The sequence below is a fragment of the Bacillus sp. ok061 genome, from assembly GCF_900108285.1.
GTDB classification, from domain to species: Bacteria; Bacillota; Bacilli; order Bacillales; family Bacillaceae_G; genus Bacillus_A; species Bacillus_A thuringiensis_S.
In genome coordinates this window covers 1-57,671 of the sequence record NZ_FNUW01000008.1, presented here as the reverse complement: position 1 = coordinate 57,671, position 57,671 = coordinate 1, and the positions used below count along the sequence as shown (strand labels likewise).

Below are 57,671 nucleotides of genomic sequence, written 5' to 3'. Positions count from 1 at the left end.
CTACCCAACAACGTTCACATGTTTCACCAGTTGCTTGAGCAACAATAACCGCTGTATGTTCATACTTCGGTGCATCTGCTGGCGCTTCTTCCATCATACCACCAAGTTTATACTCAGAAACGATGAATAATTGCTTTAAGTCTTCGCTAATAGACTCTAACATAGCTTTCATTTCTGCAGTTGGATATAGCGTAATGCTCGCATTTAATGACTTACCGATTACTTTTTCATTACGAGCTACTTCTAGTGCTTTTAACACGTCATCACGTAATGTCATAAATGCATCCCATTTTGTTTTTAATGCTTCCGCGTCATCTAATTGTACAGCTTCTGGCATATCAGTTAATTGTACACTTTCTTCTGTTACGCCTGGAATGTATGGCCATACTTCATCAGCTGTATGCGGTAAGATTGGTGTTACAAGTTTCGTTAACGCAACAAGAACTTCATATAATACAGTTTGAATTGCACGACGATCTTCGTGGTTTGCACCTTCAATGTATAAAATATCTTTTGCAAAATCTAAGTAGAATGAACTTAAATCAATTGTACAGAAGTTATGAATTGCATGATACACAGCAGCGAAATCGTATGTCTCATATGCTTCTTTAACTTTTGTAATTAAGTCATTTAATTTCACTAACATGTAACGATCTACTTCACGAAGCTCAGCTACAGCTACTGCATTTTCACTTGGCTTAAAGTCGTCTAAGTTTCCTAATAAGAAACGGAATGTGTTACGGATTTTACGATACACTTCTGCTACTTGTTTTAAAATATCATCTGAAATACGTACGTCAGATTGATAGTCAACAGAAGATACCCATAAGCGTAAAATGTCTCCACCTAATTGATCCATGATTTTCTTCGGTACGACGATGTTTCCAATCGACTTACTCATTTTACGTCCTTCACCATCTAGTACGAAACCGTGGCTTAGTACGCCTTTATATGGAGCTTTACCTGTTACAGCAACTGCTGTTGATAATGAAGAGTTAAACCAACCACGATACTGATCAGATCCTTCTAAATATAAATCAGCTGGACGCTGTAAATCTTCGCGCTCTTCTAATACAGCTTGGTGAGAAGAACCTGAATCGAACCATACATCCATGATGTCTGTTTCTTTACGGAATTCGCCATTTTGGCTACCTGGATGTGTAAATCCTTCTGGTAATAGATCTTTCGCTTCACGCTCAAACCATACGTTAGAACCGTGTTCACGGAATAAATCTGCTACATGGTTAATTGTTTCATCCGTAATAATTGGATCACCATTCTCAGCATAGAATACCGGAATTGGCACACCCCATGCACGCTGACGAGAAATACACCAGTCACCACGGTCACGAACCATATTATGAAGACGAGTTTCTCCCCATGCTGGTACCCATTTTGTTTCCGCTACAGCTTCTATTAATTCTTTACGGAATGCTTCAATAGATGCAAACCACTGTGCTGTCGCACGGAAAATAATTGGTTTTTTCGTTCTCCAATCATGTGGGTATGAATGCGTAATGAATGTTAGTTTCAGTAACGCGCCTACTTCTTCTAATTTTTCTGTAATTGGCTTGTTAGCTTTATCATAGAATAAGCCTTCAAATCCAGGTGCTTCATTTGTTAATACACCTTTATCATCAACTGGGCAAAGTACTTCTAATCCATACTTTTTACCAACAACGAAGTCATCTTCCCCGTGTCCTGGTGCTGTATGAACACAACCTGTACCTGCATCTGTTGTTACGTGATCTCCTAGCATTACTAATGAATCACGATCGTAGAATGGATGTTTTGCAACTGTGTACTCCAGTTCGCTACCTTTTACTGTTTTCACAACTTCAGCATTTTCCCACTCTAACGTTTTTGCAACTGTCTCAAACAGCTCAGAAGCAATGATATATTTCTCATCATTTACTTTTACAATGCTATATTCAAGCTCTGGGTGAACAGAAATACCTAAGTTTGCAGGTAATGTCCAAGGTGTTGTTGTCCAAATGATGTACTTTTCATCACCTTCTAATACGTTCTTTCCATCTTTTACAGGGAATGCTACGTAAATAGATGCTGATTTTTTATCTTGATATTCAATTTCAGCTTCTGCTAAAGCAGATTCACTCGTTGGAGACCAGTAAACTGGTTTTTGACCTTTATAGATATAACCTTTTTTCGCCATGTCACCAAACACTTTAATTTGTTGTGCTTCATAAGCGGGCTCTAAAGTAATATATGGATTATCCCAATCTGCACGTACACCTAGACGCTTAAATTGTTCACGTTGACGTTCTACTTGTTCATATGCATACTCTGCACATAACTTACGGAACTCAGCAACTGTCATTTCTTTACGCTTTACACCTTTATTTGTTAAAGCTTGTTCAATTGGTAAACCGTGCGTATCCCATCCTGGAACATATGGCGCACTAAAACCAGTCATTGATTTATAACGAACAATAAAGTCTTTTAATACTTTATTTAATGCATGTCCCATATGAATGTCACCATTCGCATATGGAGGCCCATCATGCAATACAAATAAAGGACGACCTTTTGTATGTTCTTGTACTTTTTCGTAAATATTCATTTCAGCCCATTTTTCTTGCATTGCAGGCTCACGTTTTGGTAAGTTCCCACGCATTGGGAACTCTGTTTTCGGCATCAGTAATGTATTTTTGTACTCCATGCTCAATTCCTCCTTACATGTATAAAAGAAATACTTAAAAAACGGAATAAAAAAGAGACTTTCTCATCCCAAAAAGGGACGAGAAAGTCTCCCGCGGTACCACCCTAGTAGATCATATACATATGTATAGAATCCTCTTATATTCTTAACGCGAATACACGCCTACGCTTACTCTATTTGTTCAGCGCGGAACTCCAGGGTGATATTCCCACTATCTCCTTATCCTGAGCTTACACCGTCCTCAGTTCGCTATATAAGGTTTGAAAAGGTACTTATCCCTATCTTCGTTTTTCTTAATAAATATGTTGTTTAAAATTATATGTAATAATGAGAAAAACGTCAAGCTTACACTGTTTCTTCTTTTTTCAACAGTTCATCTACTTCGTCTTCTAACTCAATTAGTTTATCCCAATCATCGTTGTTTAACATTTCAAGCTGTGTTTCTAATAACATACGGAAACGAGTTCGGAATACTTTCGCTTGTTTCTTTAGCTCTTCAATATCAAAAGCAACTTTTCTTGATTTTACTAATGCTTCGTTAATAATACGATCAGCATTCTTTTCAGCTTCACGCACAATTAATTTCGCTTCTTTTTGCGCATTACGTTTTACTTCTTCCGCTGCTTCTTGCGCAACAACGATAGATTTGTTTAACGTATCTTCAATATTAGAGAAATGATCTAACTTCCCTTCTAACTGCGCAACTTTTTCTTCTAAAGCTTTTTTCTCACGAATGACCAATTCATAATCTTTGATAATTTGATCAAGAAACTCATTTACTTGATCTTCATCATAGCCACGGAATCCGCGACCAAATTCTTTGTTATGAATATCTAATGGTGTTAACGGCACAACGCCACCTCCAAGTAGTTATCTAAATTTCCTCTTTCAATTATATCTTTTCTTCGACAAAATAGGAGGATTTCCTTCTAAAAAACCAATCATTTTAGTATACCATACAAAATTCTCCATTTGTCGCGTTTTGTTCTACCTTCTACAGAAAATAATTTACTTCGTCCATATCCTCTAACAGAAAAAACGTCTCCTGGATAACATTCATAAGCAGTTTGTTCCACTATTTTCCAATTAACTTTTACTAAACCATTTTTAATGAAAGGTTGCACTTTCTGTCTAGATAAATGTAACATTTCAGCTAACATAACATCTAAACGAAGTGAAGAAACCGTTCCAGATTTCTCCCCCCACATTTCATGTATCTGTAGAATTTGTTCTCCTTGTACTGCTGATAAGGAGACTTTTACTTTTCCTATTGCTTGTAAGTTCATCTCAATGTACGATACGATTTCTTTCGCAACTACAATTTGGGCACGATTTTCTTGCAGCAAAATATCACCACATTTTTCTCTCGTTAAACCAAGAGACATAAATGTACCTAATATTTGCCTATGTTCTAGCGTATAAAACTTGGAAGGATAGTCAATTTCTAATACTTCTACTTGAAATTCTTCTTCATTTAATTCTAGATAGTCTGGATAAATGAGTGCTCTTTTACGCTCTGCATTAGGCGTTGCACCACCAAATTGCACAGCAACATCTCCTTGTCCAATTACCATAGAAACAATTTGTTGCTGTCTTGGATCAAGGAAATCTGTTAATTTCACTTGATGGTACTCCGCCGTTCGCTTCCACTCTAGCACTTTATCTACAAAGACCTCTTCATCAGGCCTAAAATGTTCATAAATGCTCATGTATTTAACCTCTTACTATAAGAAATAGCTGAACAAACTGAACAAACCACTTTTAGCAAGTTTTAACGCAAAAATCGCAACGAGTGGAGAAATATCAATCATACCCAGCGGCGGAATAAATCTGCGGAATGGTTCTAAATACGGTTCACAAATTCGCGCCAAGAACTCTCCAAAAGATGATTCCTTTGCACCAGGAAACCATGATAGGAGAATGTAAATAATCAGTGCCCACGAGTAAATCTCGATAGCAGAACTTAACACCATTAAAACTGTTGTCATGGCGTATTACCACCTCTTTATATTTGTTTCTTCTTCTTCACCGAATAACTCTGAAATTGCACCAACAATATCAACATTTTCAGGTGTACACATAAATGTTTTCGGTCCTATTTTTTGAATATCCCCGCCTATAGCGTATACAGTACCACTTAAAAAGTCAACGATACGTACCGCTTGATCAGTAGACATTCTCTGCAAATTAATTACAACAGCTCGTCTACCTTTTAAGTGGTCCGCAATCCCTTGTGCTTCCGAATATGTGCGTGGTTCTAATAAAACAACTTTTGAAGATTGTTTTGCTGTTTCAATACTTACAACATTTTGCTTCGGTTGCGCTTTCGGAAACGTAACATCTTGTTGTTCTGGTGGATCTTGCTGCTTTTTCATGTCTGTTTGCTCCTTTTCATAACCATATTGAGCTGCTTCTTTTTCTTCCGGTGTATCAAAAAAGAAGTATTTTACTTTTGACCAACTCATAATAAGATTCTCCTTCCTTTTACGCTTTTCCTACTAAAATCGTTCCCAAACGAATATATGTAGCCCCTTCTTCAATTGCAATCGTGTAATCGTTGGACATTCCCATTGATAATTCTTTACATGGCGCATGTAATAACTCTAGCTCCTGCACCTCTGTTTGTAGCATACGTAATTCCTTAAAACAGCGTCTGATTTCTTCCTCTTCTTCTGTAAATGGAGCCATCGTCATTAGTCCAACCACTTCAATTTTATCGAATTCTTGCAAACTTTGAATAAAAGAAACAACCTCTTCTATTGCCAATCCTTGCTTCGATTCTTCAGATGAGGTTTTCACTTGAATAAAGCATTTCACTTTCTTATCAGCACGTTTCTGAATTTCTTTCGCCAGGGAAAGACGATCTAACGAATGTAAATAATCAATTTCATTAATGATTTCTTTTACTTTTCTCGTTTGTAATGAGCCAATAAAATGCCAATTAACTTTTGAACCGAAATGCTCATATTTCTGTAAGAAACCTTCATTTCTATTTTCACCTAAATCGATAATTCCAGTTTCAATTACTTCGTTTGTTTTTTCAATCCCTACAGTTTTTGTCACTGCAACAAGTTTAATATCTTGCAACGAACGTCCAGCTCGAGCGCAAGATTCTTTAATAGCTTCGTTTACAATTACTAAATTTTCTTGTACTGTCACTTGCTTCCTTCCTCCTTAAAACCTATGAAACTCAACATTCTTCCTGTCTTACCTTGATCACGACGATGAGAGAAAAATAGTTGCTCTTCACAGCTTGTACAAAGAGATGACATTACAATATGCTCTTCTTTTATGCCTGCTTGTACGCATAATATACGATTAATTTCTTTTAAATTAATTGCGTACTGCCCGTCAGAAATTTTTTGATGAGGAACAGCACCGTTAATTACTTTCTGTGCTGCTGTTAATACACGATCATCCACAACATAACAACAAGATCCGATCGACGGCCCAATTGCAACATGAATTTCATCACTTGAAATACCTTCTGCATTCCACTTTTGAATCATTTCCTTTGCAATCTCTTGTACAGTGCCTTTCCATCCAGCATGCGCAAGTCCTATCATACCATGTGATGGTGCATAAAAATAGAGCGGAACACAATCCGCGTAACAAGACGTTAACAGAACATCTTCATTACTCGTATAAATGCCATCTGTTTTTGAAATACCGTCCTCATATGAATAGACGCCACTTCCCTTTTCCTGTTGCCCTACTTTTTCAACATGATGATCATGAACTTGTTCAGAGCAAATCCAGTTTTCTAATGGTTTTTGTAACTTATTTGCTAAAATGCGTCTGTTTTCATGAACGTTCTCCACGATATCATTCACATGTAATCCTAAATTCATCGCATGAAAGGAGCCCGTACTTATCCCACCATCTTTTGTCGTAAATCCAGCAGTAATGTTTCCAAGTTCTTTCCATGCTTGTAAATACAGTATACCGTCCACATATTTAAATGGTTCTCTCATAAAGCGGCTCCTTTTAATTAAAATAACAGAAAAAAGTATGGTACTTCCTGTCTATTTTACCATACTTTTATTTTTTCATAATCCTAACAGAAAAAAAAGAGGAATTTGTAATATTCTTTATGAAATTGTCGGTGTTTGTATTGATTCTGTTACAGTATTAACAGGATTTACTCTTACAAGTATGACATCTTCCCCAATTTTCACAATTTCCTTCCAAGGAATTACAATCTCAACATCTTTTCCAAAAATACCCAGCATACGTGTCTGTTTGGAAATAATAACAGAACAAACTTTCCCTGTGTTCATATCAATTTCAATATCTCCAATATTCCCAACCCTTTTTCCATCTGAAATATTTATAACATCCTTCATCTGTAACTCTGAAATTCGTATCACCATTTTTATCCTCTCCCTTATATGACGAATTGGAAGCTGTTTCTCATATTTACAGGAAGTCACCTATACGAAACACCATGCTAGTTTCATTATATGAACACTAATCCCCTACTATGAGCGTAAACCATATTACATATAAAAAAGTCTCACCATAATTGGTGAGACCTTATCCTTGAATCGTCTTATTCATTTGTTTAATGGCTGACTTCTCTAAACGTGATACTTGAGCTTGGGAAATCCCAATTTCTTCTGCAACTTCCATCTGTGTCTTTCCTTGGAAGAAACGTTTTCTAATAATCATTTTCTCTCGATCATTTAAACGCTTCATTCCTTCTTTCAATGCTAGTTCTTCAACCCACTGCTCGTCCTTTTGTTTTTCATCACTTAACTGATCCATAACAAAGATAGGATCTCCTCCATCATTATAAATCGGTTCAAATAATGAAACTGGGTCTTGAATCGCATCTAAAGCAAATACTATCTCTTCATGAGTTACTTCTAGCACTTTTGCAATATCCATTGCTGTTGGTTCTTTTGAATTTTCTGCAATCAACTTTTCTCTTACTTGCAAAGCTTTATACGCAATATCTCGCAATGAGCGCGATACGCGAATCGGATTATTATCACGCAAATATCTGCGTATTTCCCCAATAATCATCGGCACAGCATACGTTGAAAATTTTACATTTTGGCCTAAATCAAAATTATCAATTGATTTCATAAGTCCGATGCAACCAACTTGAAATAAATCGTCAACATATTCTCCTCTGTTATTAAATCTTTGGATGACGCTCAGTACAAGACGTAAGTTTCCATTCACTAATTTTTCTCTTGCGCTTATCTCTCCACTTTGCATTTCACGAAATAATTTACGCATCTCTTCATTTTTTAATACTGGAAGTTTAGCTGTATCAACACCGCAAATTTCTACTTTGTTTCTCGTCAAAGTGTTCCCTCCTATCGGGAGTTGCTGTACAGTGTAAAGTATTTCCTTTGAAGGGGATTTTATGCATGTGGTTTTTTCACGATTTTTTATTTAAATTATCTTTCCTAATACAACTAAATAGAATAAGACCAGCCTACATAACGGCTGGTCTTATTCTTCACACCATTTTATTAAATTCTTTTCGTAATCTTTTTATAATTCTTTTTTCTAAACGCGAAATGTATGACTGTGAAATCCCAAGCATATCCGCCACATCTTTTTGCGTCTTTTCCTCTCCTCCAGCAAGCCCAAACCGAAGTTCCATAATTTGTTTTTCACGATCATTTAATTGGTGTAATGCTTTCATTAAAAGGTGGCGATCTACAGTAGCTTCTAAATCTTTTGTAATAATATCATCATCTGTACCTAACACGTCAGACAACAACAGTTCATTCCCATCCCAATCAATGTTTAGCGGTTCATCAAAAGAAACTTCCGAACGATTTTTGTTATTTCGACGTAAATGCATTAAAATTTCATTTTCTATACAACGCGATGCATATGTTGCTAATTTTATTTTCTTTTCTGGATTAAATGTATTTACCGCTTTAATAAGGCCGATTGTTCCTATACTAATCAAATCTTCAATATTTATCCCTGTATTTTCAAACTTTCTTGCTATATATACAACGAGCCTTAAGTTACGTTCAATAAGTAATGACCTTGCTGCCTGATCTCCCTTTGGCAATTTATTCAAAAGAACTTCCTCTTCTTCTTTCGTTAACGGTGGTGGCAACGCTTCACTTCCACCAATATAATAAATTTCATCGGTCTTAATTCCTAATTTCAGCAATACTTTATACCAAAGGTATACTAAATAAAATTTTAATTTCATCATATTATCCCGCCTCTCATTATTAAGCGATCACCATTTTTTGTGAAATCAACATTTTTGGATGCACAATACATTGATACTCCCCATTTGTAGACAGTTGTTGTGTATTTAATCCAATTAATACTTTGTTTACAACAATAGAACTACCTTCATGATCAACTTGCACACTGTCAGGCTTAATTGCCCACAAAAATTGACTTTCTACTCCTACTGCACGGAAAGGAATTAAACGTAATTTTGTCGCCCAACCAGAATCATTTTCTGGTATTTGAGGAATTTCTGTTTTGGAATAAATTTGTTCTGTTAACCAAGATGGTAAGCAATGTTCTAATGATGAAACATGCATAATCATAACGGGTGTTTTTGTTAATGGGTCGTAAAGTTGGTTCCCACTGTCAATAAGACCTGCCAGTTCTAGTTCTTCTTCCGCCAATTGAATTTTTACTTTCACAATTTGGTCATAGTGTATTTTCGTGACCTCTACGCTTTCAATACGCTTTTTAGAAAAATAATAAATTACCGGAAAACCAAAAATAACAAATAACCAACTAATTGGATCGCCGTAAGAAATTGACTGAGATTGAACCAATCCATTTACCATTTCATTCGTTTGCAAAAAGAAATGAGTTCCAATTAATCCTCCGCCAACCATAAAGGTTACAAAGTAAAAAGTAAAAACAGTTTGTGCATAATTTCTAAACGTTGTAAACCCAAATGCTGTATACACAATAAGTAACGAGTACAGTAGTTTCATAATTGGATGTGTCATCATAGAAGCAAAAGGAGTAAAGGCAAAAATAACAATAGTTGAACCTATAAATGCCCCTAACACAAGCCTCCATCTTTTGATTTTCTTTTTTAACACGGTAGCTGTTAATAAAAGCAAAAGAAAATCAATGCAGGCGTTTAACAACCAAACAACGTCGGCGTAAACAACCAAACAATTCACCTCTTTTTTCAAGTTGAGACTAGTATAATGCATATCCAATAGGAAAGTGTGTCAATTTGCGGAGGTGTTTTTTTGTTATTTTGTGATTTCTAGACATAATCTGTCGGTAAAAAATAAAAGTACAAATTCATAGAATGATATACTCTTATTTTCACCAACAAAATATATTGAAATATACGAAATAAAAAAAGACCTGCTAAGCAGGTCTTTTTCATTTAAAAAACAAAAAAGGAGCATGAAAGCTCCTTTTTTTATCGTCTACGACGGTTACGTAAAAATGCTGGAATATCGATATCATCTGAATCTGAATGACGCTCATGTACAACTGGCTCTTCACGCTTCATTTCACGTTTTACTTCACGTTGTTTTGAAGGTTGAGCTACTGATTGTTGCTGTTGTTGCGTGTGGTTCGCATTCGGACGAATAATTGGTTTTGGTGGTTGAGTTGCAATGCTATCATCAAAACCAGTTGCAATTACAGTTACAACGATATCATCTTTTAATCCTTCATTAATAACAGAACCGAAGATCATATTTACTTCTGGATCTGAAGCTGAAGCTACGATATCTGCCGCTTCTTGTACTTCATATAAGCTTAAGTTAGCGCCACCCGTAATGTTCATGATAACACCTTGAGCTCCATCAATAGATGTTTCTAGTAATGGACTAGAAATCGCTTTTTTCGCAGCTTCTGCAGCACGATTTTCCCCGTTACCAGAACCAATACCCATTAAAGCAGAACCTCTATTAGACATAATTGTCTTTACGTCTGCAAAGTCTAAGTTAATTAAACCTGGCGTTGCAATTAAATCCGAAATACCTTGAACACCTTGACGTAATACGTTATCAGCTTCACGGAATGCTTCTAACATTGGCGTATTTTTATCAACGATCTCTAATAAGCGATCGTTTGGAATTACAATAAGAGTATCTACATTTTCTTTAAATGCTGCAATACCAGATGCTGCTTGCGTTGCACGTTTACGTCCTTCAAAAGTAAATGGACGTGTTACAACACCAACTGTTAAAGCACCTAATTCTTTTGCAACTTGAGCAACAACTGGAGCTGCACCAGTTCCAGTTCCACCGCCCATACCAGCAGTTACGAAGACCATATCCGCACCACGAAGTGCTTCTTGGATCTGTTCTTTACTTTCTTCTGCAGCTTTTTTCCCTACTTCAGGATTTGCGCCTGCACCAAGTCCACGCGTTAATTTTCCACCAATTTGCATTTTTGTTTCAGCTTTTGATAGATTTAATGCTTGTGCATCAGTGTTCACAGCGATAAAGTCTACACCTTGTACACCGTGTTCAATCATACGGTTTACAGCATTGTTTCCGCCACCGCCGACACCGATAACTTTTATATTCGCTAATTGATCTTGAGTAGTATCAAACTCTAACATGTCGAAATCCCCCTAGAACCTCATTTTTCGTGTCCAATTTTAATCCCATAAATAACGGAATACACGTTTTACTTTTGACATCATACGGTCATCATTTTGATTATTATTGTTTTGATTACGAGTTTTTTGTTTCGCGGGTTGCTGTTGTACCGGCGTTGGTGCTGGTGCTGGTACTGGTTCAAAATGCTCTTGCTTTTCCTGCACATTTTTCCCACGTAATTTAGCTTTTTGATAAGAATGTTTAATTAATCCAACTCCGCTTGTATATTGGGGCTCACGCACACCAATATAATCAGGAGTTGCTACACGAACATTTTCATGTAAAATATCATATGCAAGATCAAGAACACCTGGCATAGAAGCAATTCCGCCAGTTAGTACATAACCAGAAGCCACTTGCTTTACTCCTAACTTACGCACTTCATCTTGAACAAACATTAAAATTTCCTCTACACGAGCCTCTATTATATCCGATAATTCCAACTGAGAATATTGTTCTGTTTGATCACTTCCCATAATAGGAACCGTAAACATCTCTTCTTCAGATGCTGTATCATAAAAAGCATGTCCATATTTCAACTTAATTTGATCTGCATTTTCTGTTGAAGTTTTCAACCCAATTGCAATATCCTTCGTTATATGGTCTCCACCTAATGGTAATACGCTCGTCGCTTGTAACTCTCCGTCTTTAAAAATAGATAAAGTTGTAGATCCTCCCCCCATATCAACAAGGGCTACTCCTCTATTTTTTTCATCTGAAGATATAGCAACTGTTGCAGCCGCTAAAGGTTGAAGACAAATATCAACAATTTCAAGACCTGCTTTTTCTACACAACGAAGTAGGTTATGTAGTAAAGTTCTCGAGCCTGTAATAAGTGTACCTTCCATTTCTAATCTTACACCGATCATCCCGCGTGGATCGTTAATCTCGTCAAGACCGTCTACGATGAACTGTCGAGGTACCACATCAATAAACTCACGTTCTGGAGCAATTGACACAACTTGTGCTGCATCTAGAACGCGTAAGACATCTTCATTCCCGATTTCACGATCTTCATTTGAAACAGCGACTACTCCGTGACAAGGAAGTAGCTGTACCTGGTTTGCATTGACACCTACTACAACTTGCTCAATGTGGATTCCCACCATGCGCTCAGCTTGTTCAATTGCTTTTTTAATTGATCGAACAGTCTCGTCTATATCAACTATCGATCCCTTCTTTAAACCATTTGATTTTACATTTCCAACACCAATAATGTTTAAGCTGTCATTAACCATTTCACCAATGATGACTTTAACATTGGATGTACCGATGTCAAGACTAACATATATTTCATTGCTGTTCATTCTTTGGCACCTCCTTCTTTATTTATACCATACAACTCAATATATGGAACAACAATCGCAACTTTACTATTTATAAGAAAAATATTCAACGTCTTTATACGTTTCCCTTTTTTAACCCTATATTTTTCTTATTTTTATTTAGCATTCAATTAAGAATATCGCAGTAAACTATGAATAACTGCTTATCTTGAAATAATTCTATTTCGAGTGTAAAGTTTACCGCCAAGTATAAGTCTACACTAAGATGTACTCATAGAAAAGTGAAACTTGTACCAATACTAGTATGAATCTAAGAATTTTTACATATTTTTCATCAAATGAACCATTCTTCTAAATTCGTATGCATATAATAGAACGTTTGTTTTGTTTTTTCTGCTATAAGCAACGAAAACTACCATTCTATTCTTTTTTTTCTTCCGCACCTAATTCTTTCGTATATGCACCTACTTCTAAGTCAATTAATACCTTCTTACCTGGCTCAATTGTTTTTAAAATAAGCGGATAGGCTTCCATACGTTTTGCGAAATTTTGAATCGTAGTGCTCACTTCATAACCTTCATTCATATATAAAGTAAGATGATCTTCATTCGCATTCGTTGGAGAATAGCGAATCTCCGAAATAGATTTTAAAATAGCTGGTGTTAACTTTTCTAGTTCAGCGATTAACTCCTTCATTTTCTCTTCTTTAAAAGGTTCGAAAATCGGTGCTGCAACAGGAAGTTTTCCATTAGGTAGTACATCAAGTGTTTTTCCATTCTCTAATAACGGTTGTAATTTTCCCTCTTTATTTATATAACCAATCGTTAAATATTCTTCAATATGAACATCAATCTTGTTTGGAAAACGTTTTTTTACATTTACTGCTTTAATTTCTTTTCGCTTCGTTAAGTTTTCTTCAGCTTTATGTGCTGTCACTCGGAAATAACTTGTATCATATGTCACGCCTGAATCCTTCATTACTTGCTCATCCGTCATATAGTGATTTCCAAACACACTAATCTTTTTTATATTACTAAGCGGAGACCGAAAATAAATTAAAAAGAGCACTAATAAAAATAAAATTGATATGTATAAAATCAATCGATGATTAACATTTTTTTTGTTTTTTTTCTTTTGATTTTTCAATTTTGGTACACGATCTTGTAGTTTAATCACTTTACTATTATTCATGTACGATCCCCCTATGTAACATAAAGAACGGCATGTTCCTCATGCCGTTCTTATCTTCTTATTATAACATAAATGATAATGAGCGGAACGAATAACCGTTATCTTCCAATGATTTCTACTTCTGTGTGCATATCTACATCAAATTTATCCTTAATTGTATGTTTTATTAATTCAATTAAGGACAATACATCTTGCGCTGAAGCCCCCCCGGTATTAACAATAAAATTGCCATGCATTTGAGAAATTTGAGCTCCACCAATCCTATAACCACGAAGCCCTGCTTTTTCTACTAAATCGCCTGCAAAATGTGGGATTGGATTCCGAAATATACTTCCTGCACACGGGTGATTCCATGGTTGCGTTTCACGGCGGTAATCTTTATTATTTTGCATGCTACGTACAATTTCTTCACGTTTTCCCGCCTGTAATTTAAACTCCGCCTCTAAAACAATACCAGGACGTTTCGTTTGCAATACAGATGCCCGATAAGAAAACTCCAGTTCTTTATTCGTTAACCAGTCAATTGTACCGTCTTCAAACAGAATGAGAGCCTTGGATAATACACTCGATATATCCGATTTATGTGCACCTGCATTCATATATACTGCACCACCGACACTTCCTGGAATACCGCTTGCAAACTCCAATCCAGCTAACCCTTGACGACTAAGTAAAGTTGACAATTTAATAAGAGGATATCCACTACCAACTCTTACCTTATGTTTTTCGACCTCTAAGTGATCTAATCCTTCTCCTAAACGAATAACAACACCTTCTATGCCTTGATCAGATACAAGAAGGTTTGAACCGCGCCCAATTACAGTCCACTTCGTTTTGTATTGCTTTACTAACTGTAATGTTTTTTCAATACCGGCTACATGCTTAGGCACAATTAAAATATCCGCTGGTCCACCTATTTTCATAGTTGTATAACGTGCTAACGACTCGTTAACTAAAACACGACCAACGTCTGCTTCTATAAGCTCATTTACTAATTGTTCCATAGACAATCTCCCCCATATTAAGTCTCCTTATGACAATAATATGCAGGGCGTTCACCTAACGTTATCCCTCTATTTACGGGCAGTACAGCTCCTAAATCAAAATTCGGCAGTAACAAAGAAGTTAGGCGGTATCGGGATGCCAGTAAACATCCGATTAGTGAAAGGTAATAATCAACGAGAGAGAATCACTCCCCACTGATTAAAACCTCACTTTATTTTTTTACAAGCTTATTCATTACTTCATACAGCTTATTTGCTGCATCTGGAATACCTAGTTTCTTAGCAGCTAGCTTCATATTTTGTAATGTTTGTGCATCCAATAAAATCTCATCAATATCACGAATAAGCGTTTCAGCTGTTAAATCTTTTTCAAGTAACATTTTTGCCGCTCCTTTATCAACAACTGAACGTGCATTCTTTTCCTGATGATTATTTGTTACGTACGGACTCGGTATTAACACACTTGGTTTTCCTAACGCTGTTAATTCTGCAAGTGTTGTTGCCCCAGCCCTTGAAACAACAAGGTCTACACCAGTTAGTACCTCTGGCATATTATGAATGAACGGCTTAATAATAACATTGTTCGGGTTCCCTTTTTGCTTCACGGCTTCCATCACTTTGTCATAATGTACTTCACCTGTTACATATAGTATTTCGTAGCTTTTGTTCCCAAACTGTTCAATTGCTTCAACGAAGGCATCGTTAATCGGTCTAGCGCCACGACTTCCACCAAATATAAGTACAGACTTTTTAGGAAGAGAAAGCCCAACTGAACGTTTCCCTTTCATCCCATTTTGATCCATTACCTCTGATGCTCGCGGATTACCTGTCATTACCACTTTTGACTCTGGAAAATGCTCTGTAGCTGCTTCAAAACAAACAGCAACTTTATCAACATAACGACTTAAAAATTTGTTCGTTACACCTGGTACACTATTTTGTTCATGTACAATAGTTGGAATACCTAATTTGGCTGCAGCGTATACAACTGGTCCACATACATATCCACCCGTTCCAATTACGATATCCGGGTTAAAACGACGAATATATCGTTTACTATCCTGTACACCTTTTAGAAAACGCATTACTGTCTTCACATTATCTAATGATATTTTTCGTTTAAATCCACTTATAACAATAGATTGAAATGGTATACCTGCTTTTGGAACGATTGTACTCTCTAGTCCATTTTCCGTACCAATATATAAAAATCTTGCTTCTGGATTTAACTTTTTTATTTCTCTAATTAAAGCAAGAGCTGGATAAATATGACCACCAGTACCCCCACCACTCACTAATACACGCACTACTAACTCCTCCGCTTCTCTTTTCTTATTTCCATTATATTTATTTCTATATACATATTGCATTTTTACACACATACGAAAAACCCTGTCTTATAAACAGGGTTTAGTAGCGAGAATGGCGACTTATATTTAATAATACACCTACTGCCATTAACATTAATGTCAAACTTGATCCACCATAACTTAAAAACGGCAAGGTAATACCCGTAACAGGCATCAGTCCTGTTACAACACCAACATTAATCATTACTTGAATCGCAATCATCGCCACAATACCTACTGCTAAAAACGTACCATATAAATCTGGCGCTCCTAATGCGATACGAATCCCGCGCCATAATAATAGACTAAATAATAATAACACAAATGAACCACCAATAAAACCTAATTCCTCGGATAAGATTGCAAATATAAAGTCAGTTTGTGGTTCAGGTAAATAAAGAAATTTTTGTCTACTTTGTCCAAGTCCAAGCCCAAATAATCCACCGGGTCCAATTGCGAGTAATGATTGGATAATTTGAAATCCACTTCCAAGCGGATCTGCCCACGGATCTAAATATGATGTAATGCGCTTCATTCGATACGGTGCTGATGCGATTAACCCTACAAACCCTGCTACACCAAGCAAACCAAACATCGCAAAGTGAAAGACCCTCGCTCCCGAAATAAATATCATAATGATACATGTCCCAACCATTACCGTTCCTGTCCCAAGGTCTGGCTGTAACATAATCATCCCAAAAGCAAGAAACACAAAACTAAGAGCCGGTAATAAACCACGTTTAAAAGATGTAATCAATTTTTGCCGTTCCGCTAAAAACTTTGCCAAGAAAATAATCATCGCAAACTTCATAAATTCTGACGGTTGAATCGAAAATGCTCCGATACCAATCCAACTTCGTGCTCCTCCTCGAACAAGACCTACTCCAGGAATAAGAACGAGAATAAGAAGAATGAAGCAAACTAGCAAAATTACTTTTGAATACGTACGCCACACCCAATAATCAATTTTCATAATAAAAAACATAGCTACTACACCAAGACCCGCAAACAGTAATTGTCTTTTGGCAAAAAAGAATGAGTCCCCCATTTTATAAGAGGCCCAAACTGCACTCGCACTATAAACCATAATCATTCCGATTGTCAACAATGAAAGTGTTACGATGATGAGAATAAAATCAGGCGTTTTCTTCATTACCCACAAACACCACCTCTTTAGGCAGAACCTTTTGCCCTATGTAACAAAACATCAGTAGGTGTTAGCCTACTGATGTTTTGATTTACTTTATATAAGTTTATGCACAGCTTGTATAAAAATGTCTCCTCTTTCTTCAAATGTTTTAAATTGATCCCAGCTTGCACACGCTGGAGAAAGAAGAACAACATCACCTTCTTTAGAATGAGCATAAGCTTTCACCACTGCTTCATCTAAAGTATCGACACTTTCAATTATATCTAATCCCGCTTTTTCTGCCGCTCTTACTAGTTTGGGAGCTGTTTGTCCAAATGTTACAATCGCTTTTACATTTTTGAAATACGGAATTAAATCATCGAATTCATTTCCACGATCAAGCCCACCTGCTAGTAACACAATCGGTTGTGTAAACGCAGATAGTGCTTTCTCAGTCGCTAACATATTCGTTGCTTTTGAATCATTATAAAACTTACGGTTGTTAATCGTTGTTACATATTCTAAACGATGTTTTACACCCGTAAAACGTTTTAACACGACCGTAATTGCTTCATTAGAAGTACCTAATAATTTCGCAATACTCATCGCAGCTAAAATATTTTCTAGATTATGTTGACCAGGTAAAACGATATCGCTTACTTCAACAACTTTTTCACCTTTGAAATAAAGAGCGTTATCTTTTATACACGCGCCATCTTCAATTTCTTTCGTTGTCGAAAACAGGATTTTTTGACCTTTAGTATCCGCAGATAACTCCATCACATCTGCATCATCCGCATTTATTACACTATAATCGTTTTCTGTTTGGTTTTTAAAAACATTTGCTTTTGCTAAACCATATTCCTTCTTCGTCCCATGATAATCTAAGTGGGCTTCAAATAAGTTTAAGAACGCTGCAATTTTAGGTTGGAACGATTCTACTCCCATCAATTGGAACGATGAAAGCTCTGTAACTACAACTTCATTTTCTTTTGCATCCTGTGCTACTTCACAAGCTACAGTTCCTATATTCCCTGCAATAACAGGATGCTTTTGTCCTTCTTTTAACATTTCAAATGTCAGCATTGTTGTCGTCGTTTTACCATTAGACCCTGTAATTCCAACAAATGGTGCTTTTGAAATACGATATGCTAATTCAACTTCCGTAACAATTGGAATTTCTTTTTCTTTCGCAGCAACTAATATTGGATTAGAATACGGGATTCCTGGATTTTTAACGACAAGAGAAATATTTCTCTCTAATAATTCTAAAGGATGGCCACCGCATACAACGTCCATTCCTTTTGCTTGTAATTCTGCAGCAAGTACATTGTCTGCTAAAGGCTTTCCGTCATTTACAATGACATTCGCCCCTAATTTTTGCAACAAAGTAGCTGCTGCATAACCACTCTTTGCAATGCCTAATACAAGAATATTTTTATTTTGAAATTCAGTTACAGTTTTCAATTACATCCACACCCCGATATAAATTCCTAACACAGCTAATAAAAATCCTACAGACCAAAACGTTACAACAACGCGCCATTCTGACCAACCACATAATTCATAATGGTGGTGTAATGGACTCATTTTAAAGACACGTTTCCCTGTTGTTTTAAACGAAATAACTTGAATAATAACAGATAAAGTTTCCATTACGAATACTCCACCAATAATTACAAGTAGTAATTCTTGTTTTAATAAAATTGCTACAGCTGCGATAGCTCCACCTAAAGCTAAGGAACCTGTATCCCCCATAAATACTTTTGCTGGATTCGCGTTGAATACTAAAAATCCAAGTACTGCTCCGACAACTGCCATACAGAATATCGCAACTCCAAATTGTTCTTGTGCTACTGCAATAATACTAAATGCTCCAAATGCAATAGCCGCTGTTCCTGATAATAAACCATCTAAACCATCAGTTAAGTTAACCGCATTCGAGCCACCGATTAGCATAAATAGTACAAGTACAAAATACGCCCAACCTAATTCAAACTTAACATCCGTACCTGGAATCATGATATATGTGTGAAATGCTTGCCCTTTTCCAATTAAAAAGAACGCAATAGCAATAACAAGCTGACCTACTAATTTTTGTTTTGATGTTAAACCAAGATTTCTCTTCTTAACTACCTTTATGTAGTCATCTAAAAATCCAATCAATCCATAACCAAATGTCACTAATAATAATAACGAAACTTCTGCACCTAAATGATTAAACTTAATCGCCATAATAAGTGAAGTGACCATCATAGATACATATATGACAATACCACCCATTGTCGGTGTCCCTGATTTTTTTTGATGTGACTTTGGTCCCTCATCACGAATACTCTGTCCAAACTTTAATTTTCTTAAAAATGGAATAAACAATGGCGAAAGGGCAACAGAAATTAAGAATGCTACCCCAGCCGTTACTAATAAACCTTGCTCAAGCACATGTAGTCCTCCTCTCACGTTGTTACTCTTCGTTGTTTAAACGCCCTGTAATTGCTTCTTTGGCAACTTCACGATCATCAAAATGATGAACTTCTTTACCAATAATTTGATACGTTTCATGACCCTTACCAGCAATAATAATGATATCATCTGCTTTCACATTAGCGATTGCATGGTGTATCGCTTCTTTTCTATCAATAATCACTTCATAATTATTCCCACTTGCACCCTGTACCATATCATCTAAAATAGCCGCTGGATCTTCACTTCTTGGATTATCTGATGTATAAATTGCATGAGTTGCATATTTCGTTGCAACACTTGCCATTATCGGTCTCTTTGTTCGATCCCTATCGCCGCCACAACCAACGATACAATACACATCACCTTTTGCAAATTGTTTTGCAGTTTTTAATACATTTTCTAAACTATCCGGCGTATGCGCGTAATCAACAATAACTGTATAATTTTGTCCGCCATCAACAACTTCAAAACGTCCTGGAACCCCAGCTAGTTCCTTTATAACAGCAATGATTGTTTCTAATTTCACACCCGAAACAAGTCCTGCTGCTGTTGCTGCAAGTACGTTATATACATTAAATTTACCTATTAATTTCATCGTAACATTTACACTTTCATATGGTGTGACAAGCGTAAATGTAGTCCCGCCACTCGTCATAACGATATTTTTTGCCATAATGTCACTTCTTGTATCAATACCATATGTTACAACTGTTGCTGCAGTACTTCTCATATACTCTTCTGTTACATTATCATCGCTATTCAGCACAGCGTACTTTTCACGATTATGATTATAACTATTGCCAAGCTGTGCAAATAGTAACCCTTTTGCATGTTTATATTCTTCCATCGTTTTATGATAGTCTAAATGATCTTGTGTTAAATTCGTAAACACCGCTACATCGTAATCACATCCGTGTACACGACCAAGATCTAACGCATGTGACGAAACTTCCATTACCGTGCTGTCCACACCTTGTTCAACCATTTTTGAAAACGTCTGTTGAAGTGTTAGTGCATCTGGTGTTGTATTTTTCACCTCAAATGTTTCATCACCGATTTTCATATTAATCGTTCCAATTAGCCCTGTTTTATGACCATGTGCTCGCATAATCTCATCCATAATATGCGATGTTGTTGTCTTTCCATTTGTACCTGTAATTCCGATTAAATGTAACTTGTGTGTCGGTTGACCATAAAAATAATCAGCTAAAACCGCTAACGAACGAAAAGTATTTTTCACAAGTACAACTGGAACGTCAACATCAATTGGTCTTTCCGCAACAATAGCAGCCGCTCCTTGTGCCGCTGCTTGCTTAGCAAAATCATGGCTATCAACCGTATATCCTTTCATACATACAAATAAGCTTCCCTCTTTCACTTTACGTGAATCAGCTTCTATAGATGTGATTTCTGGATTTTCTTTTGGAACAACTGGAAAATCATGCAAACATGATAAAAGTGTATGCAACTTCATTTCACTAAACCCTCTCTACATTGTTTATTTATCTTTTTTTCAGTAAGCAACACATTACCTCCTATATAAGGAGGTAAGTGCTACTAGCCTATTTATGAATGAGACACTTATTGTCTCACATTAAGTAACTGTTCTATAAAGAACTCACTTCCACCAATTGTACCATAAAACGTACTATGTTACCTTTAATTCCCGAAGTAAATTCTAATTTTTGAGCCTTCTTTTACTTTAGCTCCCGCTTCTGGTGATTGCTTAATTACTTTCTCTCCATCTCCACTTATATCAAGCTGCAAATCGACGAGTTGTGTTTGTAAGTCTTTCTTTTTCATTCCAATTAAATTCGGAACTTCCACAGTTGGTGTATCGCCCCATTTATATTCTTTCTCAACTTGTTCTTTTCTCGGTTTCACTCCCATAACAGGAAGCGCATCTCGAAGGATATTCCCGACAATTGGAGCTGCTACCACTCCACCAAACTGTGTAACCCCTTTTGGATTATCAACAGCAACATACACAACAATCTCTGGATCATCCGCTGGAGCAAATCCGATAAAAGATACAATATAATTATTCTCTAAATATTTACCATCTTTCACCTTTTGAGCAGTACCCGTTTTTCCACCTACACGATATCCATCAATATAAGCTCCTTTACCAGAACCTTTCGCTACAACATTCTCTAATGCATAACGAACTTTTTCTGAAGTTTCCTTGGAAATAACTTTTCTTTTCTCAACAGGTGTCTTTTTACTAACAACTTGATTATTTTTTGGATCAATAAACTCCTTAGCTATATACGGCTGATACAATGTTCCACCATTTACAGCCGCCGCTACAGCTGCTACTTGTTGAATTGGTGTAACAGAAACCCCTTGGCCGAATGAAGTTGTTGCTTGCTCTACTGGACCAACTTTATCTAAATTAAATAAAATCCCACTGCCTTCACCTTGCAAGTCAATTCCAGTCTTCTGCCCAAAACCAAAATTACGAATGTATTTAAATAATCGGTCTTTACCAAGGCGATCACCAAGTTCAATAAATCCCGGGTTACATGAGTTTTGAACGACTTCTAAAAACGTTTGACTGCCATGACCTCCTGCTTTCCAGCATTTCAATCTAGCTCCACCGACTTCAGCTGCTCCATCATCATAAAACGTATCCTTCTCTAAGTCTACTAAATTTTCATTCAATGCTGCAGCTAATGTAATGATCTTAAATGTTGAACCAGGCTCATACGTACTCCACACAGGTAGATTTCTGTTATACACTTCTGGAGAGACACTTTGAAAATCCGCTGGATCAAAACTCGGCCGACTAGACATACCTAAAATTTCACCATTTTTAGGATTCATTGCAATCGCAATCATACCGTCTGGATTATAAGTTGACTCCGCAATATTCATTTCTCTTTCCATAATCCTTGTAATACGCGCATCGATTGTTAATCCTAAATTTAAACCAGCTTCTGGTTTTTTGAAATCATCACCAACATTAGGCATCCTTTGTCCTTTCGCATCTGCAAAAAAACGCACATGACCTTTGTCCCCATTTAGCTCCTTATCATAATATTTTTCTAGTCCCATAAGACCTTGGTTATCGCTACCTGCAAAACCTAATACATGTGATAAAAAATTCCCAAATGGGTAGTACCGGATAGAATCCTCTGCGATATACACGCCCTTCAAACTTAAGCCTCGTACCTCTTTCGCTTTGTCATGTGATATTTTCCTTCCGCCTTTATCTAACCTTACAATCGATTCTTTTTTTGTAATCCTCTTATAAATCTCATCTTTTTCCACACCTAATACTGCAGCTAACTCCTCTGCAGTCTCTGCTGGTTTTTCAATTTGCCTCGGTACAACAAAGACAGTTGGAGCACTTTTATTCGTGGCAAGTTCCACACCATTTCGGTCTAAAATTTTCCCACGTTCGGGTTCAAAAGTAATATTACGACTCCATGAATCTTTCGCACGATCCGTTAACATATTCCCAAGAAAAAATTGCACATATCCAAGACGAATATCGATAATAGTGAAGATAAGTATACCTGATATAAGTATAAAAATAAGTCGTTTTCTAACTGTTACATTTGATACACGCATATCGGAACAAGCCTCCCTTACGCCTAGCTTGTTCCAATATATGCTTGTACTTATTTAATTAGAACTTCTTCTCTTTTACCATTACGGCTTTTCTGCTTCTTGTTGTGGTTCGAGTGGCGGTACGAGTGTGACACCTAATTCTGTACCAGGTTGTAATAATGTTCCTTCCGCCACACTTTGTTCTGTTACGTATCCTGTACCAGAAGGCTTCAAGTTAAGCTGTAATGTCTTCGCTAAATTCATAACATCACGCAGTGCCCATCCTTGTATATTTGGCATTGTAGGCTTATCTCCTACCAAGAAGACTCGGTCGCCTTTCAATGTTTGTTCAGTCGCTTTTGGTACTTGTTGCTGTACTTTCCCTTCACCTAATACGATTGGACGAAGTTTTGCTTTATCAATTGCTTTCCCCGCTTCAGCCATCGTTTTACCAGTTACATCTGGAACAGTAGTTTGTTGCTCTTTCAGATGTTTTTTCGGATCTTTCACTTCATTTGGCTTAATCTTTAAATACTCTAAACTATTTTTTGTTACATATTTAAAAATATCAGCTAAAGGCTGTGCACCGTTCTCATCATCTTTTAATTTCGGCTGTTTTACAGCTACATAAACAACAAGTTGTGGGTCGTCCATTGGTGCCATACCTAAGAATGAGAATATATAATTCTGTCTTCCTGTCATATAGCCGCCTTTTCCATCCGGAATTTGCGCTGTACCTGTTTTACCACCAACTGAATATCCATCAATTTTATAAGCTGTCCCTGTACCTTTCGGAGATGTAACAACACGTTCTAATAACTGTCTTACTTGCGCTGCTGTTTCCTTTGTAACAGGTTTTCCTACTTCTTCTGGCTTATGTTCTAATTTTACTTTCCCTGTTATCGGATCTACAATTTTATCAATTGCATAAGGTTTCATCATTTTCCCATCATTTGCAATAGCTGTTGCAGCTTGTACAAGCTGAATTGGTGTTACAGTGGAACCTTGTCCAAAAGCTGTTGTCACTTGTTGTATTTGCTGATCAAATAAAATTGTATTCGATCCTTCACCTGATAAATCAATGTTCGTTTTTTCATCTAATCCAAAACTATGAATATATTTTCGGAAACGTTCTGGACCAAGTTTTTGATCTCCTAAAATTGCAAACGCTACGTTTGAAGAACGTTCTACCCCTTCATCAAACGTGATAGAGCCCCAACCAGCACCGCCGTTATGATCTTTTATTTTCCTATTTCCGACTTGATATGTCCCAGACTGATAATAATCTTGCCCTTTGTACACACCTTCATTAATAGCTGCCGCTAGCGTGAAAATTTTCATTGTTGATCCAGGTTCAAATGCATTGGCAATTGCGTCATTGAAGAAATATTTAATTTGACGATCATTAGGGTCATAACTAGGTTTAGTAGACATCGCTAATATTTTTCCAGTTTTCGGATCTGCAACAATCCCTATTAAACTTTCTGGTTCATATTGCTTACTTGCTGCTTTCATCGCGTCTTCTAAATAACTTTGGACACGTTGATCAATTGTTAAATACGCGTTATCTCCATTTTTAGGTGCCTTTACATTAACTTTTCCACCATCAAGAGACACACCTTTACGATCACCTGTATATGCTACTTCTCCGTTAGAAGCACTTAAATATTTATCCAAGCTTTTCTCTATGCCAAATTGACCTACCGAGGTTCCATTCTCATTTGGTTTTGCATGACCTATAACATAAGATGCGAAATCACCGTTTGGATACACCCTTGCATTTTCTGTAATAAAAGATATTCCCGGCAACTTCAACGCTTCTATTTGTTCCTTCTTTTCTTTCGTCAAATCCTTACCTAACGTTCCAAATTCGACTTGACTTCTACCTTCCTTATTTAAAGAAGCTAAAATATCCTCTTCGCCTTTTCCAAGTACTCCTGCAATTTTCTTTGCAGTATCTTCTTTATTCTCAACAGAGTTAGCACCTTTTAGGGCGGCTACTATTTTATAAGAGTTTGCGTCTTGCGCTAACACATGACCGTTTTGATCATAAATGGTTCCTCTGTTCGCTTCAAGAACTCCTGTTTTACTATGCTTTTGTTTAGCAAGTTCATCTAAATCTTGATTATGAACTGTTCCTGTTGATTGTATGTAAAAAAATCGGGCTAATAACAGCAAAAAGAGCAGGAGGAAAAATATCATAAAATAACCTGCTCCCTTATTGGTATGAAATTTAGTCATATTCTTCTTCATCGTTCCTTCACACCTATTGCCTTATTTGAGGCCTTTCACATTATTCGCATTAATTTCTAGCCCGTGTTTTTTTGCAACTTCAGCGATTCGTTCATAGCGACTTAACTTCTCTACTTCAGCTTGTAATTCTTGATTTTCTTTTTGCTGCTGTACAATTTTTTCTTCTATCGTCGCTGCTTCTACATTAACTTGATAAAGGCCTGCTTTATTTCCAATAAACGCGACACAGGCATACAATAAAAAGCCAATAAACGCTACATACAACAGTTTTTCGATTCTTGTAATTTTCGCTTTAACTTTCGGCTTAACCATCTGCTGTGGGGGCGTTTGAATTTGCACCTCTTCTTGCGCTTGTTGTTTGTACTTTACAGCTAAATTAGTCATACCTCTCTCTCCCTTTTATCGTTTTTCAGCGATTCTCAACTTCGCAGAACGCGCACGATTATTTTCTTCTAGCTCTATATCAGAAGGTAAAATCGGTTTTCTTGTAATAAGCTTTAATTTCGGCTTAAATTCATCAGGAATAATCGGTAATCCTGGCGGCAATTGTGGCGTTGTACTATTTCGCTTAAACGTTGTTTTACAAATGCGATCTTCTAATGAATGGAATGTTATAACACTAACTCTTCCACCTGGCTTAACCATCTCAATAGCAGATTCCAATGCTTCTTCAAATACTTTTAATTCATCATTTACAGCTATACGAATTGCCTGAAACACTCGCTTAGCAGGATGCCCACCAGTTCTACGAGCAGGAGCCGGAATACCTTCTTTAATTAGCTCTACTAATTCTCCTGTCGTTTCAATAGCTTTATTCTCACGATAAGCTTCAATTTTTCTTGCAATTTGTTTTGAAAATTTCTCTTCACCGTATTGGAAGAAAATCCTTACAAGTTGTTCATATGACCAACTATTTACAACATCATATGCTGTTAATGGGGCATCTTGATCCATCCGCATATCTAACGGTGCATCATGATGATAACTAAAGCCTCGCTCTGGTGTATCTAATTGTGGGGATGAAACACCTAAATCAAATAAAATACCGTCTACTTCTGTTATACCTATTTCCTGCAGTTTTTCAGCTAAATAGCGGAAGTTACTCTTTACTGTTATAAACTGTTCACCGTATGAAGAGAACTTTTCTTTCGCGTTTTGAATCGCTATCTCATCTTGATCAAACGCTATTAATTTTCCACCTTCAGTTAATTGGGATAATAAATAAGAACTATGTCCTCCTCCCCCCAGTGTACAATCTACATATGTACCATCTGGCTTTATATCTAAGCCGTCTACTGTTTCCTTTAAAAGCACTGTTACGTGTTTAAACATTGTTGCACCTACTCTTTTTCCAATTAATTATGTTGAATGTATCCCTTCCTCTAAACACATCTTTCATGCTTAGAGAATGAAATAATACGAAAGAACGACTCATTTAACTTACCAATAAAGGCAACATACTATACAAATCGCTATTTTCTTTTATTATATACTAAATTTTATCATCTTTTGCGGGAATTTAAATAAAAAACTGTCGAAAAAGCGAATAATACGTTTACATTTTGTGCTATTTTGTCATATATTTAAGTATCCAACACAATTACCATATCTATTTTTTTGATTGATAATTCAGAAAAAAATCACTTCACAGTAAATTCAACGGAATAAAAATAAAATCCTGCTCCAAAGAGCAAGATTTTATAGTTTTATAACATGATGTTTTCCGTCCCAAGAAAAAGGGTTTTCCATTACACGATCAACGAAATCCAAACCAAACTGATTTAAATAATAACATACATTCCACACACGTTCTTGCGGCGCACCTAATGGACGAAGTGCGAATTGTATACGGCGAAATTTATTTAGCTGAACCTCATACTTTTTCTCAACATTTCTTTTCAACATTCTTTCCAGCAGTTCAATTTGTTCATTAATTTTCAATTCGTTTTTCCCTGCAAACGCACCTAACCCCGGCTCTATTTTCTTTACAAATTGCTGTAAAGATGTATGAATATCGGCAATTTCTTTTTTCGCCTTTTCAAAATGATCATCAATCGGTTCCTCTATTTGATTAGACAACCAGTTTTCACGCAGTTTATCTACATCATTTAAAAACGGATCACTTTCTCTCAATTGCAGATCGAATAAATCTGTCGCTATATATCTCTCCACATAAGTAATTGTAAGACGAGGAACGACAGGTGGCATTTGAAAACCGACAGTATGGAATACTTGTTGTAATTCACTCCAATAAGCTAATTCCCCTGGACCTCCAATAAATGCGAGCGTAGGAAATACATACTCTTGCATAAGAGGACGTGTTACAACATTATTACTAAAACGTGCCGGATTTCTCTCCATCTCTTCAATCAACTCTTCGTATGAAAATGAATGCGCCCCATCCTTTCCAACAAACTTACCTTGATGCTCTTCAAGCAATACTCGTTCATTATCTATTTCCATGAATATATGCACTGCATGAGACTTCGTTTCAATAATCGGTTTGTATCCTAGTTCTTTAATTACTTCCTGCTGATTACGAAGGCCCTCTTGTACCTCTTTATACTTACTTATAATTCGCTTTAAAAATGGAATTTCTAACTTTCTTAATTCAGGATGATGTGAATCAACAAGGATTAAACCAGAATTAGCAAAGATTTTCGTAATAAGATGAGCAAAGAAATCTACATACGTATTCGATTTTTCCAAAGCATCATCAACAAATTTTAATACATCCTTTGTAAAATTTGTTTCTGGATATGTTTTAAAAATCTCTTCAATCCAATTTCTACAATCTTCAACAGAAAGTTCAGACTCAGAAGCACTCGCCTTTTTCGGATTACGATCATAAAAAATAGTTTTTTTCATCTTTTTATTTTTCGCTACAAAAGTATGGTTAATCTCATCCATATCATGGTCTTCACCCGCAATCCAGAAGACAGGGACAACTTTCACCCCTAAACTTTCTTCTTTTTCCTTTGCAAGCTTTAAAATTGAAATAACTTTATGAATTGTATAAAGCGGTCCAGTTAATAACCCCGCTTGTTGTCCAGCTATTACAACATATGTATTTTCATCTCCAAGCGCTTTTACATTTTGAAGTGTAGATTCTCCCGCTTGTAATTTTGTATTATATTCTAATAAATGCGCTACTAAATCTTGGCGGAAAAACTCCCTTTCACGCAAATCATGTAAACGCTGTTTAAAAGCATCTTCTGTTAACATATAATCAAAACATGACTGTATCTCTTTTTTACCGTTCATATAGTCCGCTACAACACCTTGTTGCGGAACAGAGATTTCTTTTATCTCCATATAATTCTTCCTTTCGTATCCAGTTCTCTCACCAATCCACATTGTAGTCAATGTTTCAAGTAAAAGCAAAGAATAACACTTATACTCTTGTTTCTAAACCTTTTATTGCATCGAACAAAAATTGAAGTGTCGGAACTGGTCGTTGCTGTTTCTTAGCCTCTTCTAATACATATCCAACAATCGCATTAATTTCCGTCTGTCTATTCGCTCTTACATCCGCTAGCATAGAGGATGTATTACGAGACGTTCCTTCACACACATTGCGTACCATTTTCCATACCATTTCTTTTTCTCCTCTAATAAGAAATACGACCTCCTGAAACACTTGCTCCATCATTTGATAAAAAAAACGATTCTTGATTAATTCACCATTCTTAACTCCCAATAACGCCGTCAACGGATTGATACATACATTTACTACTAATTTTTTATGCATAACCTCTTTCCAATCCGTTTCTATTTGAACTGGAAAATAAGAAACAGGAAAAGAATGGAATACACCTTCAAAATGTATAGATTGACCACAAACCACTCCAAATTTTGTTACCCCAACTCCAGTATGATGAACGATATGCCCTCCCTCTTTTTTCGCACCATGTTCTACAATACCAACAGCTATATTTTCACTCCCTATGTTCAGCATCTTTTGAAGATGTGACATTCCGTTTTGCAAAAAGATTAATGATGATGCCCCTTCCACAAACGGTAGTATGTCATCTATATGATATTGCTTCACAGCAATAAATATATAATCTAAATTTTGCGCTACCATACTTTCTATCGGTAAAACAGATGGATATACTGTTTCACATGTTCCATCTCTAATACAAGTTACACCTGTTTCATTTAACTCTTCAGCCTGCTTAGCTGTTCTTGTAAACAACGTAACATTTTGGTTACTTTTTTGTAAATAAAATGTATACAATAGACCAATAGCACCTGGTCCGACAATTCCAATTTTCATTTTCACACAAGGGATTCACATTAAGCGCCCTTGCCTCCCCCCTTTTTTATATCTTTTTAAAGTACATGAGCACGCCCTATAATTTCGTTGTCCTCTGCCAAACAAATACACTTTCATTTTTCACTACGTATATACTGCCTATTAATACACTTATACTCTTAGTTTAGCAAATACTCAAAAAAATAATAAAAGAAATATACTATCTTCTTCATAAAAATAAAAAAATGAGTTATACTATTATTGTAAATATTTTTACTTTTCTGCATTCAACGAGATAAGAAAAGGATGTGATGTAATGGGATTCCCAAAAGTTGAGCGCTTGCTCATCAATTATAAAACGTTAGATGAATTTAAAAAATTTAAAGGGTGCGGAGCCCAAGAACTATCTATGCTGGAAGAATTGCAAGCAAACATTATTGAAAACGACAGTGAATCTCCATTTTACGGTATTTATTATGGCGGATCACTAATTGCACGTATGAGTCTATATATGAAAAGAAACGGCGGAGAACCATTCGAAATTACAGGTCCTTACCTAGAACTTTATAAACTTGAAGTATTACCAACTTTTCAAAAACAAGGATTCGGGCAAATGCTTGTAAATCATGCGAAACAAATGCAATTTCCTATTAAAACGATAGCGCGTATTCATTCATCTGGTTTTTGGGATAAATTAAATTTCAACCCCGTATCAGTAACTGATGGAGATTTTTATATTTGGCATCCAGAAACAAATTTGAATACGGTTACAAACGAAGAATCGGCTTAAGAAATAAAAAACAGCTGTATAACAGCTGTTTTTTATTTCTTAAGCTTCTCTAACTTCTCATTCGAGCGAGCATTGTTTCTTTCCACTACCATTACACTTCTTTTTTGATCGATATAATCAAGTAATGTTCTATACTCTTCCTCATATACTGATAATCGCTCCAGAAGACGCTCTCTTTCTGTTTGTAATGATTCAACTTGTTGTTGCAACACCGTTAAAGAGTTTTCATCTTTATAATTTTGCAAGAAATCAATAACATCATTCAACGTAATTGACGTAGGTTCTAACACCTTCGTCTCTTTCACTTCATAATTTTCTACTTTACGAAGTTGCTTTGCTTCCTCAATACGTTCTTTATATTGCTTTCTTACGTAAGAATTCCATCTAAATCCACATGCTGCTGGTGTACGTGATAAATTTTTCCCCACTTCCTTAAAGGCAGAAAGTTGTGTTCCACCTTCTCGAATATGCCGGAGTACTACTTCTGCCAGAAGCAAATCTTCATCATCAGTCCAAGCATCTTGTCTTGTTGTCGCCATCTCTCTAGTCCTCCCTATGCATTTTTTATTAAGCATATGCAGTTACTAGAAAAGATAGAATACAACAACTAAAGATTAAGACAAAAAAAATAAACGCAGAAGATATCTTCTGCGTTTATTTTCCCGCAATTACTTGCTGATTACTTCTTTACCTTTGTAAGTACCGCATGCTTTACATACACGGTGAGCTAATTTCGCTTCACCACAGCTTGGGCACTCTACCATACCAGGTACTGATAATTTGAAATGCGTACGACGCTTTCTTTTTACTGTTTTAGAAGTTCTTCTAAAAGGTACAGCCATTCTTCCCACCTCCTTAAAAGAAATAGTTATTTTCATATGAAGGCCTGAACCAGTCTTCCGATTATTTGTCAAAAAACTTTGCAAGTCCTGCCAATCTTGGATCAACAGTCTTTTCTTTGTCTTCTTCCGAAATCACTTGCCAGTCTTGACCTTGCGTCGGTGCTCCACCAGAAACATCATCACTGAAAATTTGCATTGGAATCTCCAAAAGTATATTTTCCTTGATTACGGGCAGTAAGTCAAGTACTTCTCCTTCTAAAGAATGAATTTCAGCTTCAGTTTCAAATTCTTCTTGTGAAGTTTGGAACACCTCAGTTGTTTTAATGTCAAATGGTAATGTCACATCTACTAAAGAGCGAGAACATGGTAAAACCATGCTTCCAGTTATATGTAGATGAAACGTAAACTTACCGGAGCCAAAATCAACTCTTCCCATTACATGCACAGGATTAATTTCACGAATATCTTTCTCGACCTCTTTTAGCTCACTTACATCTACCATCTCATCCAATGTCAATCCTTTATTTCTCAATTTATTCAATTGATGGATGGACCATTTCATATCATATCACCTCAAGGCAACAAACAAAATTATAGCTAGCCATTTTATATTTGTCAATGTTTTTTCTTTACACTATAATGAAGTCATCATAGTAAATAATATATAGAGTATCACGTTTTTCAAAAAGATGCTACATCGAAAGGAGAGATTACCATAAAAGCTGGTGGTATTGTTGTTGAATATAACCCTTTTCATAACGGTCATCTTTATCATGTGCAACAGACAAAAAAGTTAACACAATCCGATATAATAATTGCCGTTATGAGTGGTCCTTTTTTACAGCGTGGTGAGCCCGCACTCATTTCCAAATGGTATCGCACTAAAATGGCCTTAGCAAACGGCGTAGACCTTGTTGTAGAGCTTCCATACGTTTTTGCAACACAGAAGGCTGAAACCTTCGCACATGGTGCTATTTCCATTTTAAATGCCCTACGTGTTTCTGAAATTTGTTTCGGTAGTGAGGATGGACAAATCAAAAATTTTTATAATACCATCTCCGTACAAAAAAACGAAGAAGAGACTTTTAACTGCCTTGTAAAACAATTCATGGACGCTGGTAATAGTTATGCAAAAGCAACATCAGATGCTTTCTCACACATTTTAACATCCGAAAACAACATAGATATGTCACAACCAAATAATATTTTAGGCTTCCAATATATGAAAGCAATTCTGTCACAAAATAGTTCTATACAAGCTCAGACTATACAAAGATTTGCCTCTCATTATCATGATGAAACATTTAATGACCAATATATTGCAAGCGCGACAAGCATCCGAAAACAACTCTTTAGCGAAGAAGGATCATTTACAACAATCGAACCTTTTCTCCCACAGGCAACCACTTCGCTTTTAGCAAATTACAAACAAAACTACGGGATATTACATAATTGGGAACAATACTTTTCATTTTTTAAATATAAACTCATGACGATGTCTCCAGGGGACTTACGACATATATATGAAATAGAAGAAGGTTTAGAGCATCGTATTTTATCAAAAATACAAAACAGTTCCTCCTTCTATTCATTCATGGAAGCATTAAAAACAAAACGTTATACATGGACTAGATTACAAAGAGCTTGTACACACATTTTAACAAACACAACAAAAGAAGAAATACGTAGCGCAAATATAGAACAACACGCACCATATATCCGCCTGTTAGGCATGTCACAAAAAGGACAAACTTATCTTTCAAAAAACAAGAAAAAAATCGAACTTCCAATCCTTACTCATACAAAAACATTTGACCATGCCGCTTTAGATATAGAGAAAAAAGCAAACTCTGTATATTTCTCCATCATGCACGAACCGTTACGCACGCAACTATTAAAACAGGATATAACACACCATCCTATTCGCTATGATGAAACAACTACAAAATTCCTATAAAAAAAACCTCTCTATTTCAGAGAGGTTTTTTCCTTATCCATCTTTTCTAAATATGTTAACGCATCATCCAGCGTATCCACTGGTATAATTTTCATTTTTGTTTTAATATCCTTTGCAGTCTCAAGTGCATCTTTATAGTTCGATTTCTCCGCACCTTTTTCATTTGGCGCAAAGAACACTTCAGCCCCGGCATCGCTAGCAGCCACCACTTTTTGATTTATACCACCAATTGGGCCCACTTCTCCTTTTTCATTAATTGTACCTGTTCCAGCTATTTCATGTCCTTTTGTTAAGTCTTCTTCCACAAGTTGATTATATATTTCTAATGTGAACATTAAACCTGCGGATGGTCCACCAATTTCATGAGAATTAATTTTCACTTTCGGATCGACCACTAATTCTCTTTCCGTAACGATAGAAACACCTATACCGACACGTCCATTTCCATTAGGAATCGTCTTTACATTTAAATTTTCTTTCAATTGTTTTCCATTTCTCATGTACTCAATACTTACAGCATCGCTTTCTTTTTTCCCAGTCATATATTCAATAAATTGCTCCGTCTTTTCAAATGTTTTTCCTTCAACAGCTATAATAACATCACCAAGCTTAAGCTTTCCTTCTGACGGCATTCCTTTTGCCACACCAGCAACTAATACACCTTTATTTTCAAAAGAAACAGAGCGATTTGCACGTTTATATGCATTATAAATTGCTGCATTTTGTGAATCTTTCATCGCATAATTTTGGCGAAATTGATATTCTTCATCACTCTCACCTTTTTGCAATATTTCTTCCGCTTTCGAAATATGTGTATATTTATTAAACTGTGCCGCTATTAAATTCACCACATTTGCTGGCCCCATTGAAACCGTAACAAGCATAAAATCACCAGATTCTTTCGTTCCACCCTCAACTTGAACGTAAGGCTCTAATTTGGCAGCCATTCCTGGTTTTGTTACATAATACGGTAAACGTACGTAAACAAGTAACATCGCCAATATAACCCCTATTAAGATTGCATATATAAACCGAAAACGCTTAAACATTATGTTTCTCCTTCCACTGCTCAATTAATAAATAAATATTTGAAACATGTTTTTCCGCTTCTACTTCTCCAACTCGAATAATGTCTTCAATGTTCGTAAAAGCACGTGAACTAAATTGCTCTACAGCTGGTCGCATCATTAAATCCGATGCAATTTGCCGATTCATTACAAGCTCATGCTGCATAATTTCAATACTTTGCATGATTACGTCATAAATGGACGTAACATCTCCATTCACCTTAATTGGAGATACATCAACAGCGATAACAATATCGGCCCCTAACTCTTTCACAACCGATACTGGGATGCGATCAATAACTCCACCATCCACTAATAATCGTCCATCTATTTTTTCTGGTACAAACACTCCAGGAACAGATATGCTAGCCCTCACCGCATCTGCAACTGGCCCACTTGTAAAAACCACTTTTTCCCCCTTCAGTATGTCAGTAGCCACAACAGCCGTCGGGATATCTAACTCTTCTAAATTTTTATTATATGTAAACATTTTAATCATATCTTTGACACGTTTTCCAGCAATAAATCCCATTTTTGGTACCGTGAAATCTAAATAATACTTCCGCTTAAAAACAGATGCCAATTTATACAATCTTTCAACGTTACTACTTGCCGCATAAAACGTACCTATTAGCGCCCCCATACTACTTCCTGCAATCATATGAATAGGGATACCCGCTTCCCTTAAAACCTTTATTACACCAATATGAGCAAACCCTTTCGCTCCTCCAGACCCAAGTGCTAAACCAATCTTTGGTTCTTTCATTTTTCTCACCCTTTAATTTTTTTCATTCCTTTTTCATACTTATGGTCTAAATTCACTACGTATCCACGTATACTGAAATGAACGTTTTTTGGGACAAAGGGGGATTTACTTACATGTATGAAAAATGGAAAACCGCTTTCCTTACCATATCAACGCTATTTTTAACCTTTTCTCTTGTACTCCACCCCCAAGCCGCTTTGCAAGCTTCTATTCGCGGGTTAAATATATGGTGGGAAGTTGTATTCCCTTCACTACTACCGTTTTTCATCATTGCGGAACTTCTAATTAGTATCGGTGTTGTAAAATTTATTGGCGTTATATTAGAACCACTCATGCGCCCACTTTTTCGCGTTCCAGGGATAGGTGGATTTGTTTGGGCCATGGGAATGGCTTCTGGTTTCCCTGCAGGCGCCAAATTAAGCGCTAGACTACGAAAAAGCAATCTTTTAACTCAGATTGAAGCGGAGCGCCTCGTTTCTTTCACAAATTCTTCTAATCCACTTTTTATTTTCGGTGCTGTGTCTATCGGTTTTTTTAATAATCCGAAATTAGGAATTATATTAGCGGCTGCCCATTATTTCAGTAACTTTGCCGTCGGATTAATTATGCGTTTTTACGGACATAATACCGCTTACAAAAATAACACACACACTACAAAAAAACGCCGCTTTCAAAATCCTTTTTTAATTCTTCACGAGACACGCTTACAAGAAAAAAGGCCAATCGGTAAATTACTTGGGGATGCTATCGTTTCTTCTATTCAAACATTACTTATGATTGGCGGATTTATTATTTTATTCTCTGTGTTAAATAAAATGATTACTGTATTCCACATTACAGCAGCTCTTTCTTTTATTATGCAACATATTTTATCATTCTTCCAACTAAGTACAGATTTTAGTATACCTATATTATCAGGTATTTTCGAAATGACACTCGGAAGCCAAATGATTAGTCAAATAAATGAAACACCGCTCTTACAACAAGCTATGGTAACAAGCTTCATTTTAGCATTTAGCGGTCTTTCTATTCAGGCACAAGTTGCTAGCATATTAGCTGAAACAGATATCCGATTTAAACCCTATTTTTTCGCACGAATTATTCAAAGTATTCTTGCCCCTATTTTTACATTTGTATTTTGGACACCATTTTATGAGAAAGTGAGTTCTTTCTCACCTATACCAAAAGATATTCCTGTATTTTTATCCAAGCATCCTTCTATACTACATGAAATTTGGACATCTTTTATACATTACGGACCAATTTTTACATTATTTTGTCTATACTTATATATTATTTTATTATTTTTGCGCACGTATAAAGAAAAACCCCGTTCACTTTAACGGGGTTTGAAACTTTTCTTTTAAAGCACGCTCCACAATAGGAGGTACAAGATCTACTACACTTCCTCCATACCTCGCAACTTCTTTCACAATACTCGAGCTTAAAAATGAATATTGGTTGTTTGTCATAATAAAAAATGTTTCAATATTTTCATCTAATTTTCGATTCATAGAAGTAATTTGCATCTCATATTCAAAATCAGAAACTGCTCGTAAACCACGTAATATTGCATTTGCATTACGCATTTTTGCATACTCTACTAACAGCCCACTATGCGAATCTACTTTTACATTCGGGATATCCTTTGTCGCTTCTCGAATTAGTTCTAATCGCTCTTCAACTGAAAAGAATGGTTTTTTTGATGAATTGTTTAAAACGACTACGTACACCTCATCAAATACTTTTGCTCCCCTTTTAATAATATCCAGATGCCCAAGGGTAATTGGATCAAAACTTCCTGAAGAAATAGCTATACTTGTCATTCTGTCCCCTCACCTTCATACTTATAAATCGATATTGCAGTAATCCCATAATTCTCAGCTCGTACTTTCACAAGCCTGCCTATTGAATTCGGTAAAACCACATCATTACCATGCTCTGCCATAATTAATCCATCACTATGTAGTAATCCATGTTGATCCATTACACTAATTAAAGATACAATTTTTTGCTCTTTATATGGAGGATCTATTAATATAAGATCGAATGACATTTCACGTTTTATTAGCGCCTTTACTGCACGTTCCGCATCATTTCGATATACTTCAGCTTGTTCCTGTATTCTACAGCTTTCTAAATTTTGATGAATCACTTTTATCGCTTTACTATCCCTATCAACAAAAATTGCTTTATCGATCCCTCTACTCAAAGCCTCAATTCCAAGACCACCACTACCGCCAAATAAATCAAGGGCGATACCACCATCAAAATAAGGGCCTATCATATTAAAAATAGATTCTTTTACTTTATCTGTCGTTGGACGTGTTGTATTACCAGGAACCGCTTTAAGTGGGTGTCCTTTACATTTTCCTGAAACTACTCTCATCTGTTGTCACTACCTTTATTTCAATCTATCGAGCGATTATTGAAAGCCATTTCTACTTCGGTAACCGTTAACAAATTACATTCACCTAAATATTAGAAAACTCAGCATCAAATAACCACTCGTTATTTTTATGTATTCATCTCATCATTCACTAAAGTGAATCCAATATGTATATTAGTTCCACTTTATCTTTTTTATCCTATCACAAAATAAAAAAAAGAAAAATAAAAAGCCCAACATAAAATTTAATTTCATTATGTATATCTTCATTTAGATTGGACATAAATAATTATAACAACATCACCTTCGATGTTGTTGCCAACCGCGGAGAAGACTTACGTTTCCCCATAAGTTCTTCCTCCGGTTTCTCCTCTCCCTTTGCCTTCTTACTAGCACATGCTAGTATAAGAAGGGCCCTGCTATGCAGGGTTTTTTTTCTTTGTGTGCTTTTCATTTAAAAAGTGAAATGGTACAGTAAAAGAAAGAGGAGGAAAAAATATGATTCAGCGCTTTATAGAACTTGGAGAAGGCTACTCTGATTTATATGAATTACTTGAAATTGCCAAAACAAATCAAGAACGTATAGCACATATGTTACAATTTGAAACGATAAAAAACGATAAAAAAGTGTGTTCGCTTGTTGTAATATTAAAACCAACTACTACTGGTGATTTCCAGCCATTATACATATGTCGTGAAGGCATTCCTGTATTTGAAAATAAAAAAAGTAAACGTGTCGTTTTATTTGAAGAAACGGCAGAACAACTTGGGAAAAAAGTGGCTACCTTTACTGTAAAACCATCTACAACTTTCCCAGAAAAAGAACTATTTTTTAATCATTTAATTGGTATTTTACGAATGAATAATTTCATTCCTCCGATGAAATAACACTATATTTCAAGTGAAAAATCCCCCGCTAAATTTAGCAGGGGATTTTTTCTATTAGCTATAATCGTATTCTTTTGCTCGATCAGGACGCGAATTTTCAAATTCCGTTTTTAAATACGGGCGATACGACTGTTCTATCTTTTTCACAAAAGGAAGTTTGTTCAACTTATGCATCATATGCTCAATTTGTTCCATATCACAATATACTACAGCATATTTTAATCGTTTTGATATGTAATGTATGTTACCATATTTCCTTAAAATCTTGGCATGTTTCAATGAATGTAAATAAACAATCATACTTTGTCGTTGCCCGAACATAATCTTCTCCATCTTCTCCTTTTAAAAACATATATTTTATATTCTATGAAAACCAATCAGAAATTTATAACATTACAGGACAAACTCTGTATACGTTTTCTTCCAACTTCTAAAAAACGGGGTACATCACCCCGTTTTTTTACAACCACAACCTCCGCCAGTACCACAACCTCCACCACAACCACCAGCATCAAAGAATGGATTTCCTGTTGGCACTTTAATGGAAGAAGACACTTCCGAACCGATTGCTACACTAACTTCGTCTAATAACTTCTGCAAAGCAGTTTCTGCTCTTTTAAAAGCTGCAACCTTATCATGTAAGTCCACAGAACGCTTTAATTCTCTCATTTTCATCGACACGGTAGTATAGTCAGGATGGTATTTTCCAAAACGCTGTACTTCCTCATACCGTTCTTTCATCGCTGTAAATTGCTGAATTAACGTCTGAAGTTCCATATCTTCATGTAATTCTCTATAATACTTACGATAATCTTCTGCTATATCTGAACAGATAATCGCTTTTGCAAGCTGCTCTGCCTTATCTAATATTAATACGCTTTCTAGCGTCGCTACAATCATGAGAGACACCTCCGAGTATCCATCATACCACATTTAGATTAGAACTACTAATTGAAGTGACTTACTCAAAAGAAAGATATAATGAAACTATTTTCACACTATATCCGTACACACTTATACATTAATATGTTCCGCTATATTATATTTAAGAACATCCCATTTCCCACTATTTTGTTTCACATAACTAATACACGCATTTTTTAATGGTGTCTTAAATGTAATTTCATCTGGTTCAATGGCATGTAAAATCGCTTTTATCGCGTGTGAGTGAGCAACAATAATAATACGTTTGCCAAAATGAGTTGTTGCAACATCTTCTAAAGCAGCAAAGCAACGAGCTACAATCTCTTCATCTTGCTCCATACCTTCTACTTTCCCCTCAGCAATCAACTCTCTAACAGCCGCAACTGGCTTCCCTGAAGCTTCTCCAAAATTCCGTTCAACAAATCGCTCATCTAATAAAATCGATTGTAATCCAGCCGCCTTTGCGATTTCACTAGCCGTTTCTTGCGCTCTAATTAATGGGCTACTTATAATGATATCCCACGTTTCTTCTTGTAAAGCAGCTGCACTTTGACTCGCTTGCTTCTTACCAACTTCATTAAGCGGAATATCTTCTCGCCCTTGAATAATTTCTTGAAAATTCCAATCAGTTTGTCCATGTCGTACTAAACAAATTTCCGTCATGCTGCAACTCCTTTTTAAATAATCAACCTCTATTGTAACAAAAGTTCTGCATGACGGACATATTTTTCACTTCCAATTAGGTTGCATTTTGTTGCTTCATATACTGAAACATATCAATCATAATCGAAGCAACGGCCAATTGATTTTGAAACTTTTCCACTTTATCTGGTATTGTTTTTTTGAAATGTTGCATCGCCGCTAACTCAAAAGCCTCTTTTTCTTCAGGATTTCGTGTTAATTTTCTATACCAGTACGGTTGCTCTCTAATATAGCGAGATAAATCCTCATCAGCCTTTATAAACTCCATAATTTCTGCTCTCATCATCTTTCCCCCTAATCCTTTTGAAAGAAAAACGGGTTATTTTCTGAAGTACTTTGTTCTTGCTGCGTACGGTTACCTTGAAATTGCTGAATAACTTGTTGCACGCTCCCAATAGCACTCGTCACATTGGCTAAATGGTTCTGCATTTGTTCCACGTCCAACTTTTTAAAAAAAGAAAGCATTTGCCCCATCACATCAGTAGTTTTTTCCTCTTCAGTTCGATTATCTTTTTCTTTTTTATTTTCTTTTACCGAAGAAAACGCAGGCGCTCCATCCGGTCTATAAGTTGCCCATATTGGATCTTCTTCACCAAGTAAGTACCATTCTTCATAAAATTGTTGCCATGTTTTGTGACCACTTCTAACCTCATGAACCATTTTAGGGTGATGGTTTACAAATTCTTTAAACTGTTGAACCGATGGATGTAACGGTCCTTTTGTTGTTGGCATAATCCTCACCTCTCCATGTATATCTACTATATAGTAAGAAAAAAAAGGCACATGGTTCGCCTATTTTCAGACGATTCATGCACCTTTTTTTCTGCTATTTGCATACGGTCAGATTCCCACCTACAATTCAGTGAATACGAAGTAACTAATTAGGTGATATAACACCCCACCGCTTACAGTTTCGCTTTATTTTCGAATAAAGTTTTGTGTATAAAATTTATCGTATACACCAACACCTAATCCTGTAAATTGTTCATTTAATAAATTCTTTCTATGCCCCTCACTATTTAACCAACCTTGCACTGCCGCAATTCCATCACTATGTTGCGCCGCTATGTTCTCACCAGCAAGTTGAAATCCTACTTTCCCGCGTTGCAAACGATCTCCTAGCGTACCTAATGTAGGTGAGTCATGAGAAAAATAATTATTGTCTTTCATATCTTTACTGTGACCAACAGCAACATCTGCTGTTTCCTGATCCCATGTTAATAATGATAATTTATGACGACTTCGAATGATATTTGTTAAATCAAAAATTTGTTGCATATTCCCATTTTCTACTTGTTTTATTTTTTCTGGAGTCAATGGTTGTTCTGCTATTAATTCACCTGAATAAACGAGCTGATACGGTTTTTGGCGTAATAATGTTTCATCATCCATATAACGAACACCCACAAGCTCATGTGTAAATTGATCAAAATACAATTGCGCCCATCCATCTTCTACAGGTATTAACGGTTGTTCCATGACTTCGGTATCAGATAGTTCAAATTGATAATTATTTTTCCCTCTTTTTAATGAAATTTCATGCGAAGGCGGACTTTTTTTATATACTTCTTCATATTTTTCATTTATATAATAAGGTGGAACCTTAACTTGTTCACCAGCAGCATACGCCGTTACAACTTTACGTTCAGAAACTCCAAATTGAGCATACTGAGTTAAATCCTGATTGTATACCCACCATTCATATCCGTATGCAGACGGCTCTATTCGAGAGGGTTCTCCCCACTTCGCCAATAAATTTTCAGAGTCTTCACCAATCATATTTAAAACAGTATCTGAGGAGTCTTCCTTAATTTGCTTTTTCTTTTTCACAATTTTATTTTCTTGCTTTGATTGAGATGGGGTTAATATATATTGTGAAACGAGTAATTTTCCGTATAAATCAACAGCTAAAATTAAAAATGTAATCATTACGATACGCAATAATTTCTTCAAACGATATACCTCCTGAACAAAACATAAAATTGAGATATACACAAATCCTTTTCTTTCTTTTTGTGTGTACCGTACTCTTTTCACTATATCATATTTTCGTGAAAAAAGTCTGGATTATCCCTTTTCTCTCAATATGAATTGCACTTTCTCATTATTCATACTATTATAAAAATAATGGTGTAACATTAAAAAAGGAGGTATTATATGCAATTTACAAATACGAAATTTAATGGAGCCGTCGTTGAATTAACTCTTTTAACTGAAATCATGGAAAACAACCACTTCGTACTTGCTGGACAGTGGGATTATGAACGGGTTACATACGATTATAAATTTGAAATATTAAAGGATATTTATTATTTACGAGTGCAAGGAGTTGCTGTTGAAGGTGACATCGGCAGTAGACACGCTGAAGTAAAACTACTCCCCCCCTTATTAGGAAAACATTATTATCCTCACGGCGTTGAATATGGTGATGATGAGACTTTCCCAACGAACGTACTTCAAAAAAGCGAACAACTCCTACAAAATGTCGAAAAAGAGTTAAAAGAATTTCAAATTATTGATTAACAAAAACAAGCGCATCAATATGATGCGCTTGTTTTATTTCCCTTCCCTAAGAATGAATCGTTTTTTTTACTGGATATCCATAAATAGATCCATCTTTTACTTTAATCTCATCTTCCCAAGGAACCTTATATTTACCTTCAGCTAAATCTTTTACAAACGTATATGGATTTTCTTTCACCCCACCAGGAGTTGCTACATAACCTCTTGAGCCTAAATTATATATATTATTTTCTAATCCCCACCCTAATCTAGCCTGATCTGCTAGTTCTGGATATACTTCAGCAGTAACAATCTCCCAAGGATTTCGATGTCCCTGTACTAAAGTAGTCCCATCAAAATTACATACTTGTCCCTCACCAAAGTAATAAAATACACCATCATAACCCGCTAAGTTTACCGACAATGTATACATTAAATTTTGCCATGCATTTGAACGATTAGTTAGCATCCATTGTTCACTAACTTGTGTGCTATATCCAGAAATACGAATTAAGACATTTGCACCTTTATAGGCCGCTTCACGAGCTACTTCAGGGAACATGCCATCATGACAAATACAAACAGCTAATTTACTTCCTCCAGGTCCATCACAAACAGGTAAGCCTAAATCTCCAGCTTTCCAAGGCTCGACTGGTACCCAAGGATTTAGCTTACGATACTTCAAAATCATTTCACCTTGTGGATCAATAATAACTGCTGTATTATATGGCTCTCCACCACCAGGATTTTTTTCCATTATCGAAAAAACACCATATACTTTAGATTCTTTACATGCCTCAGCAAATAAGTCGGTTTCTGGCCCAGGCACTGTACATAAAAATTCTTCTGTAGTCCATTTTTTTGTATTGAGCCCTTGTGTACTATATTCAGGAAATACTATCAATTCTAATCCAGGGTAACCTGATTTGGTCGAATGAATTGTTTTTATGATTTGTTGAATTTGTTTATCAATGTCTGCACGTGACTCTACTACTGGTACTGGATATTGAATTAGCGCTGTCAAAAAACCACTAATCGGCTTTACCATACTTCCACTACTACCCATTTAAATTCCCCCTTAAAATAGTTCGTGTTTATTAAAGATAACAATATATATTTGTAACTCTCTAAAAAACTTGCACTACATATGGAATTATTACGCATGAAAGCTAGTAGTAAATTTTATATCCACTTTTAGTACACGCCTACACTAACTTAACATAAATAATTAGAAAATTCAATCTTTTATAAACGGTAAAACTAAAAAAGAAAAAGCGTATGGAATCCCATACGCTTTTTTTACTTAGTTTGTAAATACGGCGGCAATTGTTGCAACTGCTCCTTATCCTTTTCACGTTCTCTACGTGCCCATCTAAAGAATACATAGCCTATAATTGTACCGTACACTATTTCCTGGACAATTTTCATTATGATACCACCAGTTTGCTGGTCTTGTACGACTGGCATCCAGTGCAAAAATTCCGGTCCCGTTATATTTAAATCTGATAAAGTGCCCGCTGGTACACATAGTTCCATCGCTTTCATCCAAGCAGCCGGATCCGTATACGTTGCAAATAACGGGGCTGTCGCAAAAATGATTAACGCACAAGCTGGCGTTAATAATATACCATTAGCAAACATGTAACCAAGTTTCTTTATATCACTTAACGTTTGATATTCTGGTAATGGATTTAACATCGGCCACCACATCATGATTGCTGTAAAAAACAATATAGCGAGACAAATAGGATGAGCTATTTGACTTTGTTTTACCGTATCAAAAACAACTGGTAAATGATAAAAAGAAAACAGGCCGTTAAATACAAACAACGCAATAAGTGGTTTAGCAAATACCTTTAATATAATTTGAACGAACTTAAAAGAAGTAATGTAACGATATAACCAAATCGGTATACCAAGCAACAGTAACGGTGGCACTGCAATATACATGACCGCCATTTCAAACATATGAGCACTAAATATAATATGGCCAATTAAATCAATTGGCCCTCCCTTTACAAAATACAAAAGAACAATACCAGTCGTAAAATAAAAAATTTGCTTGTTACTTACCTTCGTCGCATTTTCAAATCGCATTCTATATGGACCAACAATTAAGAAGTACCCAATAAGAATCGACAGCATAAATATTAAAAAGATTGGACTCCATAAAGCCTGAAAACCAAATATCCACAAGTTACTCATTTTCACACCTACCTTCGTAAGGTTATCCATAATATGAAGAGGGAGCTGTGACAACACAAGCTCCCTTATTTTTCACTTTTCAAATCCAGACGATTGTCATAAATGCTAAAATTGTAATTAACCCTATTAGCAGACCAGAGTATAGAAAGAAACTTGCTGCTTCATGTCCTTTATGACTCATATGCATAAAATAATACAATTGAAAAATTACTTGTACGACTGCTAATAGTAAAATAAATGGAACAGAGAAAGTCGGACTAAAAGTTTTTGGATACGCCACCGCTACAAATGCAACTAATGTTAAAAAAATCATTAATGCAAACGTAATAACTTGATGCTTCATTTCCTCCGCACTTTTTCTCTTCCGATAAACAAGATCAACTTTAGGATTATTCGTTTGCTTTATCGCCATTGTTTATCCCACCATTCCCATTAAATATACTACAGTGAAAATAAACACCCAAACTACGTCAATAAAGTGCCAATAAATCGATGCAACATAAAACTTCGGTGCATTGTATAAATTTAGACCTCTCTTCGCATTTCTAAAGATTAATGTTAAAATCCAACATAACCCAAACAATACGTGGAGTCCATGTGTACCAACAAGAGCATAAAACGCAGAGCCAAACGCACTACTTCTCATAGTATGCTTAAATTCATGTGTATAATGATAAAACTCATATATCTCAAACCCTAAAAACCCTAAACCTAGCAATACAGTTACTAGTAACCAAAGTTGCATTTTCTTAAAGTTAAAGTTTTTCATGTGATACATCGCATATACACTCGTTAAGCTACTCGTTAATAAAAGCATCGTCATAATGAAAACGAGTGGCATTTGGAACATCTCTTGAGATGTTGGTCCACCATTTGTAGAATTCTTTAACGCTAAATATGTGCCAAATAAGGAAGCGAACAACACTGTTTCGCCTCCAAGAAATAACCAAAAACCGACAAACTTATTTTTCCCTTCAAGGGTTGCTTTTTCAGGCTCTGCTGGAAATGTTTCATTCGTTAATTTTTCATCTACATGCATTATGCCTTGCCCCCCTTATCATCTAAATCTTCTTTATGAATATGATATCCATGATCATCGATTACTGAACGTAGGAACATTGCGCCAAATGTAATGATTAAACCAATAATTGCTACTAATAACCAGAACTTATCTTTTCCACCCTGCATATACATTGCACCAAATGCCGCTATAAACAATCCGAAAGAAATGACAAATGGTGAAAACGAAGGATTTGGCATATGAATATCACCAACTGGTTCCGCTGCTGTCATCTCTTTATTACCTTCACGTTTTTCAATCCAAAACGGATCTAATCCGCGAACAAATGGTAATTGTTTAAAGTTATATTCTGGTGTCGGTGCTGGCATTGTCCATTCTAATGTACGTGCATCCCACGGATCACGACCAGCTTTTTCTTTTGATACTGTCGTTTTAATTACATTGAATAGAAAAACAATAGTCCCAAGAGCCATAAACACCGCTCCAATAGAACTAATCATATTCCCCATTTCCAACCCTTGCCCTTCAAGATATGTGTAGTAACGGCGCGGCATACCAATCAAGCCAAGGAAATGCTGAATAAAGAACGTTAAATGGAAACCAATAAAGAATAGCCAAAACGTTATCTTTCCTAATGTTTCATTTAATACTTTATTAAACATCAGTGGCCAATAATAATGAGCTCCTGCAAGTAAACCAAATACAACACCGCCAACGATTACATAATGAAAATGTGCTACTACGAAATAGTTATCATGAAATTGATAATCAGCTGGTGCAGATGCTAGCATAACCCCTGTAACTCCACCCATTACGAATGATGGAATGAAAGCTACTGCCCACATCATTGGTGTCGTAAAACGAATACTTCCGCCCCACATTGTAAAGAGCCAGTTGAATATTTTGATACCAGTCGGAACCGCAATCGCCATTGTTGCAACTGAGAAAATAGCATTAGCAACTGGACCAAGTCCAACAGTAAACATATGATGCGCCCATACCATAAATCCTAAAAATCCAATTAATACAGTCGCAAACACCATCGATGAATAACCAAACAATCGTTTTTTCGAAAATGTCGCGAATATTTCTGAGAATATTCCGAAAGCTGGGAGTATAAGAATGTATACTTCTGGATGACCGAAAATCCAGAATAAATGCTCCCATATAATTGTATTCCCGCCCAATGCTGGATTAAAGAAACTTGTTCCAAATAAACGATCTAACATTAAAAGTCCTAATCCTACAGTTAACGGTGGAAAAGCGAATAATATAAGCGAAGATGTTACAAATGTCGTCCATGTAAACATCGGCATACGCATATACGTCATTCCTGGCGCACGCATATTAATAATGGTTACAAGGAAGTTAATACCTCCAATTAATGTACCAATACCTGAGATTTGCAAACCGAGTACATAGAAATCAACACCATGACCTTTAGAGGCTAAAGCTAAAGATGCATAAGATGTCCATCCTGCATCAGGTGCTCCACCTAAAAACCAACTTAAATTTAAAAATACTCCACCAAAGAAAAATAACCAAAATCCGAGTGAATTCAAAAACGGGAACGCTACATCACGTGCACCAATTTGAAGTGGTACAGCGGCGTTCATAAATGCAAACACGAGTGGCATAGCTGCGAGGAAAATCATTGTTGTACCGTGCATCGTCAATACTTGATTATAAGCATCCCCAACAAGAAAAGCGTTGTTAGGAATCGCTAATTGAAGGCGAATAAATAGAGCTTCTATTCCGCCTATTACAAAAAACAATCCACCTGCAATTAAATAGAGAATGGCAATCTTTTTATGGTCTACTGTCGTTAAATAATCCCATATGACAGCACCCATCCCCTGTTTTTTTGCTACAGAACTCACGTTTTCAACCTCCCCTTCGCGAATAATCCCTCTTTACTTTTCAACTTTTAACGTTTGTAAGTATGCATTTAATGCATCAATTTGATCATCCGTTAAGTTGCCATATTTGCCAGTCATTTTGTTTCCTGGCTTCATATTTTCAGGATCTTTCAGCCATTTTTTTAAGTTTTCTTCATTGTTTTCGGCAATACCGGCAACCATATCGCGATCCGCAAAGTTTGCTAAGTTTGGTGCGATACGAGCGGAAGGTGGTCTACTATCATTAGATCCAACTGCGTGACAACCAATACAGCTTTTATTAAATATTTCTTGGCCCTCTTGCGCCTTTGTTGAAGCTACTTCTTTCTTCCCATCAATCTTCTTCATATCAGCAAGCCAATTTTTGTACTCGCTTTCATCTAAAGCTTTCACTTTAAATTGCATTAAAGAATGTGATGGGCCGCAAAATTCTGTACAAAAACCATTATAAGTGCCCGATTTATCTGCCTTTAACCACATTTTGTTCACATTGTCTGTATTTGTATCCATTTTCCCAGCTAAAGATGGAACCCAAAATGAGTGTTTAATATCGGCACCCTTCAAATTTAAATATACTTTCTTACCTGTGGGGATGACTAAATCTTGCGAAGTTACTATCTTTTCTGATTTATAAGAAAATTCCCACCAATAAAGATTCGCTGTTACATCAACAACGATAGTATCTTTATCAATATTCTTTTTCTCCATCGCACTTACATCAGCAAGTTTGAATGTATATGTAACCGTTGGAACAGCTAAGATTAGTAAAAGAATAATCGGAATAACTGTCCATATAATTTCTAGTTTGTGATTCCCTTCAACTTGCTCTGGAATATAATCTTCCTGACCTTTCTTTTGTCGGAAACGCACAATTACATACAAGAAAATAATAGTAACTACTAGTACTACTCCTACCATGATTGCACTCGCCAGTAGAAGTAAATCATATTGCATTTTTGCTACTTCTCCTTGCGGAATTAAAGTAGATTGAAAGGCTTTACCGCATCCCCCTAACAGTAAAGCCAGCAGTGAAACGAACGAAAGCAGTCGCCACTGTTTCTTCATACAAACAACCCCCACTTTCCTTGTGAATTAGATTGTACTTTATAGTTAAGTAAAGTAAATCTCAACGTAAAGAAATCCAATTATGTCGTTGTCTTAGAAGAATGTAACTACAATCATTGATACAAATAAGATTGTTAAATAATTTAGGGAATAAACAAACATTTGCACGGACCATTTTATGTCATCTTTCTTACGGAAGCCATAAAATCCTAAAGCGATCCATCCGATGTTAAGCAGTGTTGCAATTACCATAAATGTTATCCCTAGTCCACTCATATAAAATGGTAGTGGTAATAAACATACTGTCCAAATCATAATTTGGCGTTTCGTAATTTCAAATCCATGAACTACAGGAAGCATTGGAATTCCTGCATTTCGATATTCATCAACACGTTTCATCGCTAATGCAAGGAAATGTGGGATTTGCCAAATAAACATAATTAAAAATAACATCCAAGCAATTGGATGACCTAAAGATGGATCGATTGCTGCCCATCCAATTAAAGGTGGAACTGCTCCAGATATACTACCTACAACAGTATTTAGTGTATACTTTCTCTTTGTCCATAAAGTATATAGGACAACATATGTGAAAGCACCAATAAATCCCATTAAAACTGCCATTGGTGTTGTTAATAATAAGAATACAAATCCAAGAAGTAATATAACTAGTCCAAATGTAAGTGCAAATCCTGGTTTATACTTTCCAGTAACCGTTGGACGAGTCTTTGTTCTTTCCATTAACGGATCGATGTCTCTATCGATGTAGTTATTTAAACAACATACCCCCGCCATAATTAATCCAGAACCAACGATTGTAAAAAATAGCTTATCCAGATTGTCCATCACACTTAATCCATTAAAGTGTAACGCCAACCAAAATCCTGTAAATACAGTAAGTGTATTTGAGTTTACAATCCCCATTTTAACGAGTGCTGATAAATCTTGTAACCGAGTTGTTTCCGGTACACTTGTAACAGCGGACTCATCATGCAGCTCACTTGTTGCATGGTTCATCACTCTAACCCCCTCTTAAAACTTTCATCTTTCTTTTTGCGCCTATTTCAAATGAAATAATTCGCTTCTATATAGCAATATTATTACAGTAGAAACATTGTTAACCCATTCTACTACTAATCTACGCCCATACTCCAATATATTAAATCATATTTCCCGAACATTTTGTGAAGAAAACATGAACTTTTTGTGTCGAATATAAAAAACTTCATTCTGACTTGTCCTTATCATAACATGATGTTACATTCTATAATAAACTATTTTCTCCTATTTAACACGTATTCTCCCCATTTCTTTTCAAAATAGCCTATTTTTCACCTAAATTTTTCCTTGCGAACCCTGTTTTCACACCTATTTTCTCTCCCTTGTCTTCCTCCTCCATTTCTTTGCTATTTTATTATTTTTTATATATCATAGGAACTAGCGCGTTTTATTCTATACATAATGGAATGAAAATATTTCGCAATAACTTCATAGCAGAAAGATGGTGAAAGAGATTGCAACGCTTTATTAAATGGTTAGCAGTCATTACAAGCCTTGATTTATTAATAGTTTTATTAGGAGGCGCTTTAGTTACAAAAACAGGTTCTGGTCAAGGTTGTGGTAAATCATGGCCACTTTGTAACGGTGAATTTGTTCCATCTAATTTATCAATGGAAACTATTATTGAACTTAGCCACCGATTAACATCAGGATCAGCTGGAATTCTTGTCACTCTCCTTTGTATTTTGTCCTGGAAATATTATAAACATGTGCGTGAAACAAAAACGTTAGCAATTTTATCCTTCGTATTTTTAGTTGCACAAGCATTAATGGGAGCAGCAGCAGTTGTTTGGGGACAAATGCCAGCTGTACTTGCTATCCATTTCGGTATTTCCTTAATTTCATTTGCTTCTGTCATTTTATTAACGTGTCTTATCTTTGAAATTGACCAAAAATTTGATGCACGTTCACTTATTATGGACAAAAAAATGAAATTTCATATTTATGGTGTAACAATTTACAGTTATATCGTCGTCTACACAGGTGCTTTAGTACGTCACGAACGAGCTAGCTTAGCTTGTCCAGATTTTCCTTTATGTAGCAAAAACAGACCTATGCCAACTCAACTACATGAATGGGTTCAAATGGGCCATAGGGTTGCAGCGATGTTAATTTTCGCTTGGATACTATACGCGATGGTTCTCGCTATTCGCCATTACAAGCAGCAACCTGTAGTATATTGGGGATGGATCATTTCATTTATCCTTGTTACACTTCAAGCTGTAGTAGGAGTTTTAGTTGTATTTACAAACGCTAGTTTAGCGATGGCATTGTTACATTCTCTATTCATTTCTTGCTTGTTTGCCGTACTATGCTATTTAGTTATGTTAGGAACAAGAAGTAAAGTGAATGCAAAAGAAGCCGGATCAACTTCTAAACAAACAAAATAATTTAAAACTAAAATCCCTTGCCAATTCGGCAAGGGATTTTTTGCAATAAAGAAAAGAGCTGTATTTACACAGCTCTTTTCTTTATTTTAGTGATCTAATTCAATAAGTAAATCACCCGTTTGAATTGCATCACCATCGTTAACATATACTTTTTTCACTTTACCATTGAACGGCGCTTGAACTGTCGTTTCCATTTTCATCGCCTCTGTAATTGCCATAGAATCGCCTTTTTTCACTTCATCGCCTTCTTTTACAACTACTTTAATTACCGTTCCTGGCATTGTTGCACTAATGTGATTTGGATTTTCACGGTTTCCTTTCACACGTTGTGCAACTGTTGCTTTCACATTCTCGTCTTTCACGACAATTTCACGTGGTTGACCATTAAATTCCAAGTAAAGGACACGATTTCCATCCGGCTGTGGTTCTCCAATTGATACAAGTTTAACCATCAATGTCTTACCTTGTTCAATTTCCACATCAATTTCTTCACCGAGTCTCATACCATAGAAGAACGTCGGTGTATCAAGTACAGATACATTTCCATAAAGCTCAGCAACTTTTTCATAGTCCATAAATACTTTTGGATATAATGCATATGCAACTACATCAAAAATTGTTACTTCGCGTCCAAGTTTATGGAATAATTCTTCTTTTAACGCGTCGAAATCTACTGGCTCTAGTAGTTCACCTGGTCTTACTGTTAACGGCTCTTTCCCTTTTAAAATAATCTTTTGCAATTCTTTCGGGAAACCACCGTACGGTTGACCTAAATCACCAGAGAACATTTCAACAACAGATCCCGGGAAGTCCAAAGCATGTCCACGCTCTAAAACATCTTGTTCTGTCAGGTGGTTTTGAACCATAAATAATGCCATATCGCCAACAACTTTTGATGACGGTGTTACTTTTACAATATCTCCAAACATGTCATTCACACGACGGTACATTACTTTCACTTCATCGAAGCGATCTCCTAAACCAACCGCCTTCGCTTGTTGCTGAAGATTACTATACTGTCCACCTGGCATTTCATGCATATATACCTCTGTGTGAGGTGCATTCATACCACTTTCAAACGGTGCATAGTATTTGCGTACATCTTCCCAATAATGAGATAGCTTTTCTAAAGAATCGATATTAACATCTGGTTGTCTTTCATTTCCACCTAGTGCATAGAATAATGTGTTCGCACTCGGTTGTGACGTTTGACCAGCCATAGAACTCACCGCTACATCGACAATATCAACACCTGCTTCAATTGCCTTCGTATACGTTAATATACCATTTCCACTCGTATCGTGCGTATGCAGGTGAATCGGAATTGATACCGTCTCTTTTAATGCTGAAACTAAATCATATGCTGCGTTTGGTTTTAGTAAGCCAGCCATATCTTTAATACCTAAAATGTGAGCTCCCGATGCTTCCAACTCTTTTGCTAAGTTTTTATAATAATTCAAATCATATTTACTACGTAATGGATCATGAATATCTCCTGTGTAGCACATTGTTGCTTCTGCAATTTTACCAGTATCTCGTACAGCATCAATTGCAACTCTCATGCCTTCTACCCAATTTAAACTATCAAAAATACGGAATACATCAATGCCAGCTTGAGCAGAACATTCCACAAATTTTTGGATTAAATTATCTGGATAGTTTTTGTATCCAACTGCGTTTGAAGAACGAAGTAACATTTGGAATAACACGTTCGGCATTTTTTCACGAAGATCTAGTAATCGTTCCCATGGATCTTCTTTTAAGAAACGATACGCAACATCAAACGTTGCACCGCCCCACATTTCCGCTGAGAATAGGTTCGGTAACATTCTCGCTGTTGGCTCTGCAATTTGATGTAAATCTTTTGTACGAATACGAGTTGCAAGTAATGACTGATGTGCATCACGGAATGTTGTATCCGTCAAAAGTACACGTTTTTGATCCTGTACCCAATTTACTAATCCGTCCGCTCCACGCTCATCCAAAATTTGTTTCGTGCCATTTTGGATTGGCTCTGAGTGTAGTACATTCGGTATACGAGCATCTGGAAAAATTGGTTTCTCTTTTTTCCCTACTCCTGGGAAGCCATTTACTGTTACTGAACCAATATAATTTAACATTTTCGTTCCGCGGTCTTTACGTTTTGGGAACAAGAATAGTTCAGGTGACACATCAATAAACGAAGTATCATATTCTCCTGATAAAAAGTTTTTATGTTTTACTACATTCTCTAGGAATGGAATATTTGTTTTAATACCACGAATACGGAATTCTTTTAAGTTACGTTCCATTTTTGCAGCTGCTTGCTCAAAAGTAAGTGCCCAAGTTGTAACTTTTACAAGTAAAGAATCGTAGTACGGTGTAATAACTGCACCTTGGAAGCTATTTCCTGTATCAAGACGCACACCAAAACCACCGCCTGATCGATACGCCATAATTTTTCCTGTATCCGGCATAAAATTATTTAGAGGATCTTCAGTTGTTACACGAGATTGAATTGCAAATCCATGCACAACTACTTCCTCTTGCTTCGGCACACCTACCATTTTGCTATGTAATGAATGTCCATCAGCTATTAAAATTTGTGATTGAACGATATCTACTCCTGTAATCATTTCTGTAATCGTATGTTCTACTTGAACACGTGGATTTACTTCAATGAAGTAAAACTCATCATCTTTTACAAGGAATTCTACTGTTCCTGCATTTAAATAGTTTACATTTTTCGTTAACTTCACAGCAGCATCACAAATACGCTGACGCAAATCATCTGAAAGTGATACACTCGGTGCTATTTCTACAACTTTTTGATGACGACGTTGTACAGAACAGTCACGCTCGTATAAATGAACAACATTGCCTTCTTCATCTGCTAAAATTTGTACTTCTATATGTTTAGGTTTTTCAACGAATTTTTCGACGTAAACTTCATCATTACCAAAGGCTGCTTTCGCTTCTGATTTCGCTCGATTATATGATTCTCCTAATTCCTCACTAGTACGCACAATACGCATACCACGACCGCCACCACCAAGGGACGCTTTAATAATAATCGGGTAATCATACTTTTCAGCAAATTTTTCGACTTCTTCTAATGAATCTACTGGACCATCACTACCAGGTATAACTGGGATTTGTGCTAGCTGCGCTTGTGTTCTTGCTTTCACTTTATCTCCAAACATATCTAAATGCTTACTTTTCGGACCGATAAAGATAATTCCTTCTTCTTCGCAACGTTTCGCGAATTGAATATTTTCTGACAAGAAACCATATCCAGGGTGGATTGCATCTACATGATTACTTTTTGCAATCTCAATAATGCCTTCAATATCTAGATAAGCATCAATTGGTTTTTTTCCTTCCCCAACTAAATAGGACTCATCGGCTTTATAGCGATGATAAGAACCACTATCCTCTTTAGAATAGATTGCAACTGTTTTTAATCCTAGTTCCGAACAAGCTCGAAACACACGAATTGCAATCTCTCCACGGTTAGCTACCAATACTTTTTGAATACGTTGCAGCTTTGTCATGATTTTCCCCCTCTACTTTCCTACCACTCTAGAGATAAAATATATACACACCTTAAAAAGCGTGAAGTTCTTCACTTTCCACATTATATTATACTTAGAAAGCTTCACTTTATTTTTATCCATCATACCTTATTTTTTAACAAATGATAAGTTTTCTGTTCAATTTGTTTCACAAAAATAGTATAGCATACCTCTTCCTTTTCTAACAACTTAATTGTATATCACATTTTAACTAATGTGATATATTTTTTAACTAAAAGAGAAATTAATACATCACATTTAAAACTACTTAAAAATAAAAACACATCATGCTCTAAAGCACAATGTGTTTTTATTTTACAACTACAAGATGTGGTCCATTTTGTTCTCTTTCTTTTATTCCCTCATTCTGCTGTTTCTCTTCTCGTTTTACATGACTAGCAATATTAAGTAGTATTCCCATCGCAAGTAGATTAGCTATTAAGGAACTCCCGCCATAACTAATAAACGGTAAAGGTACTCCCGTAAGCGGTATTAATCCAGACATACCACCAACATTAACAAAAGTTTGTACTCCCATTAAACTTGCAATTCCGATTGCAATTAAACTTCCAAACGGATCTTTACATTTTTGAGCAATCCTGAATGAACGAATAATAATAAGTAGCAAGCAAATTAAAATAATAGCTACACCAATAAAACCTAACTCTTCAGATATAATAGCCATAATAAAATCTGTTTGCGGTTCTGGTAAATATCCATATTTTTGCACACTATTTCCTAATCCTCGACCGTTTAGCCCTCCTGAAGCAATTCCAATAAAAGAATTTACCAATTGGAATCCATCATTCTGAGGATCATTGAATGGATCAAGAAAAACTGAAAAACGGGCCTTTTGGTACCCACTTAATTTATAATTAGCCAGAAAATATAGCGCTGGAATCCATACTATAGAAGTTAAAACAATTCGTTTAATCCATAAATTAATCCGTACTCCTGAACAAAGAAACATAATTCCTACTGTTCCTGCAATTAACAAATCGGTACCTAAATCATTTTGCTTTAAAATTAAAAACATTGCCATTCCAACAAAACCAAGTGTAAGTCCCGACCCTTTAAAAACAGGTGTATTTGTCTCTTGTCTTCTTGCAAAAAAGCGAGCTAATATTATAATAATCGATAGTTTAACAAATTCAGCGGGCTGTATACCTAATATCCAACCTTTTGCACCATTTATTTCCTTACCAAAAATCAAGGCTGCTGCTAGTAAAGCAATACTCCCTAGCCCCATCGCCGATAAAATTATTCGTTTCCTCCAAAACTTATAAGGTAACGAGGCTACACTTACTAACAATACCGTTCCAATAGCTAAAGTTATTAATTGTTTTTTAAAAAAGTAATTTGCCGGCCAGTTATGCCTCGAAATCGCAGCAATGGAACTAGAACTATATACCATTATTACTCCCAGCACACATAAGATAACAAGAGGAAGTAATAATGAATAATCCATTGATTTCCATACTTTTTTCATTTCATTTCCTCTTTCTGTTTCAATTTAATTATTGTTGTATTCCATATGTACATTGATTCTTCCTGCTTTATTATACAAATAAAAAGCTCAAACTAATTTAGTTTGAGCCCCCTTATTTGAACCCGTTATTGTTGTTTGTTTGTAAACGCTTCATGAAGTGCAGATAACTCACGTTCGAGCTCACCTAACATTGCTTTCCCTTGTTCTTCTGCAATAAGACCAAGGCGAACTGCAAAATCGACCTCGCGGGATAGTCCAAACATTTGTGTGTCTAACACTTCTTCATATAATGGACATTGCGGCATTGTAAGATGGTCCATTTGCACCTTAATAAGTCTTAAAATCTTCTCTGCATCCGCTTGTAGAAGGGCTAGTGCCTTTTCCTGATGATTTGCTACTGTCTCAGACGCCAAATTGATTCCCTCCGTTTCCGTCCTACTCTCCTCTATCCTATCTATTAATATTAGCGATAGTTTTCATAAATTGCAATAGAAACATTTTTTGTGACAACAGTGTCTAATACTATTATACTGAAAAGTGGGAGTATAACACAAATGGGGGAACAACAATGAGCGAAATTTTATTTATTAACGGAAAAGTACGTTTTCCAATCACTATTGATCCAACTGTTTGGATCTTTGACGATCGAAAAGTAGATTTGACAACTTACTTTGATGAAACTAGAGAAAACACGTCTGAACTAGAAACTTATTTAAAAAACACTTCAGAACATTGGGATCGCGAAATCCGTGATGGTGCCGCTTTTCCTCCAATACAACAAAGTGTGAAGAAATATAAAAAAGAACAGCTGATTACTGGAACATTTGGTATACCATTTCATCCATTCCTTGCTAACGCTGAAATTTTAGAGGACGCTACGCAAGTTGAAATTGAAACGGTAGATCATACAATGACACTTCCATTAGAAACTGTCAAAAATGCTATACTAGGCTTTTCAAAAGAAGGAAAACCATTAAAAGAAGACGGACCTGTTCATCTCTATTTCAATGATGGATCTAATCAACAAAATCCAATCCGGAACATCCGTAAATTTACAATTATTTAAAGAAAAGGAGTGAGCTTAAGCTCACTCCTTTTTCAGAGTGTTGGGAAACCCTTTAGGGTTCCCCACACTCTGGAATCATTTTGATTTTAGCGAATAAAAACAACATAAAATAATAGAGTTTCAAAAAAATAGCCCTCCACCAGACCTTTTTTGGTCAGATGGAGGGCTATTTTTTTCATGTTTTGACAAGTTGCGGTGAGATAAGCCTGCATTTGGACAGACTTCAGCCCCCGAAATCGAGCATATCGATAGCCATGTAGTTCTTTGGCATCCGCAAAGCTTCGCTCTATAGTTGAACAGCGTACTTTGTACAACTTTTTCCCTGTAACTGTTAGTTTGT

56 protein-coding genes, 1 pseudogene and 1 other annotated feature (1 of these 58 running past the window's edge) are annotated in these 57,671 nt (G+C 36.0%); of the genes and pseudogenes, 7 read left to right on the top strand and 50 right to left on the bottom strand.

The window, feature by feature from the left end:
- The 26 genes from ileS2 to panE form a co-directional block, all read right to left on the bottom strand.
- Window positions 1-2,680, bottom strand: the 5' portion of a protein-coding gene (gene ileS2, locus C4S65_RS13150) for an isoleucine--tRNA ligase (RefSeq protein WP_086407624.1). 86 nt of this gene lie to the left of the window's left edge; only the first 2,680 of its 2,766 coding nucleotides appear in the window; its start codon is at window positions 2,678-2,680; the stop codon falls past the left edge of the window.
- Window positions 2,681-2,751: 71 nt separating this feature from the next.
- Window positions 2,752-2,974, bottom strand: a binding site (T-box leader).
- Window positions 2,975-3,025: 51 nt separating this feature from the next.
- Window positions 3,026-3,532 carry a septum site-determining protein DivIVA gene (divIVA, locus tag C4S65_RS13145; RefSeq protein ID WP_001131611.1) on the bottom strand — a complete coding sequence of 169 codons (507 nt, stop codon included), beginning with the start codon at window positions 3,530-3,532 and terminating at the stop codon, window positions 3,026-3,028.
- A gap of 89 nt (window positions 3,533-3,621) precedes the next feature.
- On the bottom strand, window positions 3,622-4,389 hold the full coding sequence (locus C4S65_RS13140; protein ID WP_061666360.1) for an RNA-binding protein: 768 nt from the start codon (window positions 4,387-4,389) through the stop codon (window positions 3,622-3,624).
- Window positions 4,390-4,404: 15 nt separating this feature from the next.
- The gene (locus C4S65_RS13135) at window positions 4,405-4,668 is read right to left on the bottom strand and encodes a YggT family protein (RefSeq protein ID WP_000214324.1); all 264 of its coding nucleotides are present in this window, start codon (window positions 4,666-4,668) and stop codon (window positions 4,405-4,407) included.
- Window positions 4,669-4,674: 6 nt separating this feature from the next.
- Window positions 4,675-5,145 (bottom strand): cell division protein SepF, encoded by a 471-nt coding sequence (locus C4S65_RS13130; protein WP_000119129.1) that lies wholly within the window; start codon window positions 5,143-5,145, stop codon window positions 4,675-4,677.
- Window positions 5,146-5,164: 19 nt separating this feature from the next.
- Window positions 5,165-5,839, bottom strand: a complete 675-nt coding sequence (locus tag C4S65_RS13125; RefSeq protein WP_000218008.1) for a YggS family pyridoxal phosphate-dependent enzyme — start codon at window positions 5,837-5,839, stop codon at window positions 5,165-5,167.
- Window positions 5,836-6,654: a peptidoglycan editing factor PgeF gene (gene pgeF / locus C4S65_RS13120; protein ID WP_001209012.1), complete on the bottom strand. Its 819-nt coding sequence runs from the start codon at window positions 6,652-6,654 to the stop codon at window positions 5,836-5,838. Before pgeF ends, C4S65_RS13125 begins: the two co-directional genes overlap by 4 nt.
- A gap of 117 nt (window positions 6,655-6,771) precedes the next feature.
- A complete protein-coding gene (locus C4S65_RS13115) occupies window positions 6,772-7,053 on the bottom strand; it encodes a YlmC/YmxH family sporulation protein (RefSeq protein WP_000236752.1) in 282 nt (93 codons plus the stop codon).
- 163 nt (window positions 7,054-7,216) lie between these two features.
- Window positions 7,217-7,996 (bottom strand): RNA polymerase sporulation sigma factor SigG, encoded by a 780-nt coding sequence (gene sigG, locus C4S65_RS13110; protein ID WP_000197755.1) that lies wholly within the window; start codon window positions 7,994-7,996, stop codon window positions 7,217-7,219.
- Window positions 7,997-8,153: 157 nt separating this feature from the next.
- Window positions 8,154-8,873, bottom strand: coding sequence for an RNA polymerase sporulation sigma factor SigE (gene sigE / locus C4S65_RS13105; protein ID WP_000976948.1), 720 nt, complete (start codon window positions 8,871-8,873; stop codon window positions 8,154-8,156).
- A gap of 19 nt (window positions 8,874-8,892) precedes the next feature.
- Window positions 8,893-9,810: a sigma-E processing peptidase SpoIIGA gene (spoIIGA, locus tag C4S65_RS13100; protein WP_000261975.1), complete on the bottom strand. Its 918-nt coding sequence runs from the start codon at window positions 9,808-9,810 to the stop codon at window positions 8,893-8,895.
- A gap of 260 nt (window positions 9,811-10,070) precedes the next feature.
- Window positions 10,071-11,225 carry a cell division protein FtsZ gene (gene ftsZ, locus C4S65_RS13095; RefSeq protein WP_000888985.1) on the bottom strand — a complete coding sequence of 385 codons (1,155 nt, stop codon included), beginning with the start codon at window positions 11,223-11,225 and terminating at the stop codon, window positions 10,071-10,073.
- 39 nt (window positions 11,226-11,264) lie between these two features.
- Window positions 11,265-12,572, bottom strand: a complete 1,308-nt coding sequence (ftsA, locus tag C4S65_RS13090) for a cell division protein FtsA (protein ID WP_001087557.1) — start codon at window positions 12,570-12,572, stop codon at window positions 11,265-11,267.
- Between the two features lie 399 nt (window positions 12,573-12,971).
- A complete protein-coding gene (gene divIB, locus C4S65_RS13085; protein WP_001065791.1) occupies window positions 12,972-13,742 on the bottom strand; it encodes a cell division protein DivIB in 771 nt (256 codons plus the stop codon).
- 98 nt (window positions 13,743-13,840) lie between these two features.
- Window positions 13,841-14,746, bottom strand: a complete 906-nt coding sequence (gene murB, locus C4S65_RS13080; RefSeq protein WP_086407625.1) for a UDP-N-acetylmuramate dehydrogenase — start codon at window positions 14,744-14,746, stop codon at window positions 13,841-13,843.
- A gap of 212 nt (window positions 14,747-14,958) precedes the next feature.
- Window positions 14,959-16,053, bottom strand: a complete 1,095-nt coding sequence (gene murG / locus C4S65_RS13070) for an undecaprenyldiphospho-muramoylpentapeptide beta-N-acetylglucosaminyltransferase (protein WP_014894899.1) — start codon at window positions 16,051-16,053, stop codon at window positions 14,959-14,961.
- Between the two features lie 103 nt (window positions 16,054-16,156).
- The gene (gene spoVE / locus C4S65_RS13065) at window positions 16,157-17,248 is read right to left on the bottom strand and encodes a stage V sporulation protein E (RefSeq protein ID WP_000753521.1); all 1,092 of its coding nucleotides are present in this window, start codon (window positions 17,246-17,248) and stop codon (window positions 16,157-16,159) included.
- 90 nt (window positions 17,249-17,338) lie between these two features.
- On the bottom strand, window positions 17,339-18,691 hold the full coding sequence (gene murD, locus C4S65_RS13060) for a UDP-N-acetylmuramoyl-L-alanine--D-glutamate ligase (RefSeq protein WP_000860097.1): 1,353 nt from the start codon (window positions 18,689-18,691) through the stop codon (window positions 17,339-17,341).
- Complete coding sequence (gene mraY / locus C4S65_RS13055) at window positions 18,692-19,666, bottom strand: phospho-N-acetylmuramoyl-pentapeptide-transferase (protein ID WP_000893058.1); 975 nt, start codon at window positions 19,664-19,666, stop codon at window positions 18,692-18,694.
- Window positions 19,667-19,688: 22 nt separating this feature from the next.
- Window positions 19,689-21,164 carry a UDP-N-acetylmuramoyl-L-alanyl-D-glutamate--2,6-diaminopimelate ligase gene (gene murE, locus C4S65_RS13050; protein WP_000766288.1) on the bottom strand — a complete coding sequence of 492 codons (1,476 nt, stop codon included), beginning with the start codon at window positions 21,162-21,164 and terminating at the stop codon, window positions 19,689-19,691.
- A 185-nt stretch (window positions 21,165-21,349) separates the two neighbouring features.
- A complete protein-coding gene (locus C4S65_RS13045) occupies window positions 21,350-23,266 on the bottom strand; it encodes a stage V sporulation protein D (protein WP_001266221.1) in 1,917 nt (638 codons plus the stop codon).
- Between the two features lie 81 nt (window positions 23,267-23,347).
- A complete protein-coding gene (locus C4S65_RS13040) occupies window positions 23,348-25,447 on the bottom strand; it encodes a penicillin-binding protein (RefSeq protein ID WP_061666434.1) in 2,100 nt (699 codons plus the stop codon).
- A gap of 72 nt (window positions 25,448-25,519) precedes the next feature.
- Window positions 25,520-25,882 carry a cell division protein FtsL gene (gene ftsL, locus C4S65_RS13035; RefSeq protein ID WP_000182806.1) on the bottom strand — a complete coding sequence of 121 codons (363 nt, stop codon included), beginning with the start codon at window positions 25,880-25,882 and terminating at the stop codon, window positions 25,520-25,522.
- A 15-nt stretch (window positions 25,883-25,897) separates the two neighbouring features.
- Window positions 25,898-26,830, bottom strand: coding sequence for a 16S rRNA (cytosine(1402)-N(4))-methyltransferase RsmH (rsmH, locus tag C4S65_RS13030; protein WP_000472508.1), 933 nt, complete (start codon window positions 26,828-26,830; stop codon window positions 25,898-25,900).
- Between the two features lie 366 nt (window positions 26,831-27,196).
- Complete coding sequence (gene bshC, locus C4S65_RS13025; protein ID WP_086407627.1) at window positions 27,197-28,813, bottom strand: bacillithiol biosynthesis cysteine-adding enzyme BshC; 1,617 nt, start codon at window positions 28,811-28,813, stop codon at window positions 27,197-27,199.
- 79 nt (window positions 28,814-28,892) lie between these two features.
- Window positions 28,893-29,777 carry a 2-dehydropantoate 2-reductase gene (gene panE, locus C4S65_RS13020; RefSeq protein WP_142391534.1) on the bottom strand — a complete coding sequence of 295 codons (885 nt, stop codon included), beginning with the start codon at window positions 29,775-29,777 and terminating at the stop codon, window positions 28,893-28,895.
- Window positions 29,778-30,072: 295 nt separating this feature from the next.
- On the opposite strand from panE, the gene C4S65_RS13015 reads away from it, so the two are divergent.
- Window positions 30,073-30,546, top strand: a complete 474-nt coding sequence (locus tag C4S65_RS13015) for an N-acetyltransferase (protein ID WP_000506697.1) — start codon at window positions 30,073-30,075, stop codon at window positions 30,544-30,546.
- 32 nt (window positions 30,547-30,578) lie between these two features.
- Here C4S65_RS13015 and C4S65_RS13010 read toward each other — a convergent pair whose 3' ends face one another.
- The 3 genes from C4S65_RS13010 to C4S65_RS13000 form a co-directional block, all read right to left on the bottom strand.
- The gene (locus C4S65_RS13010) at window positions 30,579-31,085 is read right to left on the bottom strand and encodes an RsfA family transcriptional regulator (RefSeq protein ID WP_000246470.1); all 507 of its coding nucleotides are present in this window, start codon (window positions 31,083-31,085) and stop codon (window positions 30,579-30,581) included.
- 129 nt (window positions 31,086-31,214) lie between these two features.
- On the bottom strand, window positions 31,215-31,388 hold the full coding sequence (rpmF, locus tag C4S65_RS13005) for a 50S ribosomal protein L32 (RefSeq protein ID WP_001984764.1): 174 nt from the start codon (window positions 31,386-31,388) through the stop codon (window positions 31,215-31,217).
- Window positions 31,389-31,449: 61 nt separating this feature from the next.
- Window positions 31,450-31,950, bottom strand: a complete 501-nt coding sequence (locus tag C4S65_RS13000) for a DUF177 domain-containing protein (protein ID WP_000872137.1) — start codon at window positions 31,948-31,950, stop codon at window positions 31,450-31,452.
- A 213-nt stretch (window positions 31,951-32,163) separates the two neighbouring features.
- On the opposite strand from C4S65_RS13000, the gene C4S65_RS12995 reads away from it, so the two are divergent.
- The gene (locus tag C4S65_RS12995) at window positions 32,164-33,345 is read left to right on the top strand and encodes a nucleotidyltransferase (protein WP_240528954.1); all 1,182 of its coding nucleotides are present in this window, start codon (window positions 32,164-32,166) and stop codon (window positions 33,343-33,345) included.
- 11 nt (window positions 33,346-33,356) lie between these two features.
- On the opposite strand, the gene C4S65_RS12990 is transcribed toward C4S65_RS12995, so the two are convergent.
- Window positions 33,357-34,394, bottom strand: a complete 1,038-nt coding sequence (locus C4S65_RS12990; RefSeq protein ID WP_098838279.1) for a SepM family pheromone-processing serine protease — start codon at window positions 34,392-34,394, stop codon at window positions 33,357-33,359.
- Window positions 34,387-35,178, bottom strand: coding sequence for a patatin-like phospholipase family protein (locus C4S65_RS12985; protein ID WP_000662590.1), 792 nt, complete (start codon window positions 35,176-35,178; stop codon window positions 34,387-34,389). The genes C4S65_RS12990 and C4S65_RS12985 overlap by 8 nt, the downstream gene beginning before the upstream one ends.
- 113 nt (window positions 35,179-35,291) lie before the next feature.
- Between C4S65_RS12985 and ylbJ the strand changes: the two genes are divergently transcribed.
- A complete protein-coding gene (gene ylbJ / locus C4S65_RS12980; protein WP_000273087.1) occupies window positions 35,292-36,521 on the top strand; it encodes a sporulation integral membrane protein YlbJ in 1,230 nt (409 codons plus the stop codon).
- Here the strand turns inward: ylbJ and coaD are convergent.
- The gene (gene coaD / locus C4S65_RS12975; protein WP_000200601.1) at window positions 36,513-37,004 is read right to left on the bottom strand and encodes a pantetheine-phosphate adenylyltransferase; all 492 of its coding nucleotides are present in this window, start codon (window positions 37,002-37,004) and stop codon (window positions 36,513-36,515) included. The genes ylbJ and coaD overlap by 9 nt on opposite strands.
- Window positions 37,001-37,567, bottom strand: coding sequence for a 16S rRNA (guanine(966)-N(2))-methyltransferase RsmD (gene rsmD, locus C4S65_RS12970; protein ID WP_001266977.1), 567 nt, complete (start codon window positions 37,565-37,567; stop codon window positions 37,001-37,003). The genes coaD and rsmD overlap by 4 nt, the downstream gene beginning before the upstream one ends.
- A 498-nt stretch (window positions 37,568-38,065) precedes the next feature.
- Between rsmD and C4S65_RS12965 the strand changes: the two genes are divergently transcribed.
- Window positions 38,066-38,455, top strand: coding sequence for a hypothetical protein (locus tag C4S65_RS12965; RefSeq protein WP_061666355.1), 390 nt, complete (start codon window positions 38,066-38,068; stop codon window positions 38,453-38,455).
- A 54-nt stretch (window positions 38,456-38,509) separates the two neighbouring features.
- Here the strand turns inward: C4S65_RS12965 and C4S65_RS12960 are convergent, their stop codons facing one another.
- The 6 genes from C4S65_RS12960 to C4S65_RS12935 form a co-directional block, all read right to left on the bottom strand.
- A complete protein-coding gene (locus tag C4S65_RS12960) occupies window positions 38,510-38,776 on the bottom strand; it encodes a YlbG family protein (protein WP_002082261.1) in 267 nt (88 codons plus the stop codon).
- Between the two features lie 126 nt (window positions 38,777-38,902).
- Complete coding sequence (locus C4S65_RS12955) at window positions 38,903-39,355, bottom strand: YlbF family regulator (protein WP_000634366.1); 453 nt, start codon at window positions 39,353-39,355, stop codon at window positions 38,903-38,905.
- Window positions 39,356-39,469: 114 nt separating this feature from the next.
- Window positions 39,470-40,042, bottom strand: coding sequence for a histidine phosphatase family protein (locus C4S65_RS12950; protein WP_000134948.1), 573 nt, complete (start codon window positions 40,040-40,042; stop codon window positions 39,470-39,472).
- 76 nt (window positions 40,043-40,118) lie between these two features.
- Complete coding sequence (locus C4S65_RS12945) at window positions 40,119-40,364, bottom strand: YlbE-like family protein (RefSeq protein ID WP_001200990.1); 246 nt, start codon at window positions 40,362-40,364, stop codon at window positions 40,119-40,121.
- Between the two features lie 11 nt (window positions 40,365-40,375).
- Window positions 40,376-40,813: a YlbD family protein gene (locus C4S65_RS12940; RefSeq protein ID WP_103945254.1), complete on the bottom strand. Its 438-nt coding sequence runs from the start codon at window positions 40,811-40,813 to the stop codon at window positions 40,376-40,378.
- A 186-nt stretch (window positions 40,814-40,999) separates the two neighbouring features.
- Complete coding sequence (locus C4S65_RS12935; protein WP_000735373.1) at window positions 41,000-42,034, bottom strand: CAP domain-containing protein; 1,035 nt, start codon at window positions 42,032-42,034, stop codon at window positions 41,000-41,002.
- Window positions 42,035-42,238: 204 nt separating this feature from the next.
- Between C4S65_RS12935 and C4S65_RS12930 the strand changes: the two genes are divergently transcribed.
- On the top strand, window positions 42,239-42,604 hold the full coding sequence (locus tag C4S65_RS12930; protein ID WP_001160944.1) for a YugN family protein: 366 nt from the start codon (window positions 42,239-42,241) through the stop codon (window positions 42,602-42,604).
- 46 nt (window positions 42,605-42,650) lie between these two features.
- Here C4S65_RS12930 and C4S65_RS12925 read toward each other — a convergent pair whose 3' ends face one another.
- From C4S65_RS12925 to ctaB, 7 genes are all read right to left on the bottom strand, one after another.
- Window positions 42,651-43,649, bottom strand: a complete 999-nt coding sequence (locus C4S65_RS12925) for a formamidase (protein WP_000535808.1) — start codon at window positions 43,647-43,649, stop codon at window positions 42,651-42,653.
- A 233-nt stretch (window positions 43,650-43,882) separates the two neighbouring features.
- Window positions 43,883-44,788, bottom strand: coding sequence for a cytochrome c oxidase assembly factor CtaG (gene ctaG, locus C4S65_RS12920; protein ID WP_103945262.1), 906 nt, complete (start codon window positions 44,786-44,788; stop codon window positions 43,883-43,885).
- A gap of 79 nt (window positions 44,789-44,867) precedes the next feature.
- On the bottom strand, window positions 44,868-45,200 hold the full coding sequence (gene ctaF / locus C4S65_RS12915) for a cytochrome c oxidase subunit IVB (protein WP_000985703.1): 333 nt from the start codon (window positions 45,198-45,200) through the stop codon (window positions 44,868-44,870).
- A gap of 3 nt (window positions 45,201-45,203) precedes the next feature.
- A complete protein-coding gene (gene ctaE / locus C4S65_RS12910; protein ID WP_000557861.1) occupies window positions 45,204-45,827 on the bottom strand; it encodes a cytochrome c oxidase subunit III in 624 nt (207 codons plus the stop codon).
- Entirely contained in the window at window positions 45,827-47,662 is a 1,836-nt protein-coding gene (gene ctaD, locus C4S65_RS12905) for a cytochrome c oxidase subunit I (RefSeq protein ID WP_181032132.1), read from the bottom strand. Before ctaD ends, ctaE begins: the two co-directional genes overlap by 1 nt.
- A 60-nt stretch (window positions 47,663-47,722) precedes the next feature.
- A complete protein-coding gene (gene coxB, locus C4S65_RS12900; protein WP_000745273.1) occupies window positions 47,723-48,772 on the bottom strand; it encodes a cytochrome c oxidase subunit II in 1,050 nt (349 codons plus the stop codon).
- 93 nt (window positions 48,773-48,865) lie between these two features.
- Entirely contained in the window at window positions 48,866-49,789 is a 924-nt protein-coding gene (gene ctaB, locus C4S65_RS12895; protein WP_001015060.1) for a protoheme IX farnesyltransferase, read from the bottom strand.
- A 497-nt stretch (window positions 49,790-50,286) separates the two neighbouring features.
- Here ctaB and ctaA point away from each other — a divergent pair, with 497 nt between their 5' ends.
- Window positions 50,287-51,222, top strand: a complete 936-nt coding sequence (gene ctaA / locus C4S65_RS12890; protein ID WP_086407630.1) for a heme A synthase — start codon at window positions 50,287-50,289, stop codon at window positions 51,220-51,222.
- An 86-nt stretch (window positions 51,223-51,308) separates the two neighbouring features.
- Here ctaA and pyc read toward each other — a convergent pair whose 3' ends face one another.
- From pyc to C4S65_RS12870, 3 genes are all read right to left on the bottom strand, one after another.
- The gene (gene pyc, locus C4S65_RS12885; RefSeq protein WP_000164059.1) at window positions 51,309-54,755 is read right to left on the bottom strand and encodes a pyruvate carboxylase; all 3,447 of its coding nucleotides are present in this window, start codon (window positions 54,753-54,755) and stop codon (window positions 51,309-51,311) included.
- A gap of 331 nt (window positions 54,756-55,086) precedes the next feature.
- Window positions 55,087-56,265 carry an FtsW/RodA/SpoVE family cell cycle protein gene (locus C4S65_RS12875; protein WP_103945252.1) on the bottom strand — a complete coding sequence of 393 codons (1,179 nt, stop codon included), beginning with the start codon at window positions 56,263-56,265 and terminating at the stop codon, window positions 55,087-55,089.
- Between the two features lie 125 nt (window positions 56,266-56,390).
- Entirely contained in the window at window positions 56,391-56,678 is a 288-nt protein-coding gene (locus C4S65_RS12870) for a YlaN family protein (protein ID WP_000135694.1), read from the bottom strand.
- Window positions 56,679-56,833: 155 nt separating this feature from the next.
- On the opposite strand from C4S65_RS12870, the gene C4S65_RS12865 reads away from it, so the two are divergent.
- The gene (locus C4S65_RS12865; RefSeq protein WP_001289809.1) at window positions 56,834-57,331 is read left to right on the top strand and encodes a hypothetical protein; all 498 of its coding nucleotides are present in this window, start codon (window positions 56,834-56,836) and stop codon (window positions 57,329-57,331) included.
- A gap of 75 nt (window positions 57,332-57,406) precedes the next feature.
- On the opposite strand, the pseudogene C4S65_RS12860 reads toward C4S65_RS12865, so the two are convergent.
- Window positions 57,407-57,671 (bottom strand): annotated as a pseudogene (locus C4S65_RS12860) (transposase); the annotation flags it as partial.

Bases quoted from the DNA above. Each gene is read 5' to 3' on its own strand.
- C4S65_RS13140 (WP_061666360.1), bottom strand. From the start codon at position 4,389: ATGAGCATTTATGAACATTTTAGGCCTGATGAAGAGGTCTTTGTAGAT.
- C4S65_RS13135 (WP_000214324.1), bottom strand. From the start codon at position 4,668: ATGACAACAGTTTTAATGGTGTTAAGTTCTGCTATCGAGATTTACTCG.
- C4S65_RS13130 (WP_000119129.1), bottom strand. From the start codon at position 5,145: ATGAGTTGGTCAAAAGTAAAATACTTCTTTTTTGATACACCGGAAGAA.
- pgeF (WP_001209012.1), bottom strand. From the start codon at position 6,654: ATGAGAGAACCATTTAAATATGTGGACGGTATACTGTATTTACAAGCA.
- C4S65_RS13115 (WP_000236752.1), bottom strand. From the start codon at position 7,053: ATGGTGATACGAATTTCAGAGTTACAGATGAAGGATGTTATAAATATT.
- sigE (WP_000976948.1), bottom strand. From the start codon at position 8,873: ATGATGAAATTAAAATTTTATTTAGTATACCTTTGGTATAAAGTATTG.
- ftsZ (WP_000888985.1), bottom strand. From the start codon at position 11,225: ATGTTAGAGTTTGATACTACTCAAGATCAATTAGCGAATATAAAAGTT.
- ftsA (WP_001087557.1), bottom strand. From the start codon at position 12,572: ATGAACAGCAATGAAATATATGTTAGTCTTGACATCGGTACATCCAAT.
- divIB (WP_001065791.1), bottom strand. From the start codon at position 13,742: ATGAATAATAGTAAAGTGATTAAACTACAAGATCGTGTACCAAAATTG.
- murB (WP_086407625.1), bottom strand. From the start codon at position 14,746: ATGGAACAATTAGTAAATGAGCTTATAGAAGCAGACGTTGGTCGTGTT.
- spoVE (WP_000753521.1), bottom strand. From the start codon at position 17,248: ATGAAGAAAACGCCTGATTTTATTCTCATCATCGTAACACTTTCATTG.
- murE (WP_000766288.1), bottom strand. From the start codon at position 21,164: ATGAAGTTGCATACACTTTTATCATGTTTGCATGATTTTCCAGTTGTT.
- C4S65_RS13045 (WP_001266221.1), bottom strand. From the start codon at position 23,266: ATGCGTGTATCAAATGTAACAGTTAGAAAACGACTTATTTTTATACTT.
- C4S65_RS13040 (WP_061666434.1), bottom strand. From the start codon at position 25,447: ATGATATTTTTCCTCCTGCTCTTTTTGCTGTTATTAGCCCGATTTTTT.
- ftsL (WP_000182806.1), bottom strand. From the start codon at position 25,882: ATGACTAATTTAGCTGTAAAGTACAAACAACAAGCGCAAGAAGAGGTG.
- rsmH (WP_000472508.1), bottom strand. From the start codon at position 26,830: ATGTTTAAACACGTAACAGTGCTTTTAAAGGAAACAGTAGACGGCTTA.
- bshC (WP_086407627.1), bottom strand. From the start codon at position 28,813: ATGGAGATAAAAGAAATCTCTGTTCCGCAACAAGGTGTTGTAGCGGAC.
- panE (WP_142391534.1), bottom strand. From the start codon at position 29,777: ATGAAAATTGGAATTGTCGGACCAGGTGCTATTGGTCTATTGTATACA.
- C4S65_RS13015 (WP_000506697.1), top strand. From the start codon at position 30,073: ATGGGATTCCCAAAAGTTGAGCGCTTGCTCATCAATTATAAAACGTTA.
- C4S65_RS13010 (WP_000246470.1), bottom strand. From the start codon at position 31,085: ATGGCGACAACAAGACAAGATGCTTGGACTGATGATGAAGATTTGCTT.
- rpmF (WP_001984764.1), bottom strand. From the start codon at position 31,388: ATGGCTGTACCTTTTAGAAGAACTTCTAAAACAGTAAAAAGAAAGCGT.
- C4S65_RS13000 (WP_000872137.1), bottom strand. From the start codon at position 31,950: ATGAAATGGTCCATCCATCAATTGAATAAATTGAGAAATAAAGGATTG.
- C4S65_RS12990 (WP_098838279.1), bottom strand. From the start codon at position 34,394: ATGTTTAAGCGTTTTCGGTTTATATATGCAATCTTAATAGGGGTTATA.
- C4S65_RS12985 (WP_000662590.1), bottom strand. From the start codon at position 35,178: ATGAAAGAACCAAAGATTGGTTTAGCACTTGGGTCTGGAGGAGCGAAA.
- ylbJ (WP_000273087.1), top strand. From the start codon at position 35,292: ATGTATGAAAAATGGAAAACCGCTTTCCTTACCATATCAACGCTATTT.
- coaD (WP_000200601.1), bottom strand. From the start codon at position 37,004: ATGACAAGTATAGCTATTTCTTCAGGAAGTTTTGATCCAATTACCCTT.
- rsmD (WP_001266977.1), bottom strand. From the start codon at position 37,567: ATGAGAGTAGTTTCAGGAAAATGTAAAGGACACCCACTTAAAGCGGTT.
- C4S65_RS12965 (WP_061666355.1), top strand. From the start codon at position 38,066: ATGATTCAGCGCTTTATAGAACTTGGAGAAGGCTACTCTGATTTATAT.
- C4S65_RS12960 (WP_002082261.1), bottom strand. From the start codon at position 38,776: ATGTTCGGGCAACGACAAAGTATGATTGTTTATTTACATTCATTGAAA.
- C4S65_RS12955 (WP_000634366.1), bottom strand. From the start codon at position 39,355: ATGATTGTAGCGACGCTAGAAAGCGTATTAATATTAGATAAGGCAGAG.
- C4S65_RS12950 (WP_000134948.1), bottom strand. From the start codon at position 40,042: ATGACGGAAATTTGTTTAGTACGACATGGACAAACTGATTGGAATTTT.
- C4S65_RS12945 (WP_001200990.1), bottom strand. From the start codon at position 40,364: ATGAGAGCAGAAATTATGGAGTTTATAAAGGCTGATGAGGATTTATCT.
- C4S65_RS12940 (WP_103945254.1), bottom strand. From the start codon at position 40,813: ATGCCAACAACAAAAGGACCGTTACATCCATCGGTTCAACAGTTTAAA.
- C4S65_RS12930 (WP_001160944.1), top strand. From the start codon at position 42,239: ATGCAATTTACAAATACGAAATTTAATGGAGCCGTCGTTGAATTAACT.
- C4S65_RS12925 (WP_000535808.1), bottom strand. From the start codon at position 43,649: ATGGGTAGTAGTGGAAGTATGGTAAAGCCGATTAGTGGTTTTTTGACA.
- ctaG (WP_103945262.1), bottom strand. From the start codon at position 44,788: ATGAGTAACTTGTGGATATTTGGTTTTCAGGCTTTATGGAGTCCAATC.
- ctaF (WP_000985703.1), bottom strand. From the start codon at position 45,200: ATGGCGATAAAGCAAACGAATAATCCTAAAGTTGATCTTGTTTATCGG.
- ctaE (WP_000557861.1), bottom strand. From the start codon at position 45,827: ATGCATGTAGATGAAAAATTAACGAATGAAACATTTCCAGCAGAGCCT.
- ctaD (WP_181032132.1), bottom strand. From the start codon at position 47,662: ATGGGTGCTGTCATATGGGATTATTTAACGACAGTAGACCATAAAAAG.
- coxB (WP_000745273.1), bottom strand. From the start codon at position 48,772: ATGAAGAAACAGTGGCGACTGCTTTCGTTCGTTTCACTGCTGGCTTTA.
- ctaB (WP_001015060.1), bottom strand. From the start codon at position 49,789: ATGAACCATGCAACAAGTGAGCTGCATGATGAGTCCGCTGTTACAAGT.
- pyc (WP_000164059.1), bottom strand. From the start codon at position 54,755: ATGACAAAGCTGCAACGTATTCAAAAAGTATTGGTAGCTAACCGTGGA.
- C4S65_RS12875 (WP_103945252.1), bottom strand. From the start codon at position 56,265: ATGAAAAAAGTATGGAAATCAATGGATTATTCATTATTACTTCCTCTT.
- C4S65_RS12865 (WP_001289809.1), top strand. From the start codon at position 56,834: ATGAGCGAAATTTTATTTATTAACGGAAAAGTACGTTTTCCAATCACT.